The organism is Leptotrichia sp. oral taxon 215 str. W9775 (assembly GCF_000469505.1).
Lineage (GTDB): Bacteria > Fusobacteriota > Fusobacteriia > Fusobacteriales > Leptotrichiaceae > Leptotrichia_A.
The window spans coordinates 11,314-59,160 of record NZ_KI272873.1 but is presented as its reverse complement, the minus strand read 5'-3'; the positions used below and the strand labels follow the sequence as shown (position 1 = coordinate 59,160).

Below are 47,847 nucleotides of genomic sequence, written 5' to 3'. Positions count from 1 at the left end.
ATAATTCAAAAATATAGTTTTTTACATTATTTTTTTTCTTTTTGAGGCAGCCCCTTTTATATTAATTTACAAATTTTATTTTATAATAAACTTTTTACTTTAATTTTCTTATTTTAATTTTTTTTACATCAATATTTTCCCAGTCCAGTGTCTTTACAAGAAAGAAAAAGATTATTCCTGCAACAGTGTTTGAAAACAGGTTTCCCCAGAAAATAGAGTACAAACCTAAATATTTTTGTGTAACTAAAATAAATACATATCTGAAAAGCCATATTCTCAATATGGACATAACAAGCGGAATGTTGTTTTTCCCTAAAGCTACATATACACCCTGACATACAGTGAAAATACCGAAACCTATTATTGAATAGGTGAAAATATTTAGAGCGTTGTCAGCTATTGCCGCTATTTCCTTGTTTCTTGTGAAAAGGGCTATCATATTATGATTGAGGGGAACTATCAGAATTATTGTCAGCACTGCAATAACGACACTTGTAATCCAGCTGTAAGTAAAAATCTTTTTAGATTTTTCAATATTTTTAAGCCCCATATTAATGCTTATCATTGTAGTGACAGCTGTTCCAATTGAGGAAGGAAGGTTAAAGCAGAGTGAATTGATGTTTGCCGCAATTCCTTGTCCTGTCAGAGCAATTGCACCGTATTTTTCCATTTCCTTGTTTATAAGGAAAAAACCAAAGTAAATCAGCATGTAGTTTATCATTGCAGGAAGACCTATTCTTGTAATTTTCATTATAATGGGAAGTTTCATGGAATATGTCCGTAAATCAAGCTTAGTTTCGCTTGTCTTTACAAAAACATCATGAAACATCCATAATGTAATGACAACATATGAACAGAATGTAGCTGCTACTGCTCCGATAAGTCCCATACGGAAAATATAAAGAAACAATGAATTAAAAAATATTTTTAAAACAAGAAGCAGTGATATTCTTATAAATGTAACTTCAGGCCGTCCTATTGCATTCTTGGAAGAATTGTAAATAGCCGCAAGGAATATAAGAGGCATTACAAATGAGTAGGCTGCAATGTAAGTAAACACTGTACCTCTTATTTCTTCTGAAGTGGTTTTTGAAATAACAAAAGCCATAAGAATACATATAGGAATCAGTATAAGTCCTATTATAAAGCTGAAAACATAAATTTGGAGCATTGTTTCCCTTACAGCCCTCATTATTCCCTTTCCATAGTATTTTCCAATCATTGCCATGGCTGCCACTCCAAGTCCTTGTGACAGGGCAACCATAATATTAAGTACAGGCTGACTGAAGGTTACAGAACCTGCAACAACAACATTTGTCAAGTTAGTTAAGAAAAAATTATCTGAAAGAGGTATGAGAGCCTGTATTATTCCAACTAGCAATGTGGGAATAGATAAAAAAAGTAAAGTATTCAGAATACTTCCATTTATAATCATTTCACGACGTTCTTCTACAGACTGTTTTAAAAATAACATAATATTACCTCTTTTCTTTATAGTATAATAACATTATAGCACTTTAATAATGAAAATGAAAATATAAAAATAATTTATAAAAACTATGTTCATTTCCTGTTTTGCATTACAAAATTATAAATAATTCAAAAATATGATTTTTATATTATCTTTTAATTTTTTTAGACATCCCATTGAAATTTGAAGTATAATATGATAATGTTATATAAAACTAATATAAAGAAAGGGTGAGGTTATGATAAATTCTAAAATTTTAAGGTATATTTCCAGAAAAGACAGTGTTGTTTTAATTTCTTTAAAAATTTTTCTGAGTGGATTTAATATGCTTGTTTCTTTAATGATACAAATAGGTCTGGAAAGTATCTATGGTAGAAAAAATAACTATCTGTTTTTTATTCTTACAGGTCTGATTATAGGTTCAGTAATATATTCTTTATGTTATTATCAGAATTCAGTTCTGCTTGAAAAAACTAAAAAGAAAATAATGGAAAAAATAAGTCTGGAACTTATGGAAAGTTATTTAAAAAGTGAAGGCAATGGAAAAATTCATTCAGGAGAGATTTTAAATTTAATCAATGAAGATACTGAAATTATAGGAGATTATTTATTATATGGTTTATTTCCAATGTTTGATTTGATTTTAATGATTGCTTTTGGTTTTGGGTATATGCTGTCGATATCTTTGAAAATTACTCTGTTTTATATACTTATAAGTATAATATTTTTTACTGCTGCAAGGAAAGTTTATTTGAAAGCTTCTTTTTACAGGGAAACCTATGAAAAGAAAGATGATATGCATAATAGATTTTATGAAGAAATTCAGAGAAATATTCCTATTATTAAGGTATATTCCCTTATAAAGTTTATTTTGTCAAAGCACTGGATGTTTTATGAAGAAAAAATAAAGGATTATAAAAAAGTTGCTTCAGCAATAGGGATAAGCAACGGTATATTTTCAGGGGGAGTGTACTTGACAGAGATTTTAAGTCTTATTGCAGGATTGCTATTAGTAAAATCCGGAGAAATTTCAATGGCTGCAATGATAGGAATATGGAATGTCGGAATAGGGTCCATACTGTATCCTTTTTTGGATATTCCTTCAATCATAGGCTACATGTCTAAACAGAAAGTATCTGTAAGCAGGATTTTTAAATATTTAGATAGAATCGATGAAAAACATCCTGATATTAAAATTCAATCAGAAAAAATATCAGACAGAATAGATGAGATAAAGGAAAAAGAATCTTTAAATACAAAATTTGAAAATTATCAGATAGTTGGAGAAAATATAAGTTTCAGATATCCTGATAATGATAAAATGATATTTGATAAGTTCAATTTTATTATTCCTGACAAGAAAATAACTTATATAAAAGGAAGTAACGGATCAGGAAAAACAACTCTAATGGAAATGATATTATCAGTATTAGAACCATTAAAAGGGGAAATTTATGGAATGAAAAATGGGAAAAAAAAATAATGGAAGGAAAATTGGGATATGTTCCACAGAAGTCAGAATTTTTTAATACAACAATATTTCGAAACCTGACTTTAGATGAAAATTATTCTGAAGAAGAAGTTGCAGATGTCCTGAAAAAAGTAAATATGTATTCTGTAATTGAAAAATTTCCAAAGAAACTTGATACAGTTTTTGGTGAAAATACTAATTTTTCAGCAGGTCAGCTGAGAAGACTTTCCATAGCAAGAAGTCTTCTGTTTAAGCCTGATTTCATATTTCTTGATGAGCCATTTTCAGATTTAGATATTGAAAATCAGAAGATACTGATGACATTATTTCAGGAATTAAAAAATATAATGGGAATTGTAATAATAACACATACATATGATTTTATTACAGAAAATGATAATATAATTGAAGTTGGTGATGTAAATGAAAAATAATGAATATTTTAAAATGATATTTTTATTAATGAAAAAATATAAAGTTCATTTTTTGTTTGTATTTTCTCTAATAATAGCGTTATCTGAGTTTATTCTGGCTATAAAAATGGACGTACTGATATCAACTTTAAGTTCTGGAAAAAATGAAAAATTTTTTTTCATCGCCGGAATGCTTGTGATTTTGTGTATAATAATAGGGAAATTAAAATCGGTACTTGGAAAAAAGATTGAGATGAAAGAAAAGGAATGTTGTCAGTTAATTTCAGATGATTTAATAAAAAATATAGAGAAAATACCTTTTAGAAAATTTGAAGATGATGGAGAAGGTGGCTGGATAACATTACTATTATCAGATGTAAATACTTTGTCAGCAGTAGTTTCATATGTATCAGTTTCGCTTCTTTCAGGGATTGTTTCCTTTGTTTCAGCCATGTTTTTTGGATTTTTTACGTCACCTGTACTGTTTTTCTTTACACTTATATTATGTTCAATATCAATACTAATTCCAAAATATGCAGGTAAAAAAATTGAGAAGACATATGTTCAAAGACAGGAAGAACAGGAAAATATGCAGACTGTTCTTTTACAGGTATTTAATAGCAAAATTTTACTGAATGTGTTTAAAAATGAAAAATTTGGAACAGCTCTGTTTAAAGAAAAATATGAAAAATTTACAGAAGAACATTTGGGAAATATGAAAGCTGAATGGAAAATGGTAAGTCTAGGAATAGGAACAGGATTACTGTGTGATGTCATAACTTTGATTTTTAGCTTGTATCTGATTAGCAGAGGTTTTTTAACAATAGGTCAGTTTATGGGCTTTAATATATTGAATCAGAATATTGTGTGGATATTTCATAGCATGCCTTCACTTTATAGTGACTGGTTAAGAGGAAAAATTTCAGCTGAGAGAATTTCAGAGTTCCTGAATATTCCGAGTAAAGAAAAATTAATGAAAGAAAACAAAGAAAAAGAGGATATTTATGAAAAATCATCAGGAAATATTCTGAAACTGGAAGATATAGTGTTCAGATATGATGAAAACAGTTCCGATATTTTAGATAAAATAAATTTTGAAATAAATTTAGAGGATAAGGACAAAATACTTGTTACAGGTGAAAGTGGTTGTGGAAAAAGTACTTTAATAAAGATTTTAAGCGGTTTATATGAGCCTGTGTCAGGAATGTTTAAAATTGATAATACAGATATAGGGGAAAATGGAAGAAGTATAGCGTATGTTCCCCAACAGACAGAATTATTTTCACTTTCATTGAAAGATAATTTGACATTAGGAAGAAAAATTAATGAAGATAATTTTAATAGAATATTGAAGTTAACCGGTGTAAAAAATATAGCAGATAATTTGCCAGATGGACTGGAAACAGAAATTACAGGAAGAAAAGATATAAATCTTTCTGCAGGTCAGATACAGAAAATAGGATTGGCAAGGGCTCTGCTGTCAACTGATGTCAAATTACTTCTTATGGATGAACCGGTTGCAAATTTGGATATTCAAAGTGAAAGGGAAATTTCAGATATTCTAAAAAATCTTGAATATTCCGTTATTGCAGTGTCACATAGAAATGAAATTTTTAAGGAATATATGAAAGTATACAGAATGGAAAATGGGAAGATAGAAAGAATATTTGGATAGATAGGAGTTAATAAAAAAGCAAAATTATTCTATTTTTAAAATAAAATGAAATTCCATAAATAATAAACCACTCCCCTCAACTAAAAACCCCGGCGTCAGACGTATCTGTACCATATTGGTAATGCCAGGGTATTGATCTCTATTTATTTATGTAGACATATTCTATATAAATAATAGTACTCTAAAATTAAATTTTTGTCAACCGTAAAATATTATGATAAATTGAAAGTTAAATTGGGACTGTCTCAAAAAAGAAAACTAAAAAATTAATGTAAAAATCATATTTTTGAATTATTTAAAATTTTACAATGGAAAGTACTTCAAGCTTAAAAGATTAATCCAACATATGATGGTTATGAATAAATTAAAACTTTACAAGAATAGAAAAATTATGTATAATATACAAAGATAGAGGTGCAGGTATTAAAAGTAGGCTTATGGAGAAAAGTCAATTCTGTGAAATAAACTGAAAGGAATAACTGCCGAAGTGCAAAGAGTGACTTTCTTTGTTGCTGGGGCTATGGAGAATATCCATAGAACTGTCATTATCTTATAATGGATAATGTTGCGCTGTCAGGTATAAATCATAATTTTTAATTTTAACTTATAAAAATAGATGTTTTATATGCTGATGCCGTTTTGTCAGCATTTTTTATTATAATGAATTATTTCTGAAATAAAATCAGGCTGATGAAAGACATACAATTAAAAAGGAAAGGAAAATGAAAATTATGAAATTATTTGGAACTTCAAAAATTAATGAAAATGGAAATCTGTCAATAGGAGGAGTGGACACAGTTGAACTGGCAAAGGAATTTAAAACACCTCTTTACGTGATGGATCAGGAACTTATAGAAACAACGATAGATAAAATGAAGGAAGCATTTAAATCATCAAGATTTGGTACACAGATTGCCTACGCGGGGAAGGCTTTCCTTACAACAGGAATGGCAAAACTGGTTGAAAAAAAGGGACTTGAGCTGGATGTAGTTTCAGGTGGAGAATTGTATACGGCATATAAGGCAGGATTTCCAATGAACAGAGTTCATATGCACGGAAATAACAAGACGTATGAAGAACTGGAAATGGCAGTGGATTATGGAATTAAAGAAATAGTTATAGATAATGAAGATGAAATAGAAAAAATAGAAAAAATATGTAAGGAAAAAGGGAAAAAACAGGCGGTGCTTATAAGAATTGATCCGGGAATAGAGGCACACACACATAGTTATATAAAAACATCGGGACTAACTTCAAAATTTGGGATTTCACTGTTTCAGGCAAACCTGTTTGATATAGTGAAGAGAATCAATAACAGCCAATATCTTGATTTCAGAGGATTCCATACACATATAGGTTCCCAAATATTTCAGTCAGTGTTCTTTATATTTGCTCTGGAAGAAATTTTCAAATATCTTGATAAGCTGAAAAAGGAACTTGGAATAGTAGTACATACAGTAAATATGGGTGGAGGATTTGGAGTATACTATAAAGAGGGTGACGATCCTAAACCTATAGAAGAAGTACTGAAGGAAATAATTACATATACGGAAGCAATGGAAATTAAATATCAGATAGGATTCTCAGAGTTAAATATAGAGCCGGGAAGAAGTATTGTTGGAAATGCAGGGACAACTCTTTATACAGTAGGAGGAATCAAGGAAACTGTCGGTGGAAAGAAATATGTGTTTGTAGATGGTGGAATGTCTGATAACATAAGAACGGCACTTTATCAGGCTGAATATGAAGCAGGAATAGTAAATAAACTGGAAGAAAAAGCCGAAGATGAAGTTACAGTGGCAGGAAAGCTTTGTGAATCAGGAGATATTCTTATACAGAAAGGTAAACTTCAAAAGGCTGAAGTAGGAGATATACTTGCAATAACAACGACAGGAGCTTATTGTTATACAATGTCAAGCAACTATAACAGAATGATAAAACCTGCAGTTGTATTTGTAAAGGACGGAAAAGCTAAAGTTGCAGTAAAAAGGGAAACTGGAGATGACCTCATAAGAAATGATGAAATCTTTGAATTGTAATTAAAAATGATGTATAATTACATCTGTAAGATAAAATCAGGAAACTGTTTTAAAATGGAAATATAAAGTTTTTCAGAATTATGGAAAGTAGGGTTAAAAGTGATAATAGTTCATAAATATGGAGGTAGTTCGGTTGCAACAACTGAAAAAATATTGGATATTGCCAGATATCTGGGAAAAGTGAAGGATGAAGGCAATGAAGTGGTTGCAGTAGTATCTGCAATGGGAAAAACAACAGACGGTCTAATAAAACTTGCAAATGAAATAACAGAAAATCCTGATAAAAGGGAAATGGACAGACTTATGTCGACTGGAGAGCAGCAGACGATAGCTCTTTTGAGTATAGCATTGCAGTCGTTAGGATATCCGGCTATTTCCCTTACAGGAAGGCAGGCAGGAATAAGAACAGGCGGGCATCATACAAAAAATAGGATTGAAGAAATAAAAGGTGAAAATATAAAAAAACATCTGAAGGAAGGTAAAATAGTAATTGTTGCCGGATTTCAGGGAGTTAACGAAAAGGGAGATGTCGCAACACTTGGAAGAGGAGGTTCCGACACTTCGGCAGTGGCACTTGCGGCGGCACTTGGAGCAAAATGTGAAATATATACAGATGTGGACGGGATATATTCCATTGATCCGAGAGTTTATCCTGAGGCAAAGAAACTTTCAGTTATTTCATATGAGGAAATGATGGAGCTGGCATTTCTTGGAGCAGGAGTAATGGAGCCAAGGGCAGTTGAACTTGGAAACAAATATGGAGTTGAAATATATGTTGGAAGGTCTCTTGGTGAAAAAAATGGTACAATAATAACTTCAAAGGAGAAAGTAATGGAAGAAAAAATAATAACAGGAATATCAATAAATGAGAATATTCTTATGGTAAATGTTGAAGATATTCCAACTTATGCGAAAAATGTTTACGCGATATTTGAAGAGGCTGAAAAAAAGGGAATAAATATAAATATGATAAGTCAGAATGATGTATCAAGTGAACATGGAAGTTTTGCATTTACTACTCCTAAAACAGATAAAGCTTCACTTGAGCAGGTAAGTGAAATTTTACAGGAAAAATTTGACAGAATAAGCATTATAATAAATCCATATGTTGTGAAGGTATCTGTTGTAGGGATTGGATTAATAAGCAATATAGGGATTGCTGCCAGAATATTCAGAGTTCTTTCAGAAAATAATATAAGCTTCCATCAGGTTGCCACATCTGAAATAAGCCTGTCAATAATAGTTGATGAAGTTATGGGTAAAAAAGTTGCTGAATTACTGGCAAAGGAATTTGATTTATAATAACACTAAAATGAACAGAGGAGGTTGCTGAAATGTTGAAATTTGAGAAATATCATGGTGCAGGAAATGATTTTATAATCATGAATGAAAAAGATCTTATAGAAAAAGGGATACCTGACTATAATGAACTTGCAAAACAGGTATGTGACAGACATTTTGGAATAGGTGCGGATGGGTTGCTGATATTGAAATATGTGGCAAATATGCCTTTCATGTTTTACTATAATTCTGACGGAAGTCAGGCTCCTATGTGCGGTAACGGAATAAGATGTTTTTCAAATTATTTGAGAAATAATAATGTTGAGCAGGAAAACAGTTTTATAGTAAAAACTTTATCGGGAGATTTGTTTATTGAAACAAATATGGATGAAGAAGAAAATAGATTTTCTGTAAAGGTAAATATGGGAAAACCTATATTTGAAGTGAAAAAACTTATAAATACTGACAAAGAAAGATTTTTAAAGGAAAAAATAAATATAGACGGAAAGGAAATTGAAATATCCTATATATTTATGGGGACAGACCATTCTGTTATTTTCGTAGATGATTTTTCAGAATATGATATTGATGATTTAGGAAAGAAAATAGAAAATTATACAGAGCTTTTTCCTAAAAAGGTTAATGTTAACTTTGTAAAAGTGACAGATAGAAACAATATGGAAGTAATCACTTGGGAAAGAGGAGCTGGAAGAACCCTTGCATGTGGAACAGGAGCAACTGCTTCAGCTGTACTTGGAAGAATGTTCGACCTTACAGATAAAAAGGTAAATGTAAAAGTTCCCGGTGGACAGTTGACAATAGAATATGGTCAAGAGGGAGACGATGCTTTCATGACAGGACCGAGTGAAAAGATAGCTGAAGGAAATTATATTTATAAGAGATAGCAGTTGAATTATAAAAAAATAAAAAGGATGGTAGTAAATATGAAATTTGAAGGATCATACGTTGCACTGATAACTCCTTTTAAGTCAAATGGAGAAGTTGATGAAGATAAAGTAAGAGAATTGGTAAACTATCATATTGAAAACGGGACAGCAGGAATAGTTCCATGCGGAACGACAGGAGAAGCACCTACACTTACATTTGCTGAACATGAAAAGGTTATAAAAATTGTTGTAGAAGAAGTGAAGGGAAGAATACAGGTTATAGCAGGTGCAGGTTCAAACAATACTGACAGGGCAGTTGAGCTTACAAAATATGCAAAGGAACTGGGAGCAGATGCGGCACTTAGTACATGCCCATATTATAACAAGCCAAGTCAGAGGGGAATTTACGAACATTATAAAAAAATAGCGGAAGAAGCAAAGTTTCCTGTTATGCTGTACAATGTTCCCGGTAGAACAGGAGTAAATATAGAAGCGGAAACAGTTGCAAGGCTTGCAGAATTTCCTGAAATAGTGGCAATAAAAGAAGCTACCGGGAGTATTGAGCAGATGATAAGAATTCAGGATCTGTGTGGAGATAAGATAGAAATTTTATCTGGAGAAGATCATTTGATACTGCCAATGTTGTCAATAGGGGCAAAAGGAGTAGTTTCAGTAGTTGCAAATATTATGCCTAAAGAAATGAAGGAACTGATTGCGGCATTTTTGAACCAGGAATATGAAAAGGCCTATAAACTGCATACAGAACTTTATGATGTCAGCAGAAATATGTTTATTGAAGGTAATCCGGTAACTGTAAAAACTGCAATGAAAATTTTAGGTAAAATAGATAATGATATCGTAAGACTTCCTTTAGTTTCATGTGAAGAAAAAACAGTGGATAAACTGACAAAACTGTTTAAACAGAAGGGAATAATATAGTAAAAAAAAATTAATTAAAATAATAAAACAATAAAATAAATTTAGGAGGATTTTAAAAAATGAAAAAATACAATGTAGCAGTAGTTGGAGCAACAGGACTTGTGGGACAAACTTTTTTAAAGGTGTTAAAGGAAAGAAACTTCCCGGTGGAAAAACTTTATCTTTATGCATCAGCAAGATCAGCAGGGAAAATAGTGAATTTTGACGGTAAGGACTATACTGTAATAGAACTTAAGGAAGAAAATATAAAGGATGATATTGATGTAGCTTTATTTTCTGCAGGAGGGAGCATTTCAAAGGAATATGCACCTAAATTTAAGGCAAAAGGGGCAATTGTTATAGATAATAGCAGTGCATGGAGAATGGAAAAGGATATCCCTCTTGTTGTACCTGAAGCAAACCCTGAAGCACTTGACGGGCATAATGGAATAATTGCCAATCCTAACTGTTCAACAATACAGGTAATGCCAGTATTGAAAGTACTTGCAGATAAATATGGACTTAAAAGAGTAGTTTATTCAACTTATCAGGCGGTGGCAGGTTCTGGTCAGAAGGGAATAGATGATTTGGAAGCCAACCTTAAAGGAGAGCCTTCAAAAAATTATCCGCATCAGATAGCTTTCAATTTGTTACCACATATTGATGTATTTTTAGATAATGGATATACAAAAGAAGAAATAAAAATGGTTGAAGAAACAAGAAAAATACTTGGATTACCAGATCTTAGAGTAACTGCTACATGTGTAAGAGTACCTGTAAAAATGGGACATGCAGTATCAGTAAACGTTGAATTGGAAAAACCTTTTGAATTAAAAGATGTATTTAAAGCATTTGAAGAAAAAGAAGGAGTTATCGTACAGGATGATGTTTCAAAAAATGTGTATCCTATGCCTATAGTAGCAGAAGATACTGATGAAGTTTATGTTGGAAGAATAAGAAGAGATGAGTCAGTAGACAATGGACTTAACTTATGGGTTGTAGCAGATAATATAAGAAAAGGTGCGGCTACAAATACTATTCAGATAGCTGAAACTTTAATAAAAAAAGGAGTTATATAATTTGAAAAAAATAGAAAAGATGAAAAGTAGAATAGCTTTACTGGTCATGTTTTTAATGATGTTTGTATCGGGGTATGCGGCAAACGATGAACTGAAAGTAGGTATGGAGTGTGGATATGCACCATTTAACTGGTTTCAGGATAATGATAAAAATGGTGCAGTGAAGATTGATAACGGTTACTGTAACGGTTATGACGTTGAAATAGCAAAATTGATAGCAAAGGGACTTAATAAAAAGCTTGTCATAGTAAAATCAGAGTGGGATGCACTGCTTGGGCCTGCACTGTCTGCAGGAAAGGTAGATATAGTAATAGCAGGAATGTCACCTACTCCTGAAAGAAAGCAGAGCCTTTCATTTACAAAACCTTACTATGAATCAGACCTTGTAGTTGTAGTGAGAAAAAACGGTAAATATGCCAATGCAAAGTCTATAAATGACTTTAAAGGTGCAAAAATAACAGGACAGCAAAGTACTCTTCACTACAATGTTATAGATCAGATGAAGGGAGTTGCTAAACAGGAGGCAATGAAAAATTTTCCTTCAATGGTGGTGGCGTTAAGTTCAGGTAAAATAGACGGATATGTTTCTGAAAGACCTGGGGCGATGGCGGCAGTAAATTCAAATCCTGAACTTGAATTTATAAGTTTTGAAGGAGAAAATGGCTTTACATATGAAAAATCAGAGCTTGATATTGCCATAGGAGTAAAAAAAGGTGATGAAGAGCTAATAGGGAAAATAGATAAAATACTGGATGAAATTACTCCTGAGCAGAGAACGGAAATAATGAACTCTGCAATAAAAAATCAGCCTAAAACTGATGAAGTTGGAGAAAATGGAGAAAAGACATTTTTTGCATGGGTTGCATTTTTTGTGAAAAATAACTGGAGAAGATTTCTGACAGGTACATGGAATACTTTATTCATCTCTCTTATAGGAACAGTAGTAGGATTTATAATAGGTCTGGGAGTCACATTAGTAAAAAATATACATACTGATGAAAGAACTCCTAAACTGAAAAAAATAATACTTAAAATTGCAAATACTATTTTCTCAGTTTATGTTGCAGTATTTAGGGGAACGCCAATGATAGTTCAGTCAATGGTAATATACTATGGACTAGCTGATATTTTAAAGTTTTCTCCTATGGGAGCAGCACTGTTTATAGTTTCCATTAATACAGGAGCATATATGTGTGAAATTATAAGAGGAGGAATAGATTCTATTGATAAGGGACAGTTTGAGGCGGCGGAAGCTCTTGGAATGACTCACTTCCAAATGATGAGCAGTATAATTTTTCCTCAGATGTTCAGAGTCATACTTCCCTCAATAGGAAATGAATTTATTATAAACATAAAGGATACTTCAGTATTGAATGTAATAAGTGTTACTGAACTGTTCTATACTTCAAATGCAATAGCAGGAACCTATTTGAGATACTATGAAGTATTTATTATCACAAGTGTAATTTATTTCTTCCTGACATTTACTCTGACTGCAATCCTGAAATATATAGAGAAAAAAATAGACGGACCTCAAAATTTTGAGTTTTTGGAAGAGGTAGCGGAAGAAAATTCTCAGAATGTTGAGATTTCAGGAGGTAATGCATAATGGAAAAAGGAAATAAAGTAATTGAAATAAAAAATATAAGAAAAGATTTTGGAAAAAGAACAGTTTTAAAGGATATAAACTTTGATGTATACGAAAAGGAAGTTGTAAGTATTATAGGATCTTCAGGAAGTGGAAAATCTACTCTTTTAAGATGTATAAACCTACTGGAAAGACCTACTGAAGGTGAGATACTGTTTCATGGGAAAGATATTGTTTCAGGAAGCATGCCACTTGTAAAACTGAGGGAAAAAGTAGGAATGGTTTTTCAGCAGTTTAACCTTTTCAATAATCTCAGTGTTCTTGACAACTGTGTAATTGGTCAGATGAAGGTTCTGAAAAAATCACGTGAAGAAGCTGAAAAGACAGCAAAGGAACTTTTGGCAAAAGTAGGAATGGAAAGATTTATTCATGCAAAACCGGCTCAAATATCAGGAGGACAGAAACAGAGGGTTGCAATAGCAAGGGCACTTGCAATGGAACCGGAAGTACTTCTTTTTGATGAGCCTACATCGGCACTTGATCCGGAAATGGTGGGAGAGGTACTGAAGGTTATGAAGGATCTTGCAAAAAGTGGACTAACAATGCTTGTAGTAACTCATGAAATGGATTTTGCACATGATGTGTCGAGCCGTGTAGTATTTATGGATCAGGGAGTTATAGTGGAAGATGATAGACCTGAAATAATTTTTGACAATCCTAAACATGAAAGAACAAAAGAATTTTTATCAAGAATGTTAAATAAATAATAATACTTAGTAAATGCTATGAAGGTTATTAATCTTGATAAAAACAGTTTTACATAAGAAAAATAAATAAATTAGTATAAAAATATCAATATTTATATTGATATTTTTTTTAAAATAATGTAAAATAATTAAAAACAATAAATATTATAAGGAGAAATTAATGTCTAAAAAAGATGTGAAAAAAGCGAATACAGAAGTTAAATTAACTGCTGAAGAAAAAGAAGAATTAAAAGGGAACGAAGAAGGAATAAGACAAGTTCTTATCAATAAGGCAATACTTGATACTGCAAAAAAATATGAATTTACACCTGAAGAAAAGGAAGAATTTGACTATCATTTCAAAAATGAAAAGGCAAAATTCTTTATAGCAAAAGAAATCGAAGGAAAAATTTCTGTAAATGAAGATGAAGTTACAAGAATTTACAATGAAAACAAAGCACAGTTTGATGCACAAAATATTGGATTCTCTGATGCAAGGGAAATCATTCAAAGAGATTTATTACAGCAGCAGCTTGTAGTTCTTGAAGATGAAGAAATAAACAAATTAATTCAGGAAATGAAAAAATCAGTTGAAGTAACTAAAGAAGAAATTTTATTTTCAAAAGGAAATCCTGATATAATAAAAGGAATTGTTATTGGAAAAATAATTGAAAGAAAAATGAAAGAAACTGATTTTGAGAAAAAAGAAGAAGCAAACATAAAAATAATTGAAAGTAATGTATACATAAACTTCTACTTGGATCTTCAGGTTAGAAAAAATGTTGTAGTTACTCAAAAAGAAGTATCAGACATTTATGAAGCAGAAAGAGGAAAATTAGGAAATATTACACCTAACGATGCATACAATCAAATTGCAAATGGATTATTAAACAATAAAGCAAATGAAGAAAGAATGAATATTGTTAATAAAATATCTGAAGAATATAAAGTAGAAGATTTAGTAAAAGAAAACTTAAAATAATAATTTAAAGCGTGTAATCTTATAATTAAATAGAAGTAAATTAGCGAAAATTTCTTGACAAATAATGGGAAATAGGATATAATCATTAAATGTAATCCTTTCCCACAAAGGACCGATATATCCTATAAATTATAAGAGAAATTAGGAGGATAAAAAGTGAACAAATGTACTGTAATGCAAAAGAAAGAAGAAGTAACAAGAAACTGGTATGAAATAGATGCAGAAGGAAAAATACTAGGGAAAATAGCTACTGAAATAGCTGTAAGATTAATGGGTAAACACAAACCAAGTTACACACCACACGTTGATGGAGGAGATTTCGTAGTAGTAGTAAATGCGGATAAATTTGCTGTAACTGGTAAAAAAATGTTGGATAAGAAATATTATAGACATAGTGGATATCCTGGAGGATTAAAAGTTAGAAGTCTTGAAGAAATGCTTGAAAAGAAACCTACTGAAGTAATCAGAAAAGCTGTTGAGAGAATGCTACCTAAAAACAAATTAGGAAGTCAAATGATTAACAGATTAAAAATTTACACTGGAACTGAGCATGACCATGTAGCTCAAAAACCAGAAAGAATAGAATTATAGGAGGTAATTTTCGTGGCAGAAAAAATTCAATATTTAGGAACAGGTAGAAGAAAGACTTCAGTAGCAAGAGTTAGATTAGTACCAGGTGAAGCAGGGGTAACAATAAACGGTAAAGATATGAGAGATTATTTTGGAGGAAGAGAATTACTTGCCAAAATAGTTGAACAACCATTAGAATTAACAGAAACATTAAATAAATACGGAGTAAAAGTAAATGTTAACGGTGGAGGAAATACAGGTCAGGCAGGAGCAATAAGACACGGTGTTTCAAGAGCCTTAATAGTTGCTGATGAATCTTTAAGAGGAGCTTTAAAAGAAGCAGGATTCCTTACAAGAGATTCAAGAATGGTTGAAAGAAAGAAATACGGGAAAAAGAAAGCAAGAAGAAGCCCACAATTCTCAAAAAGATAATATTATTATTTCATATTCCCTTGAAAATATTGTTTTTCAAGGGTTTTTATTTTGGAAAAAGATTTCTTGTTTTAATGTACAAAATTTGATATAATACGTTCAAACTAGATAAAAGGAGACAGAATTATGTGAGTTGGATGTGTTGTGGCTTTAGTTGTAGGTGCAGGTGTACTTATAGATGATATTAAGAAAAAGAAAAAAGATAAAGATGAAAAAAATAAGGAAAAATTAAATGAGAAAAAATAGAAATATTTAATTTGAAAAAACTTTATTTTTTTATCAAATATGACATATATTATTTTGAAAGAGGCTAGATTTTTTTAGCCTTTTTTCTTATAGTAATATTCATAAGTAAAAGTCAAAAAAATGATATTGTAAAATTAGAATATTAATGGTAAAATTAAAAATAGAAACAAATTTATAGTTGAAAGGACTGAAATATGGAAATACTAGGAATGTTAGGTTCATTTATTGGAGTGATACCTGGAATTATATTATATGTAGTGTTAACGAGAATAAACTTTTATGGTTCAATTGCGGCAATAGTTATGTATTACGGTGCTGTCGGTGGATATCATTTTTTAATAGAAAAACTGAAAAAGAAAGATTATGATGAATTTCAGGAAAGAAAAAGTAGATTTAATACAATAACAAGAGAAAATTATTCAGCTTTCGGTATGGTTTTTTCAACAATTCCTGGAATTATAGGTGTTTATCTGGCAGAACTTATTAACTTTATTTTAGATCTGAAAGCAAACAATCCTGGAGTACCTATTGGGAAAATCACATCATATGCAATGGAAAATATATTCTCGTCTGAATATCCCTATTTAGTATATGGAGTTATAAGCTGTGGATTAATCGTATTTTCGGCGGGAGTATTAGTTTATCAGAGCTGGAAAATGAAAAAAAACTAAAATCTATATATGAGGTTATAGAGTATGAAAACAATTTTAGAAGACAATATATCATATGATACAAAAATAAAAGATTTTGGAGTAGATTCTGTAAATAAGAGAATAATAACAACAGGAGATAAACTGATTTTTTTAAAAGAAGGAAAAATAGAAAAGGAAGTCGCGGGAAAAATAAAAAATTGTGAAGTAATCCGGTATATAAAGGAAAAAAATCAACTTTTTGTTTCCAGCATATTTTTTGTTTCTACACAAAATGGGAAAGTATACAAATGTGACGGAAGAAGAAAAAAAATAATAGAAGAAGTGTATGATTTTGAGAGAACACCTGAAGTAGTTGATTTTACAACAGGTGGAAAAATTATTTTTATTGAAAATAATACACTTTGTTCGTATGATGTAAATACGAAGGAATCATATATTACTCAATCTTTTTCAGAAAATATGACTAAAGGAAATTATAGAATATTCACAAGTGGGGAAAATGTAATACTGAAATATAGGGAACTGCATGAAAAAAGCAACAAAATAAATATTTTTGACAGCAAGCTTGAAAAAATATTTGATATAAAAACGGAAAATAATCATATTTATTCTAAAATTGTAGGAATTGAATATCTTGCCGGAACAGATGCTGGAGAGATAGAAATATGGAATATAATCGAATCAGAAATGTATAATTCAATTAAGATTTCCAATTCCAGAATAACTTTTATTGAGAAAAATGACAAAAATTATTTTATAGGTACTGGAACAGGGGATCTTATAATTACAGATGAAACTTTTAAAATACAGGTAATACAGAATATTTTTAAAAATGAAATAACAAAAATATGCGTAATAGAAGATGAAATTTTTGTTCTTGGTGTTGAAAATAAAATAGTGAAACTTAAAATAATAGATGAAACAAATGAAGTAAAAAATAATATTCAGAGAATGGAATTTATGGAAAAATATAACATACATGAAGATTATTATGATTTTTTCACTGTGGAAAAAGTGACCGCAATAAATAGTTTTATAAAATGTATGGAAATAAGAAAAATAGAGTATATTCCAAAAAATGAATATATATTTAAGTCATTAAGAAGTTCAATTTCCTCAAGAAAAGTCTGTATACTTTCCAATGAACCGTATTCTCAAGGTGAAATAGCTACCGGGCTTGCATTTGAGGTTAAAAATACTTCTTGGGTTAATCATGAAATAAACATTTCATTGAAAAATATATTAAAATTACTATATAAAACTTATAATGGAAAAATGGAAGATATTGAAAAAATAAGAAAAGAAATAAGCCATAACGAGTTTAATATACTTCCGCCAAATGAACTATTTAAATCGTGGGAAAAGCAGGGAGTTCTTCTTTTAAATTCATCACTGACAGCTATCGAGGAAAAAACAGGGGAACATAATAAATTCTGGCATCCTTTTACAAGAGATTTAATAGAGTATATTTCAACAAAAAATGAAAATATAGTATACTTTCTCTGGGGAAAAGATGCAGAACAGTTTGAAAAAAACATTTTAAATGGAGAAATAATAAAGAGTAATCATCCTGCAAAAGGAGGACATTCAGAAGGTGAAAAGGATTTTCTGAAGGGAGATTTTTTTGAAAAAACAAAGGATATGATAAATTGGTTAGGAATAAAAGAAATTATATAAAAAAATTTTTGGAGAAGTGGGGAAGAAAAGGAGAAAATATAAATGAATGGTTGCGAAAAAATAAAAATTGATATTGTTGTGCCCCCATATAGCGGGCATTTGAATCCTGTATTGGGATTAATAAAGGATTTAATAAATGATGAAAAATATGATATATGTATTCATACAGGAGCTAAAAAAAAGGAATTTTTAAATAACCTGGGAATTAAATGTGAAGTTGTCCTAAAGGATAAACCTTCAGTATTTGAAAATATTGTAAATACATCAAAACAAACGAATATATTTATATATTATAAGCAGTTCAGATCGAATATGGCTCTTGTACCGGAACTTGTAAAAGAACTTGAGGAAAAGTTCAGGGAAAGAAAGCCGGATGTGATAATAGCTGATTTTATAGCTGCACCTGCTGGTATGATAGCTGATAAGCTTGGAATTCCTTGGATTTCAAGTATGCCAACTCCTTTTATAGTAGAAAGTAAAACGACAACCCCTACTTATATGGGTGGATGGTATCCAAGAGAAGGGTTAATATACAAAATTAGAGATGCTGTAGGAAGATTCGTAATCAGAAATTTCAAGAGGGCAGTGTGTTTTTTAGCCAGAAAAGAGCTGAAACCTCTGGGATTTAAATTATATGATAAAAATGGGGAAGAAAATATATACTCACATTATTCAATGCTTGGGCTGGGAATGAAGGAACTTGAATTCAGGGATGACTTTCCTAAGCAGTTTATACATGCAGGCCCTTGCTGTGAAGGATTTGATAAAAATAAATATGAATTTCCTGATACAAAAAAATATGGAAAAGTTATATTTCTGACAAGTGGAACTCATGTTCTCTGGGGGAAAAATGACCTGGTAGAAATTGCAAAGGAACTTTCAGAAATATATCCTGATACTTGCTATATTGTATCCTTTGGAAATTATGCAAAAAAAGATGAGCCTGTGGAAAAACCTGCTGAAAACATATTTGTTTATCAGTATGCAGATTATGACACTTTTCTTCCAAAGGTGGATTATATAATTCATCACGGTGGAACAGGTATTCTGTATAATGGAATAAAATTTAACAAACCGTCAGTAATTATTCCTCATGACTATGACCAGTTTGACTATGCTGTAAGGGCTGAAATTGCAGAAATCGGATTTCCGGCAAGCCTTAAGTCAAGAAAGTCTGTAATAGATGCTGTTGGAAAAATGTTAAACAAGAAGGAATGGAAAAAACTGGAGAAAATGTCGGAGGATTTTAAGAAATACAATCCAAGTGATGTTCTCAAGAAGGAAATAGAAAGACTTGTAAAGAAATAAAATATTTTTTGAAGAAGTTATTTTAATTATGGAAAAACGTTATTTGTCAATTTTTTTCCTTAAGATAACTTCTGTTTTTATTATTTGGATTCATAATGGGATAAGAATGGAAAAATTATGATAAAAAAGGCAAAAATTAATTTGTAGGAATAATTTATAAGTATTGTAAAATCCACGTTTTTAGTTTATAATATTCAGAGAAATGCAGGTGATATAAATGAAAAAACTTGATTTAGGAGAAATTAGGAACAGAATAGATCATATTGACAGAAAATTAGTTGAATTGATAGAAGAAAGAATGGAAATTGTAAAGGAAGTTGCGTTATATAAAAAAGAAAATGGCATGAAAATATTCGACAGAAAAAGGGAAGAGGAAGTAGTAAATAAAAATCTTTCAAATGTCAAGAGCGAAGAGCTGAAACATTATATAGAAGGCATACTTAAGGATATAATGGATTCCAGCAAGGAATATCAGAAGTTTAAAATAGGTAGTCCAAAAGAATATATAAATGATCTGAATTTTAATGGGAAAAAGCTTGGATATACAGGGGTTCCGGGGGCATATGCATATGAAGTGATGGTTAATCTGCTGAAAAATAGTAAAAATTCAGAAGGTCATATGGGAGCCAAGGCTGAAGAAATTTTAAATTTTAATACCCACAGGGAACTTGTGGAAGGAGTTGAAGCTGGAAAGGTTGACTTTGCAATTCTTCCAATAGAAAATTCAATAGTGGGGGAAGTAAGAGACAGTATAGACCTTATAAATAAACGTAATATTTATATTGTCGGGGAAGTAAAACACAAGATAGAGCACAATCTTCTTGGAATTAAGGGAAGTAAAATAGATGATATAAAAAGAGTTTATTCCCATGAACAGGCACTTATGCAATGTTCAGAATTTTTAGGAAAGTATCCTGAATGGGAAAAAATAAGAATGAACAATACAGCGCTTAGTGCAAAATATATAGGAGATACAGGAAATAAGGAAAATGCATGTATTGCCAATATGGAAACAAGGAAAATGTACAATCTGGAATTGCTGCAGCCTAATGTAAATAACGAGAAGGAAAATTTCACAAGATTTTTTATTGTTTCGAATAAAAATCTTATTTGCGAAAACAGTGAAAAAATAAGTGTCATTACAAGTACAAAAAATGAGGCGGGAGCACTTATGAAGCTTTTGAAGGTATTTTCAGATTATGGGCTGAATATGGTGAATTTAAAGTCAAGACCGAAAACAAATAAGCCTTGGGAATATTATTTCTATATAGATTTTGAAGGAAATCTGGAAGAGGAAAAAGTTGAAAAAGCTTTGGAAGAAATAAGAGAAAAGTCCATATATTTACAAATTTTAGGAAATTATAAGATATATAATGTAGAAATTTAATGAAAAATGATAGGAAAAAATATGAGATTAGATAGATTTTTAGCCAATTCGGGTGTAGGAACAAGAAAAGAAGTAAAAGATATATTAAAAAAAAGAAAAATAAAAGTAAATGATGTTATAATATTAGATGGGAGTGTTCACGTAAATGAAAATGAGGATATTGTAAAGTATAATGATGAAGTTATAAATTACAGACCTTTTGTATATATAATGATGAACAAACCTGACGGAGTGATTTCAGCAACAGAAGATAAGGAACATAAGACGGTTATAGATTTACTGGGAAACAATTACAGGACATATAGCCTTTTTCCTGTAGGTAGACTTGATATAGATACTGAAGGGCTTCTAATTCTTACAAATGACGGAATTCTTACTCATAATCTGCTTGCTCCAAATAAACATGTGGATAAAAAGTATTATGTGGAACTGAGAGATCCGGTAACAGAAGAAGCTGCTAAAAAGCTTGAAGCGGGAATTGAGCTTGAAGGTGACTTTGTTACGAAAAATGCTAAGGTTGAGGTAATTGAAAACAGTGAAGAGCCGATAAACAAAAAAACAGGGGAAAGAAATCCTAGCAAAGCCTATATTACAATAAGTGAAGGGAAATATCATCAGGTTAAAAGAATGTTCAAGGCTGTAAATAACAAGGTGGAATATCTGAAAAGAATTCAGATGGGAAATCTGGTGCTTGATGAAAACTTAAAAATAGGAGAATATAGGGAACTTACTGAAAAGGAACTGAAAATACTAAAAAATGGAAAATAAGATTTTTTGGAGGGGAGAAAAATGAAAAAACTGGGGCTTCTAGGAGAAAAGCTAGGACATAGCTATTCAAAAGAAATTCATGAAATATTTTTTAAACTTACAGGAAAAGATGCAAGTTATAAGCTAATTGAGAAAGAAATGGAGGATATACCTTCTTTTATGCAGGAACTGCGTGAAGGTAAATTTGACGGAGTAAACGTTACAATTCCATATAAGAATGAAGTAATGAATTATATGGACAGTATTTCAGACTCTGCGAAAAAAATAGGGGCAGTAAATACAATAACTGTTAAAAATGGAAAACTTATCGGGAACAACACTGATTATTTTGGATTTTTAAAAACTTTGCAGCAGAATGATATTAATGTGAAGGACGGAAAAATCCTCATGCTGGGAACAGGTGGAGCGGCAAAGGCTGTGTATAATGTTCTTATAGATGAAGGAGCTAAAAATATATATTTGGCTACAATATCAGAAAACGATTCTTTTGAAATAAGAAAAGGAGACAGGCTTATACACTATTCTGAAATAAGAAATGTGAGAAATGTAAACCTGATTGTAAACTGTACGCCGGTAGGGATGTATCCTGCTGTAAATATGACACCTCTGGAAGAAGTGAATATGATAAACACTGACTGTGTAGTGGATATAATATATAATCCTGAAGAAACGGTTCTCATGAAAAAATATAAGGAAAGAAATGTAAAAGCTGTAAATGGTCTTACAATGCTTATATTTCAGGCAATAAAATCAGAAGAAATATGGAATGATGAAAAATATGATGATGAAGTGCTGAAAAAAGTTCATGAAAAATTATCAGAAAAACTTTATAAATAAATAAAAATAAGGGAAGGTAAGTAATAATGAAAAAAATAATATTAACAACTTTAATGGGAATATCTTTAATAGGATTTTCCCTTACAAATAAGGAAATAATAGAGCAGGGGGGAGTAAGACAGAAACAGACTTTTGATAAGTATTTTAATGGAAATTCAGGAAATACTAGAAGGGATTCAAATCTTTTAAATAGAGTGTATCCTGAAATTATTCTTGGATTATACAATAGAAATAAGCAGACATTTGATAACGAAATTACGAGACTTGGAAAAATGAAGGACGGAAGAAAAAATATATTGAAGCCTCTATTACCAAGTTTTAATGAATATATTAATGAAAATTCGGTTTTTACAAAGAATTTCCTGAAAAATTTTTTAGAAGAAAAGGATGATTTTCAGTCGTATATTTACACTGCAACTTCTATAAGTCTTGAAAATTTTTACTTGAATATGAATACATTGCTGGAAGCAGAAAAAAATGAAAGTTCATTAGAAGAAAATGTAGATACAGTAATGGATTATTTGTATCATAGTGGAGATGAAAAAACAAAGGAAGATTATGTTAAAATGAGTAATAGCGAGCTTGACAGACTTGTTTCAAATGAGTTTGCAAAACTGAATGCTGAAATAGATAAAAAAATGTATTCTGGAAGCAGCAGAGCCAGAAGTAATGGAAACAGTGTAAAATCAAGTTTAAGAAAAACTGAAAAATTATACAGTAAATATCAGGAAAATTTTGATGCCTATATAAACAGTTCACGTTTAAAGGCTGAATCAAAAGAAAAAATAAAAAAGATGATAAGATTTGAAAAATTATCTGATTTAAAATTTTTAATACAAAGTTTAAAAACACCGGAGGTAGAAAAAAATGAGCAACAGCAGCAATAATGGAGATAACAGATATATGGCAGTAGATAGGGAAATATATAAGGAAGTGGATGACTTTTCAGCTGAAGTTCTGGATGGGGATGAACTTCTGAAATATGTGGAAGCAAGAAGAGGTTTTTTTAACAATCCTGAAAAAACAGTACAGAAATATTTTGTACCTGGAGAAATTAAAGAAGACCTTGTAACTTATGGAGATTTCTATTATCATTATATGGCAAAATACAGTAAAGGATATTTGTATAAAATTGGACATACAGGATATACAGATGGTTTTAGACAATTACTTGAAAAATACAGTCTGGATCCGGATTTGCTGGATATAAACTGGGAAAATGTAAAGAAAAAGGAAGCAACGTATGAAACGGATCTTGTGGATGTACTTTTTGCAATGATAAATTATGAAATAGGAAAACATGGATATACAATGTTTGGAGTAAATATGGGATTTGATTCGATTATATACTTTATTGTAAAGGAAGATTCATATGAAAAAAGAATAAAGAAAAGCTATAATTTATTTACATTGTTTGATCTTGAATTTCTCGAAAATATTTACAATGAAATATACGAAGTAACAGGGGATTTAGGAATAGAAAAAATAAAAGTTGGAGATTTCCTTGAGAAAAAGGAAGATGGATTCCATACAATGTTTAAAAACAAGGCTTCAAATATTGTTGTAAATGACATTGATGAAAATAATGAAAAATTAATGCTGATTCTGTAATTGTTCACAAAGTAAAAGTCTATTTTATGAAACAACTTTACAGATGCTAAATATACAAGAGTTTAATAACGAAGGAGAAAGAATGTTTGATTTTGAAAATGGTGATATAAACATAATGCTAAGCATGATAAATATGAAATTGAGAGATGAATTTTCAAGTCTTGAAAGCTTTGCAAATTATTATTCCCTTTCAAAGGAAGAAATTATAAAAAGACTGGAAGAAAAAGGATATCAGTACAACGAAAATGAAAATCAGTTTAAAAGAGTGTAGAATATGGAAAATATAAAAATAAATAGAAATATAGTCCTTATAGGAATGCCTGCAAGTGGAAAAAGTACAATAGGAAAACTTCTTTCAAAAAAGATAAATTATGAGTACTATGATGCGGATAAATATCTGGAAAGAAAAGAAAATGTAAAAATAAGCACTTTGTTTTCAGAAAAAGGGGAAGAGTATTTTAGAAATCTGGAAACAAAATATTTAAGAGAACTTTCTCAGAAAAATGGAATAATAATTTCTACAGGCGGTGGGGCAGTAAAGCGTGAAGAAAATATGGAAATACTTAAGGAAAAAGGTATAGTTGTATTCCTGAGCAGGAAAATAGAGGATATAGCGAAGGAAAATCACGAAGCCAGACCTCTTCTGAAGAATATAAATAATATTTATAAATTATACGATGAAAGAATAGAACTTTATAAGAGATATTCTGACATTATTATAGAAAATAACGGAACATTACAGGAAGTTACAGACAGGACAGCTGAAGAGATAGAAAAGATTTTTACAAAATAATCTTATGTAATGGAAAGGGAGAAATGAAAAAAATATTTATTATAAATGGGCCAAATTTAAATTTTCTCGGAATAAGGGAAACAGGAATTTATGGAAATGATAATTATGATTCCTTATGTAGTTACATTCAGGAAAAATTTCGTGATAAAAATATAAAAATAGAAATTTTTCAGTCAAATTATGAAGGTAGGATAATAGATATTATTCAAAATGCATATTATGAAAAGATTGACGGGATTGTTATTAATCCAGGGGCTTACACCCATTACAGCTATGCAATCCACGATGCAATAAAATCAGTATCTATTCCGACAGTTGAAGTACATCTGAGTGATATTCACAAAAGGGAAGACTTCAGAAAAATTTCAGTAACAGCCCCTGCCTGTGTACTTCAAATATATGGAAAAGGAAAAGAAGGATATGTAGAAGCTGTTGAATATATTATAAAATCTTTTGAAAAATAGATAAATATTTTAGTTTTGTAGTATTCGTAGTTTGTCTGTGTATCGTATTTTATATTAATTATAAGGAGAAATATGGAATTTAGAGATAATAAAAGTGTTGACATATGTAGGATAGCTTTAAAAATGTCAATTTCTTCAAGGGAAGAAGAAAAAAGACTCATAAAAGAATATGCAGAGAAGAAAATAAAAGTGGCTGCTGTTGATGTTGGAGGAGCTATACCTAGTGCAAGATTTAAGTTTATAGAAAGTACTCTATTGGCAGCAAAAAGAAATGGAATTATTCAGGATGAGCATGTACATGATGGAGCTGTAATAGGTGCCATCAGGGAAGCTATGAATCAGATAGAATCTAATATAAATGGATTAAGTGTTGGTGGAAAAATTGGGATTGCAAGGAATGGAGAACATTTAGGAGTGGCAATATTCCTAAGTGTGGGAATACTTCAGTTTAATGAAGTTATAAGTGCTGTGGCACACAGATCGGTTGCAATTTTACCTAACGAACAAGAAGGAGGAATTTAATGAAAAATAAAGTGCTGGATACTGTAGATTTGTTCATATTTGATATGGACGGAATATTATTTGATACAGAAACAGTTTATTTGGAATATGGAAAAAAGCTTTTAAAGGAATTAGGCTATGAAGTTACAGATGAACTTGTGGAAAAAACAACTGGATTGACTAATGAAGAAGCAAAGGAAATTTATCTTGAAGAATTTGGAAAAGATTTTCCGTATGATGAAATAACTACAAAAGTATATAATTATATAATAGATGAAGCAAAAAAAGGAAATATTCCATTAATGACAGGAGCAAAAGAAATGATTGATTTTCTTGCTTCAAAAGGGAAAAAAATGGTTCTGGGAACATCGGCAGACAGCTTTATGGCTAATACATTACTGGAAAGTAAAGATATAAAGAACTACTTCAGCCATATAATAACTGCTAATGATGTTGAAAGAGGAAAACCGGATCCTGAGGTATTTTTACGTGGTGCAGGTAAATTGAATATAAATCCTAGTAAGACAGTAGTTTTTGAAGATTCTGTAAATGGAGTAAAAGCGGCATATGGTGCAGGAATGATGCCTGTAATGATACCTGATAAACTTACTCCTGCTGAAGATATAGAAGATATGCTTTACAAAAAATTTGATAATTTTCATGAAGCAGTAGAATATTTTAAAACACATTAAGCAAAGATAAGATAGCTCTAAAATTAATGAAAAACTTCATACATAAATAAAAAGAAAGAAATAAAAATATAAAAAAAATTTTAAAAAATCTTTTTTTTTTAAAAAAATAGGGTATACTATAATGTAGAGAATATGATGGAGGTAATGTTATGGAAATTTTAGCTATGATTTTAGCAGGTGGAAGAGGTTCTAGACTTGATATACTTTCTGAAAAGAGGGTTAAACCAAGCGTTCCTTTTGGAGGAAAATTCAGAATTATTGATTTTGCATTGAGTAACTGTTCAAATTCAGGGATTTATGATGTGGCGTTATTGACACAATATTTACCACTTTCGTTAAATGAACATATAGGTTCAGGAAAACCATGGGATTTTGACAGAAGGGATACAGGAGTTACAATGCTGCAGCCTCATGAAAAACCGGGAGGAAATGCATGGTATCAAGGTACTGCTGATGCAATCAGACAGAATATAGAATTTATTAGAAATAGAAAACCTAAATATGTGCTGATTTTATCAGGAGATCATATTTACAAAATGAATTATAAATGGTTACTGGCTGATCATTTGAAAAGCAACGCTGAATTGACAATTGCAGTTCAGGAAGTACCGATAGAAGAAGCAGGAAGATTTGGAATTTTTGAAGTTGATGAAAATAAAAAAATTCTTAATTTTGAGGAAAAACCTGCAGAACCTAAGAGTAATCTTGCATCTATGGGAATTTATATTTTCAATACAGAAGTACTTCTGGAATATTTGGAAAAAATGCCTGAAGAAGATCTGGATTTTGGAAAACACGTTATTCCACAGATGATTCATGAAGAAAGAAAGGTTTTCGTTCACTGCTATGATAGCTACTGGATGGATGTAGGAACTTATGATTCTTATCTTGATGCTAACCTTGATTTAATAAAGAAATCAGAAGAAATAGGAATAAATCTCTATGATCCTGAATGGAAAATTTACACAAGAAGTGAAGATTTGGCACCTGTAAGAATAGGGGTAACAGGAAGTGTACTGAATTCATTAATCTGTGACGGTTGTAAAATAGAAGGAAGAGTTGAAAACTCAGTATTGGGGCCTGGAGTAACAGTGAGAAAAGGATGTACTGTTAAGAACAGTATTATTTTCTCAGGAACTTATATAGATGAAAATACTAACTTAGATACAATGATTATAGATAAGGGAGTATACGTAGGTAAAAATTCCATATTAGGTTATGGAGATGATTTCAGTGCAAATCATGAAAAACCTGATTTGTTGTCAAGAGGTATTAGTGTAGTAGGTAAAAAAGCAATTCTTCCTGACGGATCGATTGTAGGAAGAAATGTAAGAATATTTGGAGGAGTAAAATTACACGATGGCAATAAATTTGTTCACAGTGGTGAGACAATAAAAGGATAGGAGTGATTAGCTTGAAAATAGTTTATCTTGCCTCAGAAGTTTATCCTTTCTTTAAAACAGGGGGATTAGCTGATGTAATGCAGGCTTTACCTAAAAAAATGCAGGAATTAGGACATGAAGTTTCCATAATAATGCCGAAATATGATAAAATTCCTTTAAAATATCTTGAAAAATTAGAATGGGTTGCAAGATTGGAAAGCCATGGGGATGTATTTAATCTGGTAAAATATCCTGACGATAAAATAAATTATTATTTCATTGAAAATAAGGCGTTATACGAAAGAGGGCGTGTTTACGGAGATAATGATGAAGATGTTCAGTATGCTATGTTTTCAGAACTTGCATTAAGATTTTTAAAGGAAATCAATTTACAGGCTGATATATTACACTGTAATGACTGGCAGACAGGACCGGTACCTTATTTTCTTAATGTAAGATATAATAATGATCCTTTTTACTGGGATATGAGAACAGTTTATACAATACATAACTTAATGTATCAGGGAAGATTTTCAAAATTTTCATTTGAAAGAATGGGATATCATATAGGTGGCCATGATTTAAACTTTATGCAAATAGGAATAGGATATGCAGATGTTGTAAATACTGTAAGTCCTACTTATGCTGAAGAAATAAAATATCCTTATTTCAGTGAAGGTCTGGAATGGATAACAAATGCGAAAAAGATTTATGGTGTACTTAATGGAATTGATGTTGAAGAATTTGACCCTGAAACTAATCCGGATGTTATAAACTACAATAAGGATACATTGTATAAGAAAAAGGAAAATAAATATAGACTTCAGGAAAAACTGGGATTACCTAAGTCAGATAATCTTCTGATTTCCATGGTTACAAGACTTGTGGAAGGAAAAGGACTTGATCTTGTATCGGCAGTACTGGAAAATTTATTACAGTATGATGCTGTTCAAATTGCGATTTTAGGTAGCGGTGATAAATTCTATGAAGATTATTACAACTATCTGACAGTTAAGTATCCTGACAAGTTTAAAGTATACTTAGGATATAATCCACATCTTGCAAATGAACTGTATGCAGGAAGCGATTTATTCCTGATGCCTTCAAGATATGAACCTTGCGGGCTTAGCCAAATGATAGCCATGAGATTTGGAACAATACCGATTGTAAGGGAAACAGGGGGATTGAAGGATACAGTAAGACCGTATAATATTTTTACAGATGAAGGGAATGGATTCTCATTTACAAACTTTAATGCAGATGATATGCTGTTTACAATAAAAGTTGCTGAAGGTGTATATTATGACAAACCTGAAATCTGGGAAAAACTTGTAAAAAGAAATATGGATCTGGATTTTTCATGGGACAGATCTGCGAGAGAATATTTGAAATTATATGAATTAGTAAAAAGCTGGTAATAATAAAAAGCAGGATTAACTCAAATATAATGTAAATAAAGATGTTTTTATTCAGGAAAATGTGTTTATTTGAAACAGTAGATTTGAGTAGTCCTATTTTGTTATTTGTATGAAGGAAAATAACTTTTTAATGTTTAATTTTTATTTTGAAGGAGAAAAAAATGAAAAAAGAAGTAACTCTAAAAAAAATAAGTGAAAACGATTTTAAACGTTTACACTCTATTGTATATCAGGGAGAAAGCCCTGAGTGGAAGAAATGGGACGGCCCATATTTTGATGATTATAAATTTACTGATTATGAAAACTTTTTGAAAGATAAAGCAGATTTTTTTAAGTCTGATAATATAAAAGGAATTTATATTGACGGAATTCTAATGGGAACAGTAAGCAGATACTGGGAAGATAGAAAAACCAGATGGCTTGAAGTTGGAATAGTAATTTATGACAGTAATTACTGGTATGGAGGATATGGAAGCGAAGCACTTAAAATCTGGACAACAAAAACATTTGATGATTTTCCTGAATTGGAACATATTGGCCTGACAACCTGGAGTGGAAATATATCCATGATGAAAAGTGCTGAAAAAATTGGATATAAGCTTGAAGGAAGAATAAGAAAAGTAAGATATCATATGAATGAGTATTTTGACTCCATAAAATATGGAGTGTTAAGGGGAGAATGGGAAAGTTTAAAATAAGGGGAGAAAGATACCAAGGGAATAGAAAATCAAGATACTATTAATTCAGATATAAAAAAAGACTGTTTCAGAATGAAAAATATAAATAAACATTTTCATTTTCTCTGAAAACAGTCTTTTTTCTTTTTAAGAGGCTTATATATAATTCATAGGAGAATTATTTTTTTAATGAGTTTTCTTCATTTTTTACAAGCTCGTATGCTTCTTTTCCATTTTTTAAAGCAAGTTCAGTTGCAAATTTTTCAGCTTCTTTAGGTGACATTTTTGCAATTTTTTTGTTTAATGCATTTTGTTCAGCAACTTTTTTCTTTTCATAGTCTTTTATTTTTTGTAAATATTTATTTTTAACATCATCAGATGCATTTTCCATATTAATATTTACATTTTCTGCAACCCAGTAGAATGAATCTGGATTATATGTAGTTCCTTTTACATGGTAAGTGTCATAAGTAGCTTTTATATTACCATAATAAGGAACAAATGGAGAATATTTAGCTCCAGCCATTGCCAGCCACATAACTCCTCCTACATTTGTAGGTAAGTCTTTTTTAATTTGGAAAATATGAGTTTCTATACCATTTTCATTGCTTATAGGATATTTAGCAGTGTCATTATTTTGTTTTCTTTTTGCAACTGTAAAGTTTGTATTTTCAAGACGGTTTCTTAAAACAGCCATTACATCCTGTACAGATATTTTTTTGTCTCTAGTTTGGAAAAGTTCGTAAACTTCGTCGGTATAAGTGATATTAGCTTTTGGATTTAATTGCAGGATTCCAGAATAAGCACGTGAACGGTTTCCGTCTGTCATTTCAGGAGCGTAAGATTTTGCTAAGTGCATTTTTCCGTCTACTGTAACGTAGCTTCCTGCATCTTTTGCAACTTTTTCGATATCATCAGATTTTATTACGTTATTCTTATCATTTAAATCAACAGTTCCAAGGAAATAAGTATTTGAGAATACAGAGAATTTGTCATCAGGGTATTTTATGGCAACAAATTGATGTCCTGAATAGATTTCAATGTACCACATTTCTTTTTTATCAGCTATTACAAGTACGTTTCCTTCGGCAGCACCTTTAGTTTTAATGATTTCAGCAAGACGTAGAACTCCTTCTCTTGCAGTTTTTACATAAGGAAGAATAACAGTAGGTATTGCAGATTCAGCAAGACCATCTTTAACATAAGGGTCAACCTTCTGGATTTTTTCATTAGCATCAGCTGAAACTGTAGAATCTATTGCTACACCAAATTCATTGAATCCTGCTTCATCGAATATTCCTTCTTCAGGAGTAACATCAGGAACGGCAGTGTATTTATATCTAGTTTCAGGAATTGGATATGTGAATCCATTGCTTTCATCTTTAAATACTGCACCAGGCTGATTTTTACCTCTTTCATAAACAACAAAGTTTTTGTTATGATCAGGCTCAGCTGTGAAATCTTCATTTCTTCCGAAAATATAACTTCCGTCAGTTGTCAATCCTTTACCTACAATAACTCCTGTACATGCAAGAACATATGATGAAAATTCAAGCATCAGAATAAATAATGTCAGTAGGAACATTGTTTTTTTAAACTTCATACTATCATCTCCTATAAAAAAATTATAACATTTGTTATATAATAATAGTATATTATGAAAAAAAAATCAGTAGGGAAAATTTTTAATGATTTTTTTGTATAATTGATATATTTTAGAAAAAGTAAATTGTAATTGAAAAAAATATATAAATATAGTAAAATAAGAAGTAAACGAATAGAATTTTTTTCATTTTACACATTTCACAAGGTAACATATAAATTTATTTTGAATTGGAGGGAGAAGCAGTGTTCAAATACAGCATTGGAACATTAATCTCGAAAGAAGAAATCTCAGAAAAGGTAAAAGAATTGGCACTTCAGATTGACAATGACTATAAAGGGGAAGAAATCCTGTTAATTGGGCTTTTACGTGGATCGGTACTTTTTTTAAGTGATCTTGTAAGGGAACTGAAAACAGAAGTAACTCTTGACTTTATGATTGTCTCAAGTTATGGAAACGAATTAGAAAGTTCAAGGGATGTAAAAATTAAAAAAGATTTGGAAGAGGATATCAGAGGTAAAAATGTAATAGTTGTTGAAGACATAATAGACACCGGCCACACATTGAAAAAAGTTCTGGAAATGCTTAAAACCAGAGAACCAAAAAGTATTAAAATATGTACTCTGCTTGACAAACCTGAAAGAAGGGAAGTTGAGATAGAAGTGGATTATACAGGATTTAAAATACCTGATGAATTTGTAGTCGGGTACGGAATAGATTTTGCACAGAAACACAGAAACTTATCTTATATTGGAATTGTAAAGAAAGAGGAGGAATAAAAATGGAAAATAATACTTTTGTAATTATAGGAACACAATGGGGAGATGAAGGAAAAGGGAAAATAATAGACGTTCTCTCACCTAAGGCTGATTATATTGTGAGATTCCAGGGAGGAAATAATGCCGGTCATACTGTTGTTGTAAATGATGAAAAGTTTATTTTGCATCTGCTTCCTTCAGGTATTATAAATTCACAGGGAAAATGTGTTATTGGAGCAGGAGTAGTTGTTGACATTGAAGTGCTTTTAAAAGAAATAGAAGCATTGGAAAAAAGAGGAAAAAATCTGGATAAATTGTTTATAGATGAGAGAGCTCATGTAATAATGCCTTATCACATTGAGATAGATAAAGCAAAGGAAGAAGCAATGGGAGCAAATAAGATAGGAACTACCCAGAGGGGAATAGGACCTTGCTATATTGACAAGATTGCAAGAAACGGAATAAGAATAGGAGATTTGCTTGAGCCTGAAAGATTTAGGGATAAGCTGGAGTGGAATGTAAAAGAAAAAAATGATATGCTGACAAGATATGGAAAAGATACATTTGATTTGGAAGAATTATATGAAAGATTTATGAAACTTGCTGAAAAAATAAGACATAGAATAATAGACGGAGTTGTAGAAATAAATGAAGCTATTGAAGAAGGAAAACAGGTTCTATTTGAAGGAGCACAGGCATTAATGCTTGACATTGACTATGGAACATATCCTTATGTTACGTCATCTTCACCTACAGCTGGAGGTGTGACAGTAGGTACAGGAGTTTCACCTAAAAAGATAAACAGAATTCTTGGAGTTATGAAGGCTTATACAACAAGAGTAGGAGAAGGGCCTTTCCCTACAGAGCTTAATGATGAAACTGGAGAAAAATTAAGAACAGTGGGACATGAATATGGAGCAACTACAGGACGTCCTAGAAGATGTGGATGGCTTGACCTTGTAATAGGAAGATACGCTGTGCTGATAGATGGACTAACTGATATTGTACTGACAAAACTTGATGTACTTACTGGATTTGAAACGATAAAAGTGGCAGTGGGATATGAAATTGATGGAAAAGTTTATCATTCTTATCCTGGAAATTTAAGAAAATCTAAAACATTGAATATAGTTTATGATGAACTTCCTGGATGGACTGAAGATATTACACAAATAAAAAATTACGATGAACTGCCTGAAAACTGTAAAAAATATGTAGAATATATAGAAAAGAAATTAAAATGTAATGTATCCATGATTTCAGTAGGACCTGAAAGAAGTCAAAATATTTATAGATATGACTTGACTGAAATTGTGAAATAATTTTTAGGAGTTGATGGAATATTGAAGAAATTATTAATTTTAATTAGCATATTACTCTTTTCAACCTTTGCAATGGCTGAAAATGGTGATAAAGAAGTAGAACAGGCAAGGGAATTTTTTTATCAGAAAGATTTTAAAAATGCAGAAAAATTATATTTGTCTGCAATTGATAAAGGAAATATAATAGCTTTAAATGATTTAGGAAATTTGTATTATTTAAAAGAAAATTATTCAGAAGCTAAAAAATATTTTCAAAAATCAGTAGATAAAGGTGGAACAGTTGCATTATTTAATTTAGCTGAAGTTTATAGAATTGAGAAAAACTTTCCTCAGGCTGAAAAATATTATTTGCAGGCAATAAAGAAAGGTGTAATACAGGCATATAATAATTTAGCACTTCTTTATTCTGAAAATGGGAAACTTGAAAAAGCAGTAGAGTATTATTTAAAAGCTGGAGAAAGTGGAGATGTTAAAGGATATTACAATTTAGGAAATTTGTATTTTCATAACTATGAGGATTTGAAAAAAGCTGAAAAATATTACTTAAAAGCAGCGGAACAGAATCATCAAAATTCTATAAGGATGTTAGGATTTATTTATCAAAGATTAGAAGATTATAAGAAAGCTAAGGAATATTATTTAAAAGCTTTGAAAAATAATGAAAATGATGGTCTTCTTGTAAACTTAGCTTTAGTTTATGAAAAATTAGGAGAAACAAAAAAAAGTGAAGAAACTCATTTGAAAGCAATTGAAAAAGGGTTTGTCGGAAGTATGTATAACTTGGCAAGTTTTTATGAAGAAAATGGAAAAATTGAAGAAGCTAAAAAATGGTATAAAAGAGCTTTGGAAAATGGAGTAGAACCTGCAAGGGAAGAACTGGAAAAATTAGAGGGAAATAAATCAGATAAACTTAAAAATATAGCAACTTCTAATATTTCTTTTGAAACGCTTACATTAAAATTAGTCGGTCATGGATTACTAAAAACCAATGAAAATGAGATAGAATTAGAATATCAGAATTTTAGGGCAATTGGAAAAGATAAAAAAGTATACACTGAAAAAGATTTTCAGATAAATGGTAAAAAGCCTAAAATTGTAGTAAGTAAGGCAGTATCTACTAAAATGATAAGAAATTTTATTAAAACGGATGAAAAAATATACATAGTTGGTTTTTTAGATGAAACTAATGAAAGAAAAAAAGGAGTCAGATATGAACCTTTTGATGTAAAGTTCAATGAAAATGAGGATTGGGTAAAGAAAATATATTTTAAGGATGGAATAATTTATATTTGGAATAATTAAATTAAAATAAAAAATAGAATGGAGATAAAGATGAAAATAAAAAAAATAGCACTTATGGCAATAGTTGGATTAATTTCTGTATTAGGAATTTCATGTGGTAGAACAATGAATAGCAAACAGGTTTCAGTAGATTCAAAAGAAGTAAAAAATGAAAAAAAGGCAGAATATAAAAAAATAACTTCAGATGAAGCTAAAAATATTATGTTAACTGAAAAACCAATAGTTGTAGATGTTAGAAGCTTAGAGGAATACAATGAAGGACATATTCCAAATGCAATTTCTGTTCCGCTTGAAACTATTGAAAATGAAGCAGAAACAAAATTGAAAAATAAAGATGATTTGATTTTAGTTTACTGCAGAAGTGGAAGAAGAAGCAGAGAAGCTGCATTAAGATTAATCGAAAAAGGTTATACAAATGTAATTGATTTTGGTGGAATACAGGACTGGAATGGAGAAGTTGTAAAATAGCATAAAAAATTTCTTACTTAATTCTGAAAAATATGTTATAAAAATTAGGATTTTCATATCTTTTTATAATGATAAAATTCAATTAAAAGCATTACTTACAGGAGGAAAAATATGAAAAAAATTATAATTGCAAGTTTGCTACTTATAGGAGCTAGAAGTTTTTCAAATACTTTAGAACTACGTTATGGAGCAGATATCAACAATAACAGTAATATAGAATATCTCAAAACAGATAAAAAAATTTCTGGAAATGGAGGTTCCGTAGTTATAGAATATCATGATAATATTACTGAAAGATTGGAAGGTGGATGGGGAATAGGATATCGTTATTCCAAAATGAGCAAGGATATTTTAGATTACGAAAATGAAAAGACGAAAGGTCTTCATTCTATACCACTTTATCTTACAGGAAGATATAATTTTAGAAAAGAATCTGACTGGACACCTTATGTTTCACTTAATCTTGGAATAATAGGGCAAAAAGGAAGATATTCAGGTTATACTGGAACAGAGTATAGAAGAGTAAAGACAGATTACAAAATTAATTCAGGATGGATGTACGGAGCATCAGTTGGATTTAAATACAAGGACTATATTGTTGATTTGTCATATAATATTAATAATTCTACAATTGAAGGATTTCATGAACTTGGAAATTCACGTTATATTAGTGCGCCTTATTTAAAAACTGAATTTAAAGATAAAAAAATAAAAAGAAGTACAATAACATTAAGTTTTGGATGGGTTGCCAGAGATATTTATTTACCATAAAATTAAAAATAGAGTATTCAAAATAGAAAAATATAAATATATTTTAATTAATAAAATAGCAGAATGTAATTCTTAGTTTCAACTAGAGATGAATATTTTAAAATGAAGTAGCGAAAAAGTGAACTCAATTTTAGTTGTTTCTGACAAAAAGAAATAATAATAAAATAATAAGGAGGAATTTCAAATATGGAAAATATGGACATATATTCAAATCCACTGGCAGAGAGATATTCAAGCAAGGAAATGCTGCATGTGTTTTCTCCGGAATTCAAGTTTAGAACATGGAGACAGCTGTGGATAAATCTTGCGGAAGCTGAGAAGGAACTTGGGCTTGATTTTATTACAGATGAACAGATAGCAGAACTTAAAAAATATAAAGATGATGTTGATTTTGAAGTTGCAGCAGAGTTTGAAAAAAAATTAAGACATGATGTAATGGCACATGTGCATACGTATGGTGAACAGGCTAAAAATGCAAGAAAAATAATACATCTTGGAGCTACAAGTGCCTATGTGGGAGATAATACTGACTTAATCCAGATAAAAGAAGGACTCCTTATTATTAGAAAAAAATTACTTACACTGATTAAAAGAATGAAGGAATTTTCCTTAGAATATAAATCACTTCCTACTTTGGGATTTACACATTTTCAGGCTGCACAGCTTACAACAGTAGGAAAAAGAGCGACTTTATGGCTTCATTCATTACTTCTTGATTTTGAAGAACTGGAATTTAGACTGGATAACTTGAGATTCAGGGGAGTAAAAGGTACTACAGGAACACAGGCAAGCTTTAAGGAACTTTTTGACGGAGATTTTGAAAAAGTGAAACAGCTTGATAAACTGGTTACTGAAAAGGCAGGATTTAGTAAAAAACAAGGAGTTTCAGGACAGACTTATGACAGAAAGGTTGATGCCCAGACATTGAACCTGCTTTCAAATATCGCACAGTCAGCCCATAAGTTTACAAATGATTTCAGACTTTTACAGCATCTGAAAGAGCTGGAAGAACCTTTTGAAAAGAATCAGATTGGTTCAAGTGCAATGGCATATAAAAGAAATCCAATGAGAAGTGAAAGAATTTCTTCCCTTGCAAAATATGTAATTTCAAGCTCACAGACAGGTGCATTGGTTTTTGCAACACAGTGGTTTGAAAGAACTCTGGATGACTCTGCAAGTAAGAGATTATCTATTCCTCAGGCATTTTTAGCTGTGGATGCAATTCTGATTATATGGCTTAATATTATGGACGGAGTTGTTGTTTATCCGAAGGTAATTGAAGCAAATATTCAGAAAGAGCTTCCATTTATGGCAACTGAAAATATTATTATGGAATCAGTGAAAAAGGGAATGGACAGACAGGAAGTTCATGAAATTATTAGGGAACTTTCAATGGAGGAAACAAAGGAAATTAAGCTGAATGGAAATCCTAACAGATTAATTGATAGAATTATAAAGGACGGAAGGCTGGGACTTAAGGCGGAAGACATGGAAGGAATCCTTGTTTCAGCAAATTATACAGGATTTGCACCTCAACAGACAGAAGACTTCATAAGGGAAGAAATAGATCCTATCCTTGAAAAATATAAGGATGAAGTGACAGAGGAGAGGGAAGAACTGAGGGTGTAGATATAGAAAAAAATAAAAAATAAAGTAAAATGGGGGGAAATATTTAAATTTACAGGTAAGATTTTTATAAGGAAATTAAGATATGAAAAAGAAGAAGCCCCTCACAAGAAGCCAGAATATGGCGAGAATAAAATCAAAGAATACAAACTGAAGTATAAAACAGCAATATTTGTGAAAGGTTGTTTCTGGCATAGGCATGAAAACTGTAAAATAGCTACATTTCCTCATATACACGAAGAATTCTGAAGAAAGAAGTTCAGGAGAAATGTGGAAAGGGATATGGAAGTTAAGGAGAAGCTTTTTGAAATGGATATAAGTGTCATAACTGTCTGGGAGTGTGAAATAAGGGAAATGCAGAAAAATGAAAATTACAGGAAGCAGTACCTTGAAATATTGAAGGATAGAATTGAAAGGGTATTTAATTATTGTGAGAAGGATATTTCTGTTCAAATGAAAATTTCTGAGTGCAAAGAATAATATAACGAAAAAATATAAAAAAACAAATAAAAACAAAATAAAATTTTGAGGGATAGAATATAAAAAATAAAAGTGATTATGTATAAATTATTTTTATAAATCCTATAAATTTATTAGTAAAACAAATAATAAATACAAATTAAGAAAGAGAGGAACAGTCATGAAGAAAATTTTAGTGATATTAACTATGCTGGTATTAGTAATATCATGTGGAAAAAAAGGAACAAAAAATGATCCTTTTAAAGATTTAGGAAATAATAAAGGAGGAAGCAGTAAACAGGTAAATGAAGTTGAAAAATACAATTTTTATGTTGGAGTTCACAATCAGTTGCTGAGTTTTGAAAAGAGTGCAGGAGATTACTTTGAAGATGCGGGCTCAGAAGCTCAGTTTAAGAAACCGGATGGAAGTATAAATGTTAATCTTTATCAAATTCCTCAAATTATTCAACAAATGCAGAAAGCAAAAGAAGCTAAACCAAAATGGGATGATTTAGATAAAAGTTTGGATGCATTGCTTCCAATATTTGAAGAATTGCAACCACTTGCTCAGGATATGAAAGGGTATTATGACGGAAAAGACTACACAAGTGACAATTATAAAAAAGCACAGGAATACCATACTAAATTCCTGGAACTTATAAAGAAATATGAAGCGGCAGTTGTTCCATTTAGAACTGCAATGGATAAAAAAGTTGCTGAACAAAAAGAATCAGAAGCTAAAATGTATCAAAAAGAAGGAAGAATGATAGCATACAACAGAATGACAATTATGAATGTTGCAGAAGAAGTATTGGCTGAAATCAGTGCTCAGAAGCTAAATGGTGCTAACTTTACAAGTGCTGGAGATGCATCTAAATTTAAAGCTTTACAGGAAAAATTAATTAAAGCAACAGCTGACTATCAAACTTCTATAAGAGATGAAAAACTGATAAAAATGGAAGGGAAAAAAGCTACTGATACTCATAGCTTTGAAAGATTCCTGGATGAAGCAAATGACTTCAAGGCGGCTCTTGTATCTCTTATAGAAAGAATAGAAACTAAAAAAGCAGTAGATGAGCATACTTTACGTAACAGCTTTTTCCTTGAAAATGAAGACGGAACTCCTGAAAATATAGTTAAGCAGTTTAACGAACTTGTAGGAGAATATAACAACAGTATTAGATAATTTTACAGGAAATAGAATTTATTTATGAGGGTATTTGGAAAAATGAGCAGAAGAAATATTTATTATATATTTTTTGCCATGGGTTTCTCAGCCCTCATTTTTTATTGTTGTAAACTTTATAATATGTATTGGGAAAAGAGAATAAAAAAATAGCGAAAACTTTTTAAAATAAATTGATTTCGCTAAATTTATTCTATTATAGGTTATTAGAACTAAAGGTCACCTGCAAAATTATGATGAACTTTTTGAACATCGTCGTCATTTTCAAGAACATCGATTAATTTTGCCAATTTTTGAAGATCGTTTTCTTCAAGAGTTTCCACCTCAATAGATGGAAGGTACTGAATATCAGCTTCAAGCAATGTATATCCTGCCGCTCTTAAAGCATCGGCAACAGCGTCGAAGTTTGAAGTTTCTGTAGTAATGTAGAAACTGTCTTCTAAAGTTTCCATGTCTTCCATTCCTGCTTCAAGGGCAACTTCCATTAATGCATCCTCATCAATATCAGCAGTTTTCTCAATAATGATTTCACCTTTTCTTCCAAACATGTACGAAACTGATCCTGAAACACCAAGGTTTCCACCATTTCTATCAAAAGCAGTTTTTACAGATGCGGCAGTTCTATTTTTATTGTCAGTCAGTGCTTCAACAATTATTGCAACTCCTCCTGGTCCATATCCTTCGTAGTTTAATGTTTCAAAAGCATTGGAACCATCTGTTCCTGCACCTTTCTTTATAGCTCTGTTAATATTATCGTTAGGCATATTAATTGCTTTAGCTTTTTCAATTGCATGTTTAAGGGCAACGTTAAATTCAGGATTATCTCCACCTCTTGCAGCAACAGTTATAAGTCTGACAAGTTTTGTAAAAGAAGCGGCTCTTTTTTTATCCTGAGCTTCTTTACGCCCTGCTATTGTACCATGTCTTCCCATAAAATCCTCCATTCGTAATTATATATCTGATTATATCATATTTTTAGATAAAGAGTAAATATCTTGATTAAAATTTTATTGCTGTGTGCAAATATAATGAAAAAATCTATTAAAAATATTATTAAGACTTGTTTTTTTTCCTTTAAAAAGGTACAATATATATTAAGTGATAATAAAATTATAAAATAAATTTTTGGAGGTCAATCAATGGCAGATTTAATAGCTTTTTATTCAAGAAGAGGACAAAATTATTTTGATGGAGAAATTAAGGAAGTAAAAAAAGGAAACACAGAAATTGTTGCAGAAAAATTACAGGAAATGACTGGAGCGGAAGTTTTCCAGATAAAACAACTTGTGGAATATTCTGATAATTATAAAATATGTGCTGAAGAAGCAGAAAGAGATTTTAATAATAACGCAAGACCTGAGCTTGACGAATATCTTCAGGAGCCTGAAAAATATGACACAATTTATCTGGCATACCCTAATTATTGCAATACAATGCCAATGGTTGTTTTTACATTCCTAGAAGAATACGGTTTTGAAGGAAAAACAATTAAGCCAATATGTACAAACGGAGGAAGCGGACTTGGAACAAGTGTAAGAGATATAAAGAAACTTTGCCCAAATTCAACTGTTACTAAAGGACTTTCAATAGACAGTTCTGAAATTGAAAAAGCAGAAGATTTATTGAAAGAATGGCTTGAAAAATAATCTGTAATAAGAAATCATAAGGAGGATGTAATAATGGATATGTTTTTGAAGGTAAAAGAAAAACTGGATGAACTTGACATTCCTTTTGAACTTGTGGAGCACGAACCTGCAGTAACTACAGAACTTGCAGATAAATTCATTGAAGGGATAGAAGGAGTCCGTACAAAAACTATGTTTCTGACAAACAGAAAAAAGACGGAGTTTTATCTTCTTATTATGGATGACAGTAAAAGGCTGGATATGCTTAGATTCAAGGAAATAGTTTCTGCGAATCAGATAAAAATGGCATCTGAAAAAAGTCTTTATGAAAAAATGATGCTGCCACCGGGAACTGTATCGCCATTTGGCTTATTAAATAATAAAGATAAGGATATAAAGGTGTATATAGATAAAGAAATAATAGGCGAAAAACGTATGAGCTTTCATCCAAATACAAATGAAAAAACAATATTTATTAAAACATCTGATTTATTAAAATACCTTGAAAGCATTGGATACGATGCGAATGTGATTGAGATTTAAAAACGAGGTTTTAGAAAAGAAAAACCAAACTGAATGTGAAATTTTAAGAAAATATGTAGATTAGAAGAAATTCTGATTTATGTATTTTTTTTTGTTAAAATTTTATTTAAAATTTTGTATATAAAAAATATATTGATTTTTTCGTTTGTATTTGGTATAATTTGCCTTAGAATTTCGTAAGAAAGAATGTCTGATTACTGATAAATAGAAGTGTTAAAAAATATAAAAAAATTTTTTAAGATTAAAAAACTTTTATTTTCTGTAATTTAGATAATGTAATAATATAATATAACCTTTTTAATATAATAAACTGAATAAAACTAAGAAAAGTTATTATTAAAAGGGATTTGTTATAAAAAATACAAAAAAGGAGAGCAAAATGAGTAATAATTTGAGAAGTTTAGAAAAGAGATTAAGATCTTTTATTAAAAGAAGCAAAGAAATAAAATATACAAAAAGTCTACTTTTTACTTTTCTTATGACTGGCGGTATAGCTCAGGCAGTAGGAAAATCAGATGAAAATAATTCAATAAATGGTGAAAAAAAGCAGCTTGTAACTTCCATAGATGACATGAAGGATATATTTAAGGAAGCAAGAAAGGAAAATAATAAGTTAATAAAAGGTGCAAATCTTGAGTTGGTAAAACTTATGGAACAAGGAGATCATGTAGTAAAATCTCCATGGAGTTCATGGCAGTTTGGTGTGAACTATTTTTATAATAACTGGGGAGGACGTTATAAAGGATACGGAGGAAAAACTGAAAATATAAAGTATAACAGAGGGATGACTTCTGATTTAACAAAATATACTGCAAATACAAGTAATGGAAATTATAATTCAACTTCGCTTGATCTTATTTCTACTTATGAACCTAAAAGTGAAATAGGAATGTTTGCAACTATAAATCCTAGAGTCATTCAAAAAATAGATGTAACGGTAGCTGAGAAGTCTGTAGCAAATCCTCAGGTTCCTGAAACAGTGGAATTTCATCCTGTAAAACCTGAGATACCAGTGTTAAATCCACCTGCAGTTAATGTTACGGCAATATCACTATCAGCAATATGGAACTCTACTGGATTGGATACTCTAGGTTTAAATAGCAATGCAACAACTCCTGGAACATATGAAATTAATAACACGACACCTGCAAGAAATCAGAATGATCCTAGTACACACAGTCCAAGTGCAACTACAAGAATAGCGGAAACATTTATAGATATAGGAGTTGCAGGAACAGGAGGTACTACAAAAACCTACACGATAGGTCCGGGACTTACTTTAAATATAAAAAGAAATGGAGTCAGAGCAGGTGTAGTAGATGCAGGAGACTGGGGACGTGCAGATGTTCAGAAAGCAGATATTGTAAATAAAGGTACTATAAATCTTTATAATGAAACTACTGGAGGATTGGAGATACAGGGAAATCCATTGGTAGGGATATTTTCTGCTATAAATGAAGGTGATATTAACGGTCTTGGTAACAAACAGCTGGGTCTTACAATGACTCCGGAACAGCCAAATGCTACAGGAAGTATGCAGACATTTGAAAACAGAGGGAAAATAAATCTTGCTGGAAATGAATCTACCGGAATAAATATTGTAAACAGAAAACTGTATGCATCAACAGAAAATGCAGGACTAAGAGCAACTTATCCAAGCGGATTTTATAATGACGTGGTTATAAAAGCTTTAAATAGTGCAGGAGGAACTATAACTCTTGGAGGGACAGGAAGTTACGGTATAGCATTTGGAGCATATGGAAATGATAGTAGATTAAGCGAGAATACAGAATTTAAAAATGATGGTACAATAAATGTTAATAATGACACTTCCGGGGGAATTGCTGTAAAAAAAGCAAATGACTGGGTAGGTACTCGTGGAAATGCTGTTCTTGAAAATAGTGCCAGCGGAATAATAACAATAAAAGGAAAAGATTCGTTTGGAATATACTCAGAAGAAGTATCGGGAACAAATAAAGGAACGATAAGCATTGAAGGAAGCAAGGACAAAGCAATTGGACTACGTGCAAATAAGACAGGAACTTTAATACCTGTACTTAAAAATGAAAATAAAATAGATATAACAAGTACAGGAAAACATAATATAGGACTTTTTACAGATAATGCAAAAGTTATAAATGATACTGCAGGAAAGGTAAATATTACTGCAGGGGAAAATATTGGAATGGCTGTTTATGGAACAGGTGAAGGAGAAAATAAAGGTAGTATATCTGCTACTTCAGATGGTTCTATAGGGCTTATGACTTCCGATACAGGGAAAATAACAAATACAGGTTCTGTAACTGTGTCAGGAGGAAATACTGCTACTTCAGGAACATACGGAATTGTTACAGGACAGGGATCAACAGTTGACAGTACAGGAGGAACGCTTACTGTAAATGTAAATGGAGATAAATCTCTTGGAGTATATTCAAATGGGACTTTAAAAATAGGAAATTCTACTATTAATGCATCAGATGGTGCTGTAAACTTCTATTCAGATAATAATGGGAACATTGAAATAGCTTCAGGAAAAACTGTAAATACAACAACTGGAAGCAAGTCACTATTATTTTATAATGGAAATGCAGGAACAGGAAGAGTTCTTGTAAATGGTACATTAAATGCAGTTGTTCAAGGTGGAACAGATGCAACAAATAGAGGTACGGCATTTTACTATATTCCAGGAGCACTTTCATCTGCTGGAAGTGTGTCAGGGTATAATAATTCAATATCTTATGGTTCATTCCTTACAGGAGATATCCAAAATTACTTCAATACAAACTTTGGAGGAACTTTAGGTAATGCGAATTTAAATATGCAAAACGGTTCCAGATTGTTCGTTGCTTCAAATGTAAAAATGAATTTGAGTAATACAGCTGCCGGAGCTTTAAGTGGACTTACAGGAGCTCCTGTAATAACAGGTTCAGATTATAAAACATTTATGATGTATTTAAGTGAACTTAAGGTAGATGCACCTGTAAATTTAGATAGCACTACTGACAGCTATAATCAGCTTGAGATTTCAAATTCATCAATAATTAATGAAAATACTATCTCTGGAACAGCGGCAGGACAGGCGGCTATAGCCCAGAAAAATAAAAATTCCAATAAAAATTATGTAACATTGGTAAATGAAACAGCAGGAAATATAAATCTTGCAGGAACAAATTCCATAGGAATATTTGCTGAAAATGGAAATATTATAAATAGAGGAAATATTACGCTTGGTGGAACAGCTGCTACTGCACTTTTTGGAACAGCAAATTCACTGATGTCAAATGAAGGTTCGATAAATCTGAATGGAACAGGAAATACAGGTATGTTCTTTGAAAATACTTCATCGACACCTTCTTCGGAAGTACTTAGAAATAGTGGAACTATAACATCAACGCAGGGAGAAAGTGCTGCAATGATATATAAACCTGGAAATATTTTGACAGCTGGAACTACACTTGTAAACAATACAGGAACAATAACTATGGCTGGAGATAAAAATACAGGAATATATGCCTTAAAAGATACAGGAAATGCCGGATATGTTATAGAAAATAATGGAACAATAGAATTTTCTGATGATTCAGCATCTATAAATAATGACAGCAATGTTGGAATATATACAAATGGTGAAAATAATAAAGTAAAAACAGCTTCAGGTTCAAAAATTGAAACAAAAGCAAGAAGTATAGGAATATATGGATATGAAGTAGAAAATGATGGAGATATTACAGTTGGAGATTCAGGTGTAGGAATTTACTCATTAGGAAAGAATATAAATGTAAATTCAGGAACTATAAAAGTAGGTAATAATAACGGAGCAGGAATTTATATGACTGGAACTAATCAGACTCTGACTGCCGGAAATGCCGCAAATATGGTGATAGGAAATGGATCTGTAGGTATAATGGATTCAAATACATCAACACCTGGAAACACAATAATAAGTAATATAGCAAATATAGGTCTTGGAGATAATTCTGCATATATTTATTCAGCAGGTCCAAACAGCAATATAATTAATACTTCAAATATAACTTCAGTAGCAGGTTCTGCAGGAAGAAATTTTGGAATATATTCAGCTGGAAATGTTGTTAACAGTGGAAATATTGATTTTAGAAATGGTGAAGGAAACGTAGGAATATATGTAGATGGAAGTATGGGAAATGCCATAAATTCCGGAAATATAACTGTTGGAAAATCTGACACGGCAACAAATGCATATTCAATAGGAATGGGAGCAAAAAATGGAGCTTCTATAGAAAATACTGGAGTAATTAATGTAATTGATGAAAATGGAGTTGGAATGTATGCGAGCGGTGCAGGTTCCAAGGCGATAAATAGAGGAGATATTAACCTTTCAGGTTCAAGTTCTGTTGGAATGTATATAGATGACTATGCTGTCGGAGAAAATTACGGAAATATTCAGACTACTGCCGGACCAAACGGAGATTCAATAATAGGAGTGTATACATTAAATAATGGAGTTATAAAGAACTATGGAACAATTAATATTAATTCTGAAGATGGAATAGGAGTATATCTAGGAAGAAATTCAAGAGTGGAAGAAAATGGAGGAAGTATTTCTGCAAGTGGAACAAACTCTGAAAGAATCTATGTTTCTACAGGATCTGATACTTCAAAAGGCGTAAAAGGAATAGAATTTAAGCTGCCTTATCCTGGAGCACCTTCTGCTTCAGTAATTAGAGATGGATCAATCGTAACTCCTGTAACATTAGATACAAATATTCCATCACCAGCAGCAAATATTGTCACAGTGGGAGCTACTTCAATAAATCTGACAAATGAAGAAATGTCAGTAGAAAATAATGGTGGAGGTAAAGCAGGCCTAGGAATGTATGTTGATACTTCAGGTGTAAACTATACAAATCCTATTAGCGGTCTTCAGCATTTAAGTAGACTGAAAAGAGTTAACCTTATATTTGGTACAGAAGCATCAAAATATACAAATTCAAAGGATATTTTGCTGGGAGATAATATAATTGCCCCTTACAATACGGCAATCAGCCAGGTAAATGCTACTAATCCAACAATGAAGTGGCAAATATATTCAGGAAGTTTGAGCTGGATAGCAACTGCAACTCAGGATCCGGTTACTAATGAACTGAAAAATGTATATCTTTCTAAAATACCGTATACTTCCTTTGCAAAAGATACAGATTCCTATAACTTTATGAGCGGATTAGAAGAAAGATATGGTGTAGAAGGTACAGGAACAAGGGAAAAAGCTATTTATGACAAGCTTAATGAACTTGGAAAAGGAGAAGCTGGAATATTTGCACAGGCAGTTGATGAAATGAAGGGACACCAGTATGCAAATACTCAACAGAGAATCTATGAAACAGGAAATTCTTTAGATAAGGAATTTAGATATTTAAAAAATGAATGGAGAAATCCTTCTAAACAGAACAATAAGATAAAAGTATTCGGAATGAAAGATGAATATAACACAAATACAGCAGGAATCCACGATTATAGAAGCAATGCCTATGGAGTTGCATATGTTCATGAAGATGAAACAGTAAAATTAGGACATTCAAGTGGATGGTATGCAGGAGCAGTTACTAACAGATTTAAATTTAAAGATCTGGGAGGCTCAAAAGAAGACCAGACAATGCTTAAGTTAGGAATATTCAAAACAATGTCACCGCTAGGAGACCATAATGGAAACTTAAGATGGACTATATCAGGGGATATATTTGGTGGAATAAACCATATTAACCGTAAATTCTGGATAGTTGATGATGTATTTGGAGCAAAAGGTACTTATTATTCGTATGGAGCGGCATTGAAAAATGAACTGGGTTATGATATAAGAATGAGCGAGAGAACACACCTTAGACCATATGGAATGCTGAAAATGGAATATGGAAGATTTACAGATATAAAAGAAAAATCTGGAGAAATGCGTCTTGAAGTAGCTGGAAATGACTATTTCTCAGTAAAACCGGAAGTAGGAGTGGAATTTAAGTATGTGCAGCCTCTTGCAGTAAGAACACAGTTGTCAGTAGGACTGTCAGCTGCATATGAAAATGAACTTGGAAAAATCCAGAACAGAAATCAGGCCAGAGTAGGATACACTTCAGCAGGATGGTATAACCTTGAAAAAGAAAAAGAAGACAGAAGAGGAAATGGTAAATTTGACCTGAATATCGGAATTGACAATACAAGATTTGGAGTAACAGTAAATGCAGGTTATG

At 31.1% G+C, this 47,847-nt stretch carries 41 protein-coding genes, 1 pseudogene and 1 riboswitch; of the genes and pseudogenes, 39 read left to right on the top strand and 3 right to left on the bottom strand.

The genetic code is table 11. The features are described from left to right. Positions 1-94 precede the first annotated feature (94 nt). Positions 95-1,474 (bottom strand): MATE family efflux transporter, encoded by a 1,380-nt coding sequence (locus HMPREF1984_RS10120; RefSeq protein ID WP_021767906.1) that lies wholly within the window; start codon positions 1,472-1,474, stop codon positions 95-97. Between the two features lie 235 nt (positions 1,475-1,709). On the opposite strand from HMPREF1984_RS10120, the pseudogene HMPREF1984_RS10115 reads away from it, so the two are divergent. The 28 genes and pseudogenes from HMPREF1984_RS10115 to HMPREF1984_RS09975 all read left to right on the top strand — a co-directional run bounded on the left by HMPREF1984_RS10115 (position 1,710) and on the right by HMPREF1984_RS09975 (position 29,987). Beyond that, positions 1,710-3,376 (top strand): annotated as a pseudogene (locus HMPREF1984_RS10115) (ATP-binding cassette domain-containing protein). Further along, positions 3,366-5,030, top strand: coding sequence for an ABC transporter ATP-binding protein (locus tag HMPREF1984_RS10105; RefSeq protein WP_021767903.1), 1,665 nt, complete (start codon positions 3,366-3,368; stop codon positions 5,028-5,030). The pseudogene HMPREF1984_RS10115 and the gene HMPREF1984_RS10105 overlap by 11 nt, the downstream one beginning before the upstream one ends. Positions 5,031-5,431: 401 nt before the next feature. Continuing rightward, positions 5,432-5,611, top strand: a riboswitch (Lysine riboswitch). A 150-nt stretch (positions 5,612-5,761) separates the two neighbouring features. Further along, positions 5,762-7,069, top strand: coding sequence for a diaminopimelate decarboxylase (lysA, locus tag HMPREF1984_RS10100; RefSeq protein WP_036100597.1), 1,308 nt, complete (start codon positions 5,762-5,764; stop codon positions 7,067-7,069). 99 nt (positions 7,070-7,168) lie between these two features. Next, positions 7,169-8,371, top strand: coding sequence for an aspartate kinase (locus tag HMPREF1984_RS10095; RefSeq protein ID WP_021767901.1), 1,203 nt, complete (start codon positions 7,169-7,171; stop codon positions 8,369-8,371). Between the two features lie 32 nt (positions 8,372-8,403). After that, positions 8,404-9,255, top strand: coding sequence for a diaminopimelate epimerase (gene dapF / locus HMPREF1984_RS10090; RefSeq protein WP_021767900.1), 852 nt, complete (start codon positions 8,404-8,406; stop codon positions 9,253-9,255). Between the two features lie 39 nt (positions 9,256-9,294). Beyond that, positions 9,295-10,176: a 4-hydroxy-tetrahydrodipicolinate synthase gene (dapA, locus tag HMPREF1984_RS10085; protein WP_036100596.1), complete on the top strand. Its 882-nt coding sequence runs from the start codon at positions 9,295-9,297 to the stop codon at positions 10,174-10,176. 59 nt (positions 10,177-10,235) lie between these two features. Then, the gene (locus HMPREF1984_RS10080; protein WP_021767898.1) at positions 10,236-11,234 is read left to right on the top strand and encodes an aspartate-semialdehyde dehydrogenase; all 999 of its coding nucleotides are present in this window, start codon (positions 10,236-10,238) and stop codon (positions 11,232-11,234) included. A 1-nt stretch (position 11,235) separates the two neighbouring features. Further along, positions 11,236-12,843, top strand: a complete 1,608-nt coding sequence (locus HMPREF1984_RS10075; protein WP_232219707.1) for an ABC transporter substrate-binding protein/permease — start codon at positions 11,236-11,238, stop codon at positions 12,841-12,843. Then, the gene (locus HMPREF1984_RS10070; RefSeq protein ID WP_021767896.1) at positions 12,843-13,589 is read left to right on the top strand and encodes an amino acid ABC transporter ATP-binding protein; all 747 of its coding nucleotides are present in this window, start codon (positions 12,843-12,845) and stop codon (positions 13,587-13,589) included. The genes HMPREF1984_RS10075 and HMPREF1984_RS10070 overlap by 1 nt, the downstream gene beginning before the upstream one ends. A 160-nt stretch (positions 13,590-13,749) precedes the next feature. Beyond that, positions 13,750-14,550, top strand: a complete 801-nt coding sequence (locus tag HMPREF1984_RS10065; protein ID WP_021767895.1) for a hypothetical protein — start codon at positions 13,750-13,752, stop codon at positions 14,548-14,550. Positions 14,551-14,706: 156 nt separating this feature from the next. Next, complete coding sequence (rplM, locus tag HMPREF1984_RS10060; protein ID WP_084408481.1) at positions 14,707-15,141, top strand: 50S ribosomal protein L13; 435 nt, start codon at positions 14,707-14,709, stop codon at positions 15,139-15,141. Positions 15,142-15,153: 12 nt separating this feature from the next. After that, on the top strand, positions 15,154-15,552 hold the full coding sequence (gene rpsI, locus HMPREF1984_RS10055; protein ID WP_021767893.1) for a 30S ribosomal protein S9: 399 nt from the start codon (positions 15,154-15,156) through the stop codon (positions 15,550-15,552). 440 nt (positions 15,553-15,992) lie between these two features. Beyond that, positions 15,993-16,469, top strand: a complete 477-nt coding sequence (locus HMPREF1984_RS10050) for a hypothetical protein (RefSeq protein ID WP_021767892.1) — start codon at positions 15,993-15,995, stop codon at positions 16,467-16,469. A 24-nt stretch (positions 16,470-16,493) separates the two neighbouring features. Next, positions 16,494-18,128, top strand: a complete 1,635-nt coding sequence (locus HMPREF1984_RS10045) for a uracil-DNA glycosylase (RefSeq protein WP_021767891.1) — start codon at positions 16,494-16,496, stop codon at positions 18,126-18,128. A 42-nt stretch (positions 18,129-18,170) separates the two neighbouring features. After that, a complete protein-coding gene (locus HMPREF1984_RS10040; RefSeq protein ID WP_021767890.1) occupies positions 18,171-19,436 on the top strand; it encodes a glycosyltransferase in 1,266 nt (421 codons plus the stop codon). Positions 19,437-19,653: 217 nt separating this feature from the next. Then, on the top strand, positions 19,654-20,823 hold the full coding sequence (locus HMPREF1984_RS10035) for a chorismate mutase (protein WP_021767889.1): 1,170 nt from the start codon (positions 19,654-19,656) through the stop codon (positions 20,821-20,823). Positions 20,824-20,844: 21 nt separating this feature from the next. Continuing rightward, the gene (locus HMPREF1984_RS10030) at positions 20,845-21,591 is read left to right on the top strand and encodes a pseudouridine synthase (protein WP_036100595.1); all 747 of its coding nucleotides are present in this window, start codon (positions 20,845-20,847) and stop codon (positions 21,589-21,591) included. A gap of 21 nt (positions 21,592-21,612) precedes the next feature. Further along, on the top strand, positions 21,613-22,428 hold the full coding sequence (aroE, locus tag HMPREF1984_RS10025) for a shikimate dehydrogenase (protein WP_021767887.1): 816 nt from the start codon (positions 21,613-21,615) through the stop codon (positions 22,426-22,428). 26 nt (positions 22,429-22,454) lie between these two features. After that, positions 22,455-23,315 (top strand): hypothetical protein, encoded by an 861-nt coding sequence (locus HMPREF1984_RS10020; RefSeq protein ID WP_021767886.1) that lies wholly within the window; start codon positions 22,455-22,457, stop codon positions 23,313-23,315. Next, positions 23,296-24,039, top strand: a complete 744-nt coding sequence (locus tag HMPREF1984_RS10015) for a hypothetical protein (RefSeq protein WP_051314513.1) — start codon at positions 23,296-23,298, stop codon at positions 24,037-24,039. The genes HMPREF1984_RS10020 and HMPREF1984_RS10015 overlap by 20 nt, the downstream gene beginning before the upstream one ends. A gap of 82 nt (positions 24,040-24,121) precedes the next feature. Further along, positions 24,122-24,310, top strand: a complete 189-nt coding sequence (locus HMPREF1984_RS10010; protein ID WP_036100590.1) for a DUF4250 domain-containing protein — start codon at positions 24,122-24,124, stop codon at positions 24,308-24,310. A 3-nt stretch (positions 24,311-24,313) separates the two neighbouring features. Next, on the top strand, positions 24,314-24,832 hold the full coding sequence (locus HMPREF1984_RS10005; RefSeq protein WP_021767883.1) for a shikimate kinase: 519 nt from the start codon (positions 24,314-24,316) through the stop codon (positions 24,830-24,832). A gap of 23 nt (positions 24,833-24,855) precedes the next feature. Beyond that, positions 24,856-25,296 carry a type II 3-dehydroquinate dehydratase gene (gene aroQ, locus HMPREF1984_RS10000; protein WP_021767882.1) on the top strand — a complete coding sequence of 147 codons (441 nt, stop codon included), beginning with the start codon at positions 24,856-24,858 and terminating at the stop codon, positions 25,294-25,296. A 72-nt stretch (positions 25,297-25,368) separates the two neighbouring features. After that, entirely contained in the window at positions 25,369-25,818 is a 450-nt protein-coding gene (locus HMPREF1984_RS09995) for a HutP family protein (protein ID WP_021767881.1), read from the top strand. Beyond that, a complete protein-coding gene (locus tag HMPREF1984_RS09990; protein WP_021767880.1) occupies positions 25,818-26,489 on the top strand; it encodes an HAD family phosphatase in 672 nt (223 codons plus the stop codon). Before HMPREF1984_RS09995 ends, HMPREF1984_RS09990 begins: the two co-directional genes overlap by 1 nt. 149 nt (positions 26,490-26,638) lie before the next feature. Then, positions 26,639-27,892, top strand: coding sequence for a glucose-1-phosphate adenylyltransferase (locus tag HMPREF1984_RS09985; protein ID WP_021767879.1), 1,254 nt, complete (start codon positions 26,639-26,641; stop codon positions 27,890-27,892). A gap of 11 nt (positions 27,893-27,903) precedes the next feature. After that, positions 27,904-29,289: a glycogen synthase gene (locus tag HMPREF1984_RS09980; RefSeq protein WP_036100589.1), complete on the top strand. Its 1,386-nt coding sequence runs from the start codon at positions 27,904-27,906 to the stop codon at positions 29,287-29,289. Positions 29,290-29,450: 161 nt separating this feature from the next. Beyond that, positions 29,451-29,987, top strand: a complete 537-nt coding sequence (locus HMPREF1984_RS09975; protein ID WP_021767877.1) for a GNAT family N-acetyltransferase — start codon at positions 29,451-29,453, stop codon at positions 29,985-29,987. A 157-nt stretch (positions 29,988-30,144) separates the two neighbouring features. On the opposite strand, the gene HMPREF1984_RS09970 is transcribed toward HMPREF1984_RS09975, so the two are convergent. Continuing rightward, entirely contained in the window at positions 30,145-31,569 is a 1,425-nt protein-coding gene (locus HMPREF1984_RS09970) for a C69 family dipeptidase (protein ID WP_021767876.1), read from the bottom strand. 245 nt (positions 31,570-31,814) lie between these two features. On the opposite strand from HMPREF1984_RS09970, the gene hpt reads away from it, so the two are divergent. The 8 genes from hpt to HMPREF1984_RS09930 all read left to right on the top strand — a co-directional run bounded on the left by hpt (position 31,815) and on the right by HMPREF1984_RS09930 (position 39,461). Continuing rightward, the gene (gene hpt / locus HMPREF1984_RS09965; protein ID WP_036100588.1) at positions 31,815-32,348 is read left to right on the top strand and encodes a hypoxanthine phosphoribosyltransferase; all 534 of its coding nucleotides are present in this window, start codon (positions 31,815-31,817) and stop codon (positions 32,346-32,348) included. A gap of 2 nt (positions 32,349-32,350) precedes the next feature. Further along, entirely contained in the window at positions 32,351-33,649 is a 1,299-nt protein-coding gene (locus HMPREF1984_RS09960; RefSeq protein WP_021767874.1) for an adenylosuccinate synthase, read from the top strand. 21 nt (positions 33,650-33,670) lie between these two features. Beyond that, entirely contained in the window at positions 33,671-34,951 is a 1,281-nt protein-coding gene (locus HMPREF1984_RS11040) for a tetratricopeptide repeat protein (RefSeq protein WP_051314512.1), read from the top strand. Between the two features lie 30 nt (positions 34,952-34,981). Then, on the top strand, positions 34,982-35,419 hold the full coding sequence (locus tag HMPREF1984_RS09950) for a rhodanese-like domain-containing protein (RefSeq protein WP_036100587.1): 438 nt from the start codon (positions 34,982-34,984) through the stop codon (positions 35,417-35,419). Between the two features lie 111 nt (positions 35,420-35,530). Continuing rightward, positions 35,531-36,190, top strand: a complete 660-nt coding sequence (locus HMPREF1984_RS09945; RefSeq protein WP_021767871.1) for an outer membrane beta-barrel protein — start codon at positions 35,531-35,533, stop codon at positions 36,188-36,190. Between the two features lie 186 nt (positions 36,191-36,376). Continuing rightward, entirely contained in the window at positions 36,377-37,819 is a 1,443-nt protein-coding gene (gene purB / locus HMPREF1984_RS09940; RefSeq protein ID WP_021767870.1) for an adenylosuccinate lyase, read from the top strand. Between the two features lie 267 nt (positions 37,820-38,086). Further along, complete coding sequence (locus HMPREF1984_RS11690) at positions 38,087-38,296, top strand: hypothetical protein (RefSeq protein ID WP_021767868.1); 210 nt, start codon at positions 38,087-38,089, stop codon at positions 38,294-38,296. A 160-nt stretch (positions 38,297-38,456) separates the two neighbouring features. Continuing rightward, on the top strand, positions 38,457-39,461 hold the full coding sequence (locus HMPREF1984_RS09930; RefSeq protein WP_021767867.1) for a YiiG family protein: 1,005 nt from the start codon (positions 38,457-38,459) through the stop codon (positions 39,459-39,461). A gap of 212 nt (positions 39,462-39,673) precedes the next feature. Here HMPREF1984_RS09930 and HMPREF1984_RS09925 read toward each other — a convergent pair whose 3' ends face one another. Continuing rightward, the gene (locus tag HMPREF1984_RS09925) at positions 39,674-40,393 is read right to left on the bottom strand and encodes a YebC/PmpR family DNA-binding transcriptional regulator (protein ID WP_036100586.1); all 720 of its coding nucleotides are present in this window, start codon (positions 40,391-40,393) and stop codon (positions 39,674-39,676) included. A gap of 207 nt (positions 40,394-40,600) precedes the next feature. On the opposite strand from HMPREF1984_RS09925, the gene HMPREF1984_RS09920 reads away from it, so the two are divergent. The 3 genes from HMPREF1984_RS09920 to HMPREF1984_RS09910 form a co-directional block, all read left to right on the top strand. Next, positions 40,601-41,107: a flavodoxin gene (locus HMPREF1984_RS09920; RefSeq protein ID WP_021767863.1), complete on the top strand. Its 507-nt coding sequence runs from the start codon at positions 40,601-40,603 to the stop codon at positions 41,105-41,107. Between the two features lie 33 nt (positions 41,108-41,140). Further along, on the top strand, positions 41,141-41,629 hold the full coding sequence (locus HMPREF1984_RS09915; RefSeq protein ID WP_021767862.1) for a prolyl-tRNA synthetase associated domain-containing protein: 489 nt from the start codon (positions 41,141-41,143) through the stop codon (positions 41,627-41,629). 379 nt (positions 41,630-42,008) lie between these two features. Next, positions 42,009-47,847 (top strand): autotransporter-associated N-terminal domain-containing protein (locus HMPREF1984_RS09910; protein ID WP_021767861.1); only part of this gene is annotated, 5,839 nt, incomplete at its 3' end.

Excerpts from the sequence above, each read along its gene's own strand:
- HMPREF1984_RS10020 (WP_021767886.1), top strand. The coding sequence starts at position 22,455 with ATGAAAAAAATAATATTAACAACTTTAATGGGAATATCTTTAATAGGA.
- HMPREF1984_RS09915 (WP_021767862.1), top strand. The coding sequence starts at position 41,141 with ATGGATATGTTTTTGAAGGTAAAAGAAAAACTGGATGAACTTGACATT.
- HMPREF1984_RS09945 (WP_021767871.1), top strand. The coding sequence starts at position 35,531 with ATGAAAAAAATTATAATTGCAAGTTTGCTACTTATAGGAGCTAGAAGT.
- HMPREF1984_RS10030 (WP_036100595.1), top strand. The coding sequence starts at position 20,845 with ATGAGATTAGATAGATTTTTAGCCAATTCGGGTGTAGGAACAAGAAAA.
- HMPREF1984_RS10015 (WP_051314513.1), top strand. The coding sequence starts at position 23,296 with ATGAGCAACAGCAGCAATAATGGAGATAACAGATATATGGCAGTAGAT.
- HMPREF1984_RS09925 (WP_036100586.1), bottom strand. The coding sequence starts at position 40,393 with ATGGGAAGACATGGTACAATAGCAGGGCGTAAAGAAGCTCAGGATAAA.
- purB (WP_021767870.1), top strand. The coding sequence starts at position 36,377 with ATGGAAAATATGGACATATATTCAAATCCACTGGCAGAGAGATATTCA.
- HMPREF1984_RS09990 (WP_021767880.1), top strand. The coding sequence starts at position 25,818 with ATGAAAAATAAAGTGCTGGATACTGTAGATTTGTTCATATTTGATATG.
- aroE (WP_021767887.1), top strand. The coding sequence starts at position 21,613 with ATGAAAAAACTGGGGCTTCTAGGAGAAAAGCTAGGACATAGCTATTCA.
- HMPREF1984_RS09970 (WP_021767876.1), bottom strand. The coding sequence starts at position 31,569 with ATGAAGTTTAAAAAAACAATGTTCCTACTGACATTATTTATTCTGATG.
- HMPREF1984_RS10035 (WP_021767889.1), top strand. The coding sequence starts at position 19,654 with ATGAAAAAACTTGATTTAGGAGAAATTAGGAACAGAATAGATCATATT.
- HMPREF1984_RS09930 (WP_021767867.1), top strand. The coding sequence starts at position 38,457 with ATGAAGAAAATTTTAGTGATATTAACTATGCTGGTATTAGTAATATCA.
- HMPREF1984_RS09960 (WP_021767874.1), top strand. The coding sequence starts at position 32,351 with ATGGAAAATAATACTTTTGTAATTATAGGAACACAATGGGGAGATGAA.
- HMPREF1984_RS09995 (WP_021767881.1), top strand. The coding sequence starts at position 25,369 with ATGGAATTTAGAGATAATAAAAGTGTTGACATATGTAGGATAGCTTTA.
- HMPREF1984_RS10065 (WP_021767895.1), top strand. The coding sequence starts at position 13,750 with ATGTCTAAAAAAGATGTGAAAAAAGCGAATACAGAAGTTAAATTAACT.
- HMPREF1984_RS10120 (WP_021767906.1), bottom strand. The coding sequence starts at position 1,474 with ATGTTATTTTTAAAACAGTCTGTAGAAGAACGTCGTGAAATGATTATA.
- HMPREF1984_RS10045 (WP_021767891.1), top strand. The coding sequence starts at position 16,494 with ATGAAAACAATTTTAGAAGACAATATATCATATGATACAAAAATAAAA.
- HMPREF1984_RS09920 (WP_021767863.1), top strand. The coding sequence starts at position 40,601 with ATGGCAGATTTAATAGCTTTTTATTCAAGAAGAGGACAAAATTATTTT.
- HMPREF1984_RS10105 (WP_021767903.1), top strand. The coding sequence starts at position 3,366 with ATGAAAAATAATGAATATTTTAAAATGATATTTTTATTAATGAAAAAA.
- HMPREF1984_RS09975 (WP_021767877.1), top strand. The coding sequence starts at position 29,451 with ATGAAAAAAGAAGTAACTCTAAAAAAAATAAGTGAAAACGATTTTAAA.
- dapA (WP_036100596.1), top strand. The coding sequence starts at position 9,295 with ATGAAATTTGAAGGATCATACGTTGCACTGATAACTCCTTTTAAGTCA.
- HMPREF1984_RS10040 (WP_021767890.1), top strand. The coding sequence starts at position 18,171 with ATGAATGGTTGCGAAAAAATAAAAATTGATATTGTTGTGCCCCCATAT.
- HMPREF1984_RS09985 (WP_021767879.1), top strand. The coding sequence starts at position 26,639 with ATGGAAATTTTAGCTATGATTTTAGCAGGTGGAAGAGGTTCTAGACTT.
- aroQ (WP_021767882.1), top strand. The coding sequence starts at position 24,856 with ATGAAAAAAATATTTATTATAAATGGGCCAAATTTAAATTTTCTCGGA.
- HMPREF1984_RS10005 (WP_021767883.1), top strand. The coding sequence starts at position 24,314 with ATGGAAAATATAAAAATAAATAGAAATATAGTCCTTATAGGAATGCCT.
- HMPREF1984_RS10010 (WP_036100590.1), top strand. The coding sequence starts at position 24,122 with ATGTTTGATTTTGAAAATGGTGATATAAACATAATGCTAAGCATGATA.
- HMPREF1984_RS10070 (WP_021767896.1), top strand. The coding sequence starts at position 12,843 with ATGGAAAAAGGAAATAAAGTAATTGAAATAAAAAATATAAGAAAAGAT.
- HMPREF1984_RS10080 (WP_021767898.1), top strand. The coding sequence starts at position 10,236 with ATGAAAAAATACAATGTAGCAGTAGTTGGAGCAACAGGACTTGTGGGA.
- lysA (WP_036100597.1), top strand. The coding sequence starts at position 5,762 with ATGAAATTATTTGGAACTTCAAAAATTAATGAAAATGGAAATCTGTCA.
- HMPREF1984_RS10050 (WP_021767892.1), top strand. The coding sequence starts at position 15,993 with ATGGAAATACTAGGAATGTTAGGTTCATTTATTGGAGTGATACCTGGA.
- HMPREF1984_RS09950 (WP_036100587.1), top strand. The coding sequence starts at position 34,982 with ATGAAAATAAAAAAAATAGCACTTATGGCAATAGTTGGATTAATTTCT.
- dapF (WP_021767900.1), top strand. The coding sequence starts at position 8,404 with ATGTTGAAATTTGAGAAATATCATGGTGCAGGAAATGATTTTATAATC.